This is a genomic window from uncultured Paenibacillus sp. (genome assembly GCF_963515335.1).
In the GTDB taxonomy this organism is placed as follows: Bacteria; Bacillota; Bacilli; order Paenibacillales; family Paenibacillaceae; genus Paenibacillus_I.
In genome coordinates, this window is record NZ_CAUPYC010000014.1 from 1 (window position 1) to 56,415 (window position 56,415).

56 protein-coding genes, 4 tRNA genes, 3 pseudogenes and 1 other annotated feature (1 of these 64 only partly in view) are annotated in these 56,415 nt (G+C 57.6%); of the genes and pseudogenes, 44 read left to right on the forward strand and 19 right to left on the reverse strand.

Annotation, left to right across the window (positions count from 1 at the left end; genetic code table 11):
• The first annotated feature begins 141 nt into the window (after positions 1-141).
• The 3 genes from RWM61_RS07045 to RWM61_RS07055 all read left to right on the forward strand — a co-directional run bounded on the left by RWM61_RS07045 (position 142) and on the right by RWM61_RS07055 (position 426).
• Positions 142-218 (forward strand) — tRNA-Met (locus RWM61_RS07045).
• A 25-nt stretch (positions 219-243) separates the two neighbouring features.
• A tRNA-Ile gene (locus tag RWM61_RS07050) sits at positions 244-320 on the forward strand.
• Positions 321-337: 17 nt separating this feature from the next.
• A tRNA-Leu gene (locus tag RWM61_RS07055) sits at positions 338-426 on the forward strand.
• 224 nt (positions 427-650) lie between these two features.
• Here the strand turns inward: RWM61_RS07055 and RWM61_RS07060 are convergent.
• A complete protein-coding gene (locus RWM61_RS07060; RefSeq protein WP_313998925.1) occupies positions 651-2,357 on the reverse strand; it encodes an N-6 DNA methylase in 1,707 nt (568 codons plus the stop codon).
• 242 nt (positions 2,358-2,599) lie between these two features.
• Here RWM61_RS07060 and RWM61_RS07065 point away from each other — a divergent pair, with 242 nt between their 5' ends.
• From RWM61_RS07065 to RWM61_RS07090, 6 genes are all read left to right on the forward strand, one after another.
• Positions 2,600-3,271, forward strand: coding sequence for a hypothetical protein (locus RWM61_RS07065; RefSeq protein ID WP_313998927.1), 672 nt, complete (start codon positions 2,600-2,602; stop codon positions 3,269-3,271).
• Positions 3,261-3,776 carry an accessory gene regulator B family protein gene (locus RWM61_RS07070; RefSeq protein ID WP_313998929.1) on the forward strand — a complete coding sequence of 172 codons (516 nt, stop codon included), beginning with the start codon at positions 3,261-3,263 and terminating at the stop codon, positions 3,774-3,776. Before RWM61_RS07065 ends, RWM61_RS07070 begins: the two co-directional genes overlap by 11 nt.
• Positions 3,777-3,781: 5 nt before the next feature.
• The gene (locus RWM61_RS07075) at positions 3,782-3,913 is read left to right on the forward strand and encodes a hypothetical protein (protein WP_313998931.1); all 132 of its coding nucleotides are present in this window, start codon (positions 3,782-3,784) and stop codon (positions 3,911-3,913) included.
• A gap of 1 nt (position 3,914) precedes the next feature.
• On the forward strand, positions 3,915-4,310 hold the full coding sequence (locus RWM61_RS07080; RefSeq protein WP_313998933.1) for a LytTR family transcriptional regulator DNA-binding domain-containing protein: 396 nt from the start codon (positions 3,915-3,917) through the stop codon (positions 4,308-4,310).
• A gap of 153 nt (positions 4,311-4,463) precedes the next feature.
• The gene (locus tag RWM61_RS07085; RefSeq protein ID WP_313998936.1) at positions 4,464-5,156 is read left to right on the forward strand and encodes a uracil-DNA glycosylase; all 693 of its coding nucleotides are present in this window, start codon (positions 4,464-4,466) and stop codon (positions 5,154-5,156) included.
• Position 5,157: 1 nt separating this feature from the next.
• Positions 5,158-5,559, forward strand: a complete 402-nt coding sequence (locus RWM61_RS07090; RefSeq protein WP_313998938.1) for a hypothetical protein — start codon at positions 5,158-5,160, stop codon at positions 5,557-5,559.
• Here RWM61_RS07090 and RWM61_RS07095 read toward each other — a convergent pair.
• The 3 genes from RWM61_RS07095 to RWM61_RS07105 form a co-directional block, all read right to left on the reverse strand.
• Positions 5,462-6,433 carry an S-layer homology domain-containing protein gene (locus tag RWM61_RS07095; protein WP_313998939.1) on the reverse strand — a complete coding sequence of 324 codons (972 nt, stop codon included), beginning with the start codon at positions 6,431-6,433 and terminating at the stop codon, positions 5,462-5,464. The two genes, RWM61_RS07090 and RWM61_RS07095, sit on opposite strands and share 98 nt — an antisense overlap.
• A gap of 441 nt (positions 6,434-6,874) precedes the next feature.
• The gene (locus RWM61_RS07100; protein ID WP_313998941.1) at positions 6,875-7,087 is read right to left on the reverse strand and encodes a hypothetical protein; all 213 of its coding nucleotides are present in this window, start codon (positions 7,085-7,087) and stop codon (positions 6,875-6,877) included.
• 135 nt (positions 7,088-7,222) lie between these two features.
• A tRNA-Val gene (locus RWM61_RS07105) sits at positions 7,223-7,298 on the reverse strand.
• 285 nt (positions 7,299-7,583) lie between these two features.
• Here RWM61_RS07105 and RWM61_RS07110 point away from each other — a divergent pair.
• Both RWM61_RS07110 and RWM61_RS07115 read left to right on the forward strand, forming a co-directional pair.
• Positions 7,584-7,727, forward strand: coding sequence for a hypothetical protein (locus RWM61_RS07110; RefSeq protein WP_313998943.1), 144 nt, complete (start codon positions 7,584-7,586; stop codon positions 7,725-7,727).
• Positions 7,728-7,801: 74 nt separating this feature from the next.
• On the forward strand, positions 7,802-8,071 hold the full coding sequence (locus RWM61_RS07115) for a hypothetical protein (protein ID WP_313998945.1): 270 nt from the start codon (positions 7,802-7,804) through the stop codon (positions 8,069-8,071).
• 59 nt (positions 8,072-8,130) lie between these two features.
• On the opposite strand, the gene RWM61_RS07120 is transcribed toward RWM61_RS07115, so the two are convergent.
• Complete coding sequence (locus tag RWM61_RS07120) at positions 8,131-8,856, reverse strand: MBL fold metallo-hydrolase (protein WP_313998947.1); 726 nt, start codon at positions 8,854-8,856, stop codon at positions 8,131-8,133.
• Between the two features lie 162 nt (positions 8,857-9,018).
• Here RWM61_RS07120 and RWM61_RS07125 point away from each other — a divergent pair, with 162 nt between their 5' ends.
• The 3 genes from RWM61_RS07125 to RWM61_RS07135 all read left to right on the forward strand — a co-directional run bounded on the left by RWM61_RS07125 (position 9,019) and on the right by RWM61_RS07135 (position 10,350).
• Positions 9,019-9,216 (forward strand): hypothetical protein, encoded by a 198-nt coding sequence (locus tag RWM61_RS07125; RefSeq protein WP_313998950.1) that lies wholly within the window; start codon positions 9,019-9,021, stop codon positions 9,214-9,216.
• Positions 9,217-9,357: 141 nt separating this feature from the next.
• Complete coding sequence (locus RWM61_RS07130) at positions 9,358-9,921, forward strand: stalk domain-containing protein (RefSeq protein ID WP_313998952.1); 564 nt, start codon at positions 9,358-9,360, stop codon at positions 9,919-9,921.
• 123 nt (positions 9,922-10,044) lie between these two features.
• Complete coding sequence (locus RWM61_RS07135) at positions 10,045-10,350, forward strand: DUF1292 domain-containing protein (protein WP_313998954.1); 306 nt, start codon at positions 10,045-10,047, stop codon at positions 10,348-10,350.
• Positions 10,351-10,450: 100 nt separating this feature from the next.
• On the opposite strand, the gene RWM61_RS07140 is transcribed toward RWM61_RS07135, so the two are convergent.
• The gene (locus tag RWM61_RS07140; RefSeq protein WP_313998957.1) at positions 10,451-10,870 is read right to left on the reverse strand and encodes a DUF1885 family protein; all 420 of its coding nucleotides are present in this window, start codon (positions 10,868-10,870) and stop codon (positions 10,451-10,453) included.
• Positions 10,871-11,126: 256 nt separating this feature from the next.
• Complete coding sequence (locus tag RWM61_RS07145; RefSeq protein ID WP_313998959.1) at positions 11,127-12,596, reverse strand: aminotransferase class I/II-fold pyridoxal phosphate-dependent enzyme; 1,470 nt, start codon at positions 12,594-12,596, stop codon at positions 11,127-11,129.
• Between the two features lie 174 nt (positions 12,597-12,770).
• Between RWM61_RS07145 and RWM61_RS07150 the strand changes: the two genes are divergently transcribed.
• Positions 12,771-13,955, forward strand: coding sequence for an MFS transporter (locus RWM61_RS07150; protein WP_313999058.1), 1,185 nt, complete (start codon positions 12,771-12,773; stop codon positions 13,953-13,955).
• A 42-nt stretch (positions 13,956-13,997) separates the two neighbouring features.
• On the opposite strand, the gene RWM61_RS07155 is transcribed toward RWM61_RS07150, so the two are convergent.
• Positions 13,998-14,195: a hypothetical protein gene (locus RWM61_RS07155; RefSeq protein WP_313998961.1), complete on the reverse strand. Its 198-nt coding sequence runs from the start codon at positions 14,193-14,195 to the stop codon at positions 13,998-14,000.
• 329 nt (positions 14,196-14,524) lie between these two features.
• On the opposite strand from RWM61_RS07155, the gene RWM61_RS07160 reads away from it, so the two are divergent.
• Both RWM61_RS07160 and RWM61_RS07165 read left to right on the forward strand, forming a co-directional pair.
• Positions 14,525-15,130 carry an efflux RND transporter permease subunit gene (locus RWM61_RS07160; RefSeq protein ID WP_313998964.1) on the forward strand — a complete coding sequence of 202 codons (606 nt, stop codon included), beginning with the start codon at positions 14,525-14,527 and terminating at the stop codon, positions 15,128-15,130.
• Positions 15,131-15,150: 20 nt separating this feature from the next.
• A complete protein-coding gene (locus tag RWM61_RS07165) occupies positions 15,151-16,626 on the forward strand; it encodes an efflux RND transporter permease subunit (protein ID WP_313998966.1) in 1,476 nt (491 codons plus the stop codon).
• A gap of 391 nt (positions 16,627-17,017) precedes the next feature.
• On the opposite strand, the gene RWM61_RS07170 is transcribed toward RWM61_RS07165, so the two are convergent.
• Positions 17,018-17,692 carry a DUF1054 domain-containing protein gene (locus tag RWM61_RS07170; RefSeq protein WP_313998968.1) on the reverse strand — a complete coding sequence of 225 codons (675 nt, stop codon included), beginning with the start codon at positions 17,690-17,692 and terminating at the stop codon, positions 17,018-17,020.
• Between the two features lie 35 nt (positions 17,693-17,727).
• Positions 17,728-18,158 (reverse strand): annotated as a pseudogene (locus RWM61_RS07175) (LuxR C-terminal-related transcriptional regulator); the annotation flags it as partial.
• A 556-nt stretch (positions 18,159-18,714) separates the two neighbouring features.
• Here RWM61_RS07175 and RWM61_RS07180 point away from each other — a divergent pair.
• From RWM61_RS07180 to gndA, 4 genes and pseudogenes are all read left to right on the forward strand, one after another.
• Positions 18,715-19,185, forward strand: a pseudogene (locus tag RWM61_RS07180) (ABC transporter ATP-binding protein); the annotation flags it as partial.
• 342 nt (positions 19,186-19,527) lie between these two features.
• Positions 19,528-20,124, forward strand: coding sequence for a hypothetical protein (locus RWM61_RS07185; protein ID WP_313998970.1), 597 nt, complete (start codon positions 19,528-19,530; stop codon positions 20,122-20,124).
• Between the two features lie 465 nt (positions 20,125-20,589).
• A complete protein-coding gene (locus RWM61_RS07190; protein ID WP_313998972.1) occupies positions 20,590-20,742 on the forward strand; it encodes a hypothetical protein in 153 nt (50 codons plus the stop codon).
• Positions 20,743-20,820: 78 nt separating this feature from the next.
• Positions 20,821-22,233, forward strand: coding sequence for an NADP-dependent phosphogluconate dehydrogenase (gene gndA, locus RWM61_RS07195; RefSeq protein WP_313998975.1), 1,413 nt, complete (start codon positions 20,821-20,823; stop codon positions 22,231-22,233).
• Here gndA and RWM61_RS07200 read toward each other — a convergent pair.
• Positions 22,230-22,523 (reverse strand): hypothetical protein, encoded by a 294-nt coding sequence (locus RWM61_RS07200; protein ID WP_313998977.1) that lies wholly within the window; start codon positions 22,521-22,523, stop codon positions 22,230-22,232. The two genes, gndA and RWM61_RS07200, sit on opposite strands and share 4 nt — an antisense overlap.
• Before the next feature lie 174 nt (positions 22,524-22,697).
• On the opposite strand from RWM61_RS07200, the gene crcB reads away from it, so the two are divergent.
• The 7 genes from crcB (at position 22,698) to ptsP (ending at position 30,177) form a co-directional block, all read left to right on the forward strand.
• The gene (gene crcB, locus RWM61_RS07205; protein WP_313998979.1) at positions 22,698-23,135 is read left to right on the forward strand and encodes a fluoride efflux transporter CrcB; all 438 of its coding nucleotides are present in this window, start codon (positions 22,698-22,700) and stop codon (positions 23,133-23,135) included.
• A complete protein-coding gene (locus tag RWM61_RS07210; protein ID WP_313998981.1) occupies positions 23,128-23,505 on the forward strand; it encodes a CrcB family protein in 378 nt (125 codons plus the stop codon). The genes crcB and RWM61_RS07210 overlap by 8 nt, the downstream gene beginning before the upstream one ends.
• A gap of 35 nt (positions 23,506-23,540) precedes the next feature.
• Positions 23,541-24,836, forward strand: coding sequence for a 3-phosphoshikimate 1-carboxyvinyltransferase (gene aroA, locus RWM61_RS07215; protein WP_313998983.1), 1,296 nt, complete (start codon positions 23,541-23,543; stop codon positions 24,834-24,836).
• Between the two features lie 51 nt (positions 24,837-24,887).
• Positions 24,888-25,313: a CoA-binding protein gene (locus RWM61_RS07220; protein WP_313998985.1), complete on the forward strand. Its 426-nt coding sequence runs from the start codon at positions 24,888-24,890 to the stop codon at positions 25,311-25,313.
• Between the two features lie 112 nt (positions 25,314-25,425).
• Positions 25,426-26,223: a hypothetical protein gene (locus RWM61_RS07225; protein WP_313998987.1), complete on the forward strand. Its 798-nt coding sequence runs from the start codon at positions 25,426-25,428 to the stop codon at positions 26,221-26,223.
• Between the two features lie 301 nt (positions 26,224-26,524).
• Positions 26,525-28,411, forward strand: coding sequence for a glucose PTS transporter subunit IIA (locus RWM61_RS07230; protein WP_313998989.1), 1,887 nt, complete (start codon positions 26,525-26,527; stop codon positions 28,409-28,411).
• Positions 28,408-30,177 (forward strand): phosphoenolpyruvate--protein phosphotransferase, encoded by a 1,770-nt coding sequence (gene ptsP, locus RWM61_RS07235; protein WP_313998991.1) that lies wholly within the window; start codon positions 28,408-28,410, stop codon positions 30,175-30,177. The genes RWM61_RS07230 and ptsP overlap by 4 nt, the downstream gene beginning before the upstream one ends.
• Positions 30,178-30,198: 21 nt before the next feature.
• Here ptsP and RWM61_RS07240 read toward each other — a convergent pair whose 3' ends face one another.
• A complete protein-coding gene (locus tag RWM61_RS07240) occupies positions 30,199-30,732 on the reverse strand; it encodes a type 1 glutamine amidotransferase domain-containing protein (protein ID WP_313998993.1) in 534 nt (177 codons plus the stop codon).
• A gap of 66 nt (positions 30,733-30,798) precedes the next feature.
• On the opposite strand from RWM61_RS07240, the gene RWM61_RS07245 reads away from it, so the two are divergent.
• The 4 genes from RWM61_RS07245 to RWM61_RS07260 all read left to right on the forward strand — a co-directional run bounded on the left by RWM61_RS07245 (position 30,799) and on the right by RWM61_RS07260 (position 33,781).
• Positions 30,799-31,233 carry a VanZ family protein gene (locus RWM61_RS07245; protein WP_313998995.1) on the forward strand — a complete coding sequence of 145 codons (435 nt, stop codon included), beginning with the start codon at positions 30,799-30,801 and terminating at the stop codon, positions 31,231-31,233.
• Between the two features lie 180 nt (positions 31,234-31,413).
• Positions 31,414-31,797: a hypothetical protein gene (locus RWM61_RS07250; RefSeq protein ID WP_313998997.1), complete on the forward strand. Its 384-nt coding sequence runs from the start codon at positions 31,414-31,416 to the stop codon at positions 31,795-31,797.
• A 139-nt stretch (positions 31,798-31,936) separates the two neighbouring features.
• Positions 31,937-32,941 (forward strand): catabolite control protein A, encoded by a 1,005-nt coding sequence (gene ccpA / locus RWM61_RS07255; protein WP_313998999.1) that lies wholly within the window; start codon positions 31,937-31,939, stop codon positions 32,939-32,941.
• A gap of 138 nt (positions 32,942-33,079) precedes the next feature.
• The gene (locus RWM61_RS07260; RefSeq protein WP_313999001.1) at positions 33,080-33,781 is read left to right on the forward strand and encodes a 5'-methylthioadenosine/adenosylhomocysteine nucleosidase; all 702 of its coding nucleotides are present in this window, start codon (positions 33,080-33,082) and stop codon (positions 33,779-33,781) included.
• 79 nt (positions 33,782-33,860) lie between these two features.
• Here RWM61_RS07260 and RWM61_RS07265 read toward each other — a convergent pair whose 3' ends face one another.
• Both RWM61_RS07265 and RWM61_RS07270 read right to left on the reverse strand, forming a co-directional pair.
• Positions 33,861-35,033 (reverse strand): acetoin utilization protein AcuC, encoded by a 1,173-nt coding sequence (locus RWM61_RS07265; protein WP_313999003.1) that lies wholly within the window; start codon positions 35,031-35,033, stop codon positions 33,861-33,863.
• A gap of 66 nt (positions 35,034-35,099) precedes the next feature.
• On the reverse strand, positions 35,100-35,732 hold the full coding sequence (locus RWM61_RS07270) for a GNAT family N-acetyltransferase (RefSeq protein WP_313999005.1): 633 nt from the start codon (positions 35,730-35,732) through the stop codon (positions 35,100-35,102).
• A 228-nt stretch (positions 35,733-35,960) separates the two neighbouring features.
• Between RWM61_RS07270 and acsA the strand changes: the two genes are divergently transcribed.
• Positions 35,961-37,685: an acetate--CoA ligase gene (gene acsA, locus RWM61_RS07275; RefSeq protein WP_313999007.1), complete on the forward strand. Its 1,725-nt coding sequence runs from the start codon at positions 35,961-35,963 to the stop codon at positions 37,683-37,685.
• A gap of 445 nt (positions 37,686-38,130) precedes the next feature.
• Here acsA and RWM61_RS07280 read toward each other — a convergent pair whose 3' ends face one another.
• A complete protein-coding gene (locus tag RWM61_RS07280; protein WP_313999009.1) occupies positions 38,131-41,223 on the reverse strand; it encodes a transglycosylase domain-containing protein in 3,093 nt (1,030 codons plus the stop codon).
• Positions 41,224-41,375: 152 nt separating this feature from the next.
• Positions 41,376-41,645: a binding site (T-box leader), on the forward strand.
• 46 nt (positions 41,646-41,691) lie between these two features.
• Between RWM61_RS07280 and tyrS the strand changes: the two genes are divergently transcribed.
• Positions 41,692-42,948 carry a tyrosine--tRNA ligase gene (gene tyrS, locus RWM61_RS07285; protein WP_313999011.1) on the forward strand — a complete coding sequence of 419 codons (1,257 nt, stop codon included), beginning with the start codon at positions 41,692-41,694 and terminating at the stop codon, positions 42,946-42,948.
• 93 nt (positions 42,949-43,041) lie between these two features.
• Here tyrS and rpsD read toward each other — a convergent pair whose 3' ends face one another.
• Entirely contained in the window at positions 43,042-43,641 is a 600-nt protein-coding gene (gene rpsD, locus RWM61_RS07290; RefSeq protein WP_313999013.1) for a 30S ribosomal protein S4, read from the reverse strand.
• Between the two features lie 434 nt (positions 43,642-44,075).
• Here rpsD and RWM61_RS07295 point away from each other — a divergent pair, with 434 nt between their 5' ends.
• The 5 genes from RWM61_RS07295 to RWM61_RS07315 all read left to right on the forward strand — a co-directional run bounded on the left by RWM61_RS07295 (position 44,076) and on the right by RWM61_RS07315 (position 48,961).
• Complete coding sequence (locus tag RWM61_RS07295) at positions 44,076-46,010, forward strand: sensor domain-containing diguanylate cyclase (protein WP_313999016.1); 1,935 nt, start codon at positions 44,076-44,078, stop codon at positions 46,008-46,010.
• A gap of 177 nt (positions 46,011-46,187) precedes the next feature.
• Complete coding sequence (locus RWM61_RS07300; RefSeq protein ID WP_313999019.1) at positions 46,188-47,000, forward strand: hypothetical protein; 813 nt, start codon at positions 46,188-46,190, stop codon at positions 46,998-47,000.
• A gap of 68 nt (positions 47,001-47,068) precedes the next feature.
• Positions 47,069-48,184, forward strand: a complete 1,116-nt coding sequence (locus RWM61_RS07305) for an aminopeptidase (RefSeq protein WP_313999021.1) — start codon at positions 47,069-47,071, stop codon at positions 48,182-48,184.
• A gap of 97 nt (positions 48,185-48,281) precedes the next feature.
• On the forward strand, positions 48,282-48,524 hold the full coding sequence (locus RWM61_RS07310; protein ID WP_313999023.1) for an HPr family phosphocarrier protein: 243 nt from the start codon (positions 48,282-48,284) through the stop codon (positions 48,522-48,524).
• A 149-nt stretch (positions 48,525-48,673) separates the two neighbouring features.
• Positions 48,674-48,961: a YlaN family protein gene (locus tag RWM61_RS07315; protein ID WP_313999025.1), complete on the forward strand. Its 288-nt coding sequence runs from the start codon at positions 48,674-48,676 to the stop codon at positions 48,959-48,961.
• Between the two features lie 56 nt (positions 48,962-49,017).
• Here the strand turns inward: RWM61_RS07315 and cax are convergent.
• Positions 49,018-50,085: pseudogene (cax, locus tag RWM61_RS07320) on the reverse strand (calcium/proton exchanger).
• Positions 50,086-50,253: 168 nt separating this feature from the next.
• On the opposite strand from cax, the gene RWM61_RS07325 reads away from it, so the two are divergent.
• Positions 50,254-50,640 (forward strand): Asp23/Gls24 family envelope stress response protein, encoded by a 387-nt coding sequence (locus RWM61_RS07325; protein ID WP_313999026.1) that lies wholly within the window; start codon positions 50,254-50,256, stop codon positions 50,638-50,640.
• A 64-nt stretch (positions 50,641-50,704) separates the two neighbouring features.
• Here RWM61_RS07325 and ftsW read toward each other — a convergent pair whose 3' ends face one another.
• A complete protein-coding gene (gene ftsW, locus RWM61_RS07330) occupies positions 50,705-51,910 on the reverse strand; it encodes a putative lipid II flippase FtsW (protein WP_313999028.1) in 1,206 nt (401 codons plus the stop codon).
• Between the two features lie 15 nt (positions 51,911-51,925).
• A complete protein-coding gene (locus RWM61_RS07335; RefSeq protein WP_313999030.1) occupies positions 51,926-52,270 on the reverse strand; it encodes a YugN family protein in 345 nt (114 codons plus the stop codon).
• A gap of 263 nt (positions 52,271-52,533) precedes the next feature.
• On the opposite strand from RWM61_RS07335, the gene RWM61_RS07340 reads away from it, so the two are divergent.
• From RWM61_RS07340 to RWM61_RS07355, 4 genes are all read left to right on the forward strand, one after another.
• Positions 52,534-53,763, forward strand: coding sequence for an amidohydrolase (locus RWM61_RS07340; protein WP_313999032.1), 1,230 nt, complete (start codon positions 52,534-52,536; stop codon positions 53,761-53,763).
• A 117-nt stretch (positions 53,764-53,880) separates the two neighbouring features.
• Positions 53,881-54,327: a CBS domain-containing protein gene (locus RWM61_RS07345; RefSeq protein ID WP_313999034.1), complete on the forward strand. Its 447-nt coding sequence runs from the start codon at positions 53,881-53,883 to the stop codon at positions 54,325-54,327.
• A 96-nt stretch (positions 54,328-54,423) separates the two neighbouring features.
• A complete protein-coding gene (locus RWM61_RS07350) occupies positions 54,424-55,161 on the forward strand; it encodes a thermonuclease family protein (RefSeq protein WP_313999036.1) in 738 nt (245 codons plus the stop codon).
• Positions 55,162-55,306: 145 nt separating this feature from the next.
• Positions 55,307-56,415, forward strand: the 5' portion of a protein-coding gene (locus RWM61_RS07355) for a DNA repair helicase XPB (protein ID WP_313999038.1). It continues 598 nt past the right edge of the window; only the first 1,109 of its 1,707 coding nucleotides appear in the window; the start codon lies at positions 55,307-55,309; its stop codon lies beyond the right edge, outside the window.

Sequence of the window (56,415 nt, forward strand, 5' to 3'; positions counted from 1 at the left end):
CGAGCGACACCACATACTTGGGTAAGTCTCCAAAAAAGTACATCGCAAAAAGCTCGGCCAAAAGAGACCTTGACTTGAGCTTGGGGGCTATAGTATAGTTAAGTTTGTCGCCATTCATTAATGCTTCATATATGGTACCATCGCGGGGTGGAGCAGCCCGGTAGCTCGTCGGGCTCATAACCCGAAGGCCGCAGGTTCAAATCCTGCCCCCGCAACCAAACTTCCAATCATGGAACCCTTAACGGGCCCTTAGCTCAGTTGGTTAGAGCGGTCGGCTCATAACCGATTGGTCGGGGGTTCGAGTCCCTCAGGGCCCACCATGTATGAACCATTCCTTGCCGGGGTGGCGGAACTGGCAGACGCACAGGACTTAAAATCCTGCGGGTGGTGACACCCGTACGGGTTCGATTCCCGTCCTCGGCACCATTAGTTTTTTACGACAAGCAGATGAACATCCCCTTATGTGTTTGTTAAACGCATGGGTAAAAAATGAAATATTTATCCTACGTGTCGGTGACGTCGGGATACATGAAAACAGCGCCTCTTAACCGCACTTTATTCGGTTGAATCCGAATATTATGCGGGGGAGGTGTTTTTCATGCGCACAAGTACGAAGCCAGTATGAAGGAAAATATGGCTGTCAAGCCCTGCTACAAAAGAAGGGCTTGGCTGTTTAACATTTCAATAAACACCTGGTAATGATCTTCGCTGATTTGCGCGGTAACGAGTACGGATCGGTGAGGCTCGAGTACATTTTGGATTTCGGAGAAGCTAGTGCGCTCGGCCGCCTTGTATAAATCGATACGCATTAGGATGTCTTTGGTGTACGGCCGTTTCTCGTCCAGAAACACGACCGATTGCAGGAAGTCTTGCGCAATTGAACTGTTGAGTACCGCAAAGGTAAATACCGCCGATTGGATGTCGGCAAAAGACAGGAAGTAGCAGGTGTCGTCCAGCATGACCGGTTTGTCGTTCATGGGCAGCACCAACGTGAAAGCCGAGTTTTTGTACATGCCGGAGATGGCGACCTTGTATTTGGAGAAAGAATATTCTCCGGCGCCAAAGATCGAAAAATCGGGTTTTCCTTTATAGATGCTCGACTTTCGGGCATCGAACAAACTTTTATGGTCCATTAAATATTGCCAGAGCTTCGGGGATTCTTTTGCGATGAATGATGTGTCCGCTCCGATGCTTTTTTGCGTAACGATGACTTTTTTGCGGGGCGGCTGCGTCACAACACCTGACTTTAGATCCGAGCTCTTTAACAAGTCAAATACCAGATTGTCTTCGACTTCAACCGTTTCTTTGAGTTTGTTGGTCAGCGTTGCGCCAAGCGAATCCAGTTCCATCACGCTCGAACAGTCGTGTTTGATGCCGGACCGCCAGGTGAACTGCGAGCAATCGTCAATGACGGATGAATTCGCATATTTATCGATGTTGGACACGAACTTATGATTAAACCATCCGAACGATGAAATTTCGGCATCCGGTTCATCCAGCTTATAAGTGCGGCAAACCGGTTTCTCCGTGCTTGTTCCGAATTTTACAACGAATAGGGAGGCATCCGCAGCCGCATTAAAGTCCTTTTTGGCATCGATATTCAAAAGCTTTAGATCCGAAATGTTGAAGTTTCGCTTCGGCAGGTCGTGCACGATTTTTTTCGCCACCGAGTTTTTGCAAAGCATCGCCAGCGTGCCTTTGCCGTTTTTAAACGTCTCCAGCATCAATAAAATGATGTACTCGCAAATATCGAAATTGCTTTTGCCCGTAAGGGCGTCCAAGCCTTTGTATTCTTTGAAATTTTGTTTCTTGGGAAGATTGCTTGATTCGAGGCTTCCCAGTTCCGCATTTGTAATCCACGGAGGGTTGCCGACGATTAAAAGTTCTTGCCCTGAATCGGGAAGGCTCTTGTCAAAATCATGGGTGAAAATATCATCGTGAAACAGCCGGGTTTCGGGTCTTTTTGAGGCCGGGTCCGTCAACGCTTGCCGGAGTATATTTTTTTTGGTCAGCCAATAGTAGCTTTTTTGAATCTCTACGCCGTAAACGGTTTGCACAGCCGGAAAATAGTGCGTGGCGCTGGCTATGAAATTGCCTTTTCCAAAGGTCGGTTCGATGACGATTGACGGATTCAGATTCAAAAAATCCCGCAAATAGCGGCATACCTGATTGCTCAGGTGAACGGGGGTCTGAAAATCTCCGAATTTTCTGTCGGAACGAAAAACTTCGTTCATGTCCGAAGCTCTGAACGCCTTCAGGTCGTCCCCCGACTCAAAAAAATCCAAAATCCCTGTCAGCGCAAACAGCTTTTCGTTCATCTCTTCAATGTCTGCCGACGAATGCATCAGCTCTTGCATCCTTGATTCCATCGGGAGATTGCTTTCTTCAATCATATGATTTCACGATTCACTCTCTCAAAGTTGAAGGATGTACCGATTACCATGATACCACAAGGAGCGGGGGAAGGTATCAAAATCCTGCGCTGTTAAGGCAAAAACGCGATTTGTCGATTTATTTCGTGAAATTTCGACATTGATTAGAATGAATATACGAAATATAATGAGAGTAAATAAAGCCCAAGTAGAGGGGACGCCAAGTCGTGGATTATGTTATATTTTTGGTAGGCTCTTTCTTAGAATATTTTGCCGCATTAGTACTTATGTTTGCTTTATTTCGCTTCCGCTTTGATCCGAGAGTGTTCTTAAACTTTGCGTTGATCTCTTTTATGATGAGCCATGTTTCCTACTTCACCCGGCTGAACCCGGAGATAGGCGATATGTCCTCCTACATTCAGCTCATTTTGTTTATCGTTATCCTATGCTTATTGTTCCGGGTGTCGATATTTTATTCTATCATTATGAATTTCGCCGCGTTTGTTGCCGGTTTTGTTCTTCAGGGGATTGTGTTTTTCGTAATCTTTAATCAGATGAGCGGAATCACTTTATCCGAGCTGCAAGGCAATCAACTGCTGCTGACAACGCTGATGATTGTAACCTCTATGTTCTCGCTGGCAATCAGCCGTACATTGTATGTCATGAACTGGAATTTTGATTTTGTACCTACCTCTAACCGCACCAACGTCACAATCAAAGGGTACAATGCGATCATACTGGTGATCATCATTTTATCCATCTCGATTACGGCCATCACCTCCTATTTCTTTCGTTTCAAGTATGACGTCTATGTTGTTTATTCCATTCTCGTTTTTGTTATTTCTCTTCCGATTTTCTTGTACTATGCGGTAAGAAAGGATTTTGACGATGCTTCGTAAAGTCGCGACTTCCTTACACAATCGTATGAACGGCAGCGGTGTCGCAGCGCCGTCGGTCGATGTTATCGTTTATGCGCTTGATATTGCAACAAATACGTTGGCCATCATTGTGCTTTCTCTGATCGCCGGGTTGATTACGGGTGAGGCGGGTGAAACTGCGCTCACCTTAATCGTGTTTGCATTCATTCGCTATTTAAGCGGCGGTTATCACCTGAAATCGGGCGTTTATTGCATCATCCTATCCACCGTGCTGGTTTCTCTAATGCCCCACATTCATCTCACGCCTGCCTGGACTTACGCATTAAATGGTTTGGCTTTGGGTTTATTTATGATCTTTGCGCCGGCCAATCTTGACAAGCACGCCAGAATTTCTCCTAAACATTACCCTTTGCTTAAGGTCGTTTCATCAATGATCGTCGCGTTGAATTTCTGGATCGCTTACGATCTGTTGGCCGTTATTTTCTTCGTACAAGCGATCTCTCTTCCTTTTCGGGAAAGGAGGTGAAAACTATGAAAAAACAGGCATATCAACTGCTTGCGACCGGCATCATCGCATTGGCTTCCGCTTTTGTTCTGATGGGCTCTTATTACTTTGCCAACAAACCGGAAATCCCAGCTGAACTGAGAAAAGAGGGCGTATAACATGAAAGTCCATGTTGTTCGACGCCTGGGTAGAAAAGAGTTCGATATCGTCGAAATCGACTTGGCCGATGTTCTCTTCACATTTGTTGAGGGAAGCGTCATCAAGTATCAGACGAGGACAGAGGTATTCAGCCAAATCAGCACGCTGGAGGAGCAGGAGAGACTGTTTTCGACGATGGGCTTTGCAAAGTTGGAACGGGGATATCTTGTCCATATGGACAAGGTGGAATGGTTCGACGAGGACACCTATCAGGTGTTTTTCGAGCGTCATCCGTCCAAAGCCGCTCCAAGCGCGCCTGTAGCGCGGGCGCACCGGAAAGACATTCCGGAAGGAAAGGTCGTCAAACCGGCGCCTCACAGCGTTGCCAAAGGGCTGTATTACCCGACTGGCCGCTAAGCGGACAAGCCCAGAGGCGTGTTGTAAACCAAAGGCAACAAAGAGCCGTCCAGCCCTGCTGGCGGCTCTTTGCGTATGCTTTTTGACAAGCTTCGTATCCCGTGATAACATCGGACGCACAAGATGGAAAATGATAGAGAGCGAGGGTAGCGTATGGGCTTGGGTACGGGATTTGCGAACGATTGGGCGGAGCTGCTGGCCTCGGAGATGAAACAGCCTTATTATGTTTCGCTGCAGGACAGGCTTGCCGCGGAATACGAATCGGGCGGCGTGTATCCCGAATCGTCCGACGTTTTTAATGCGCTGCAATATACGTCTTACGCCGACACGAAGGCGGTCATCCTGGGGCAGGATCCTTATCATGGGCCGGGCCAGGCGCATGGTCTCAGCTTCTCCGTCAATCCGGGCGTGCGGATTCCGCCGTCGCTCCAAAATATATATAAAGAGCTTCATGACGATCTCGGCTGCCCGATTCCGGACCACGGCTGCCTCGTATCATGGGCGAAGCGGGGCGTGCTGCTGTTGAACGCCGTATTGACGGTGCAAGCGGGAAAAGCGGGCTCCCACCAGGGAATCGGCTGGGAGCGGTTTACCGACCGGATCGTGGCGGCCTTGGGCGCGCGCGAGAAGCCGGTTGTTTTTATTTTATGGGGAAAGCATGCGCAGGATAAAGCGGCCATCATCGATCGCGATCGGCATGCGGTGATCGCGTCCCCTCACCCGAGTCCTTTTGCGGCTCGCCGCGGGTTTTTCGGGAGCAGGCCGTTCTCGCGCGCAAATGCGCATTTGCGGTCCTTCGGAAGCCGGGAGATCGACTGGTGCCTGCCGGCCGTTCCGGAGAAGTGAGATGACGGTCACGCGGCTGACCAAGCCCGCCAAGTGGCTAAATCAGGCCGGCGGGTATTTGACGGTCTATTCCCACACGCTGAATCCTTACTCGGGCTGTTCCTTCGGCTGCACGTATTGTTACGTCAGGCGGTTGCCGGTCGGCTTGTTCCGGAGGGCCGAGTGGGGCGATTGGGTCGACGTCAAATCGTTCGATCCCGGCGCTTTCGACAGGGAGTGGTCCCGGGCGCTGAACGCGGGTGAAGTGACCGTGTTTATGGCGTCCGCGACCGATCCGTACCAACCGGCGGAATACCGGCATGGAATTACGCGCGGCCTGCTGGAGCGGATGGCGGAGAGGCCGCCGGCTTTCTTATTGCTCCCTGCAGCGATTCGGCCAGCACCGGTGTGTAGGCCGCGCTGATATAAGTTGCGGCTTTCACTTCCGTAATAACCTGCGCATACATTCGGTCCGGATCCGGCAAGACGGCCTCGGTATGGAGAATAGCCCGGTCTCCGTCAAACACGATCGAGGCAATACGGATGCCGTAGCCGGAATGCGGCGCATTGGCTTTAACCGTCACCTCATTCACATCCGGATTGACCGCTTTCGTTTCGAGCTTCGTATCCGTCAACGGACTTGGAGCGGGTGTGTCGGCCGATTGCATGTCCTCCACGAACTTGATTGCATCATGAAGCCAACCGGCCGCAACGCCGCGGGTGACCGCAGCCTTCGGATAGAACATGCGCTTCGCGTCAAGGCTGACGATCTGCGCGTTGAGAAGCTTCTGGATGCTGTTCATGTATGCGGGATTAACATCCGCTTCGTCTGCCAATTCCGTATAGATTTCCGTGAAAAAGTATTCGCCGGTACGCATCATGCCCTGGAACAGAAGATAGGCAAATTGCTCGCGGGTCATGCTCTGATCGGCCTTGACGTCCCTGGGAATCTCCAGCCCGTTATGGTATGCGGTAATAAAAGCGTCGGCATACCACGCATCGTCCTTTAAATTCGGGAAATAATCGGTTGCTTTCGGTGCCTTGGCGAACCGGACATGATCGACATTAAGCCCCAAGCCTTTCACGATGATCGACACGCCTGCCGCGTAGGTGAGATTGCGGCCGGGATTGTATTTTCCGTTCGCGTCCCCTTCCAGGACGCCTCTCTCCCGTAAGGCGTTGATTTTGTCCGCGTCCGGATGGCCGCCGACGTCCGAGAACGCCCACGCGGATTGGCTCAGCGCCCAAAGCAACGAGAAAACGGCCAGCAAGATGAATAACGGCTGCTTTTTCTTCATGATCGTTCACCCCTGTACATCAGTTTGGTTGAATTGCTTTTCTGTCCTCCTAGACGCAGCTTCTTCATCAAAGGTTGCATGGATGGCCGGCAATCGTATTCGGCGTCCGGCATTCGACATGGCAGACAAATCCACCGCCCTTAAGGTACAATGGAATTAAATTCGAAGGGTAACGGGGGCGCGGCATGCTGAAAAAATGGAACTGGACGTGGATCGCCATACTTGCCGGCCTGATCCTGTTCTGGAGCTTGGTTATTTATTGGCTTTTCGATTTACAAATTAACTAAAATTCCGTCTCAAGAATTGAAGAACGCAGTCTATAGATTGTCGGCTCTGATTGCAGCTTACAGGTAGAAAAAGATCGCCTACCGCCCGGATCCGTTGGGGCACGGTATACCCGGGGCAGCCAATCGGGCGCGATGCCGTGAACGGGACGTTCTTCTATTCGTTTGCCCAGCAAACCTTCAGGGTAACCGCCAAACCATAAGCATACGGTCTTGAGCATACGGCAGCATACGGCAGCATATGGGGGGAGACGGTCAACAAATATTTTATGTAATCGAGCTTTGTGATTCCGGCCTCCGGCCAAAGCGGCTTGTCCGGGGTTGTAATGATGATTTCTTTACCCTCGATGGTGGTGACGAGCTCAGTCATGGACCCTCCTGCGATATGAAACTAACGAATATTCTGCGCCCCGCCGCCCAAACTATGTAATACTCGAACCGGTTTTCCGAACCCCCAAAGCACAAAAGATCCCTTGCTGCACAAGGGATCCCGGTTTATTATGTATGGTGATCTGTAGTGGGCTCGAACCACTGACCCCCACCCTGTCAAGATGGTGCTCTCCCAGCTGAGCTAACAGATCACGTCGTAGCGACAAGTAATAATATATCAACTTTCAACGATGGAGTCAACCCTTTGCCGCAAAAATTTGCCGGACCGGCAGATCGGCCGACGCGTTCGAGCAATCATAATCGCTTTCCAAATGATCGATCATCGGAAGCCTCCTTGGGATAGACGTGGCGGTAACGGTGACGGCAATCCGCTAATAGTATGGCTGTCCGCGGACGGTTATGCGGCTGAGGCGACTTTTTTCGCCTGCGGCGGCATACGTATCAGTGAGCGGATTTCATCGGGAGGCGGTCGACTCATGTTGAAGGAAGCGATTATGCTCGCCGTGTGGCTGATCGGATTGTTTCTCATCATCGGGATTGCTGTCGCAGGCATCTGGCGGATGGTCTCGAGGGACTCATTCAAATACGATGAGAGGTTTGTTTGGCGCAAACGCCTTTGAGTCCGGGTTAAAAAGGCTGCCGGACGGTCATACTGCTCCCATAACCCGCAATCGGGAATCGGGAGTGATAGGCGATGAAACGCATGGCGTATACCATGCTCGGCTTGCTGCTGCTGGCTGCCGGAACGAGCGGCTGCGAGCGGCCTGCCTGGTGGCTCATGGGGGCTAAGCGGCCAACCGTGACGGACAGCGTATTCGGGTCCGTCTATGCGGAATCCGTTTTCGTCGATCTTTACGGTCAACCGGAGAAGAAAGGTGCGAAGGAGGAGATGTTGAGGCCTTCCGAAACATTCGAGCCCGGCATCCGGAAAGACAACGGTACGCCCTTGATAAAGGAACGTTAGCATGGGATTGACATCAAAAAGGACCGCCCTTCACCGATGAAGGGACGGTCCTTGCTCTGTCAAAAGCGGTATCTGCGATGCTGCTCGACGAATTGCATTTTGCCGGTCCGGCCGACGAACTCGTCCTTGTTATCCGGATAGTGCATGAGGTAAATCCTCTCCTGCACGTCCTCCGGCAGCGTAAGCAGCTCGTCAAGCGCGGCGTGCACGATACCCGGCGGCTTGAGCTGGCAATCGTGGAAGACGGTGCAGCCTTTCTCGCGAACCATACGGGTGACGAGCTCGGGAGCGAATTGCATATCGGACGAATAAAAGAAGGAATCGTTCACCAGCAGCGAATAGCTGATTTTGCCCGGAATGTGTTCCGTCCGGATCAATTCGACCCGCAGGCCCGGATGAAGCTCGAGCGCCTTGCCCTCTTCGAGCGGTTTGACCTGGAAAAAGTCTTCAAGCGTCTCATGCTCCCACTGCTGCAAACCTCCCTTTAGCGTATGCTCCCACAACGGTTCCAGAAGCTTGGCCGGAACGAATAGAATCGGCTTCTTGCGGAATTCGAATCGCATCCGGAACGCGATTTCCTCCAGCCCGCCGACATGGTCGCCGTGGATGTGCGTCACCAGCAGCGCGTCGATCTCATCGATCGGCTTGCCGAGCGCGTGAAGCGCGGCCGGAGCCGTAATGCCGCAATCGATCATAAGCGTAAATTCGTTTGCGAACAGAAGCGCGTTGTTATTGTAATAATTTTTGGCCCAGGCGCTGCCTGTTCCGAGCATTAGGATGTCCAAACCGTTGTTCCCCCTGCGTCCATTTTAATAGAATGTAACATTTTTACTTTCAAAATAAAAGAGCAATAGGCTAAAACCCCGATAGTCCCGTGACATTAGCCGCTTCCGCACCCATAGGCGAAACATACAATGGATCAGATATGCCGAAAGGGGCCAGCAGCGATGAGCAAAGCGAAAGCGGCTAAGAAGAAAAAGGTCCACTCCGACCGCAAGACGGTCCGGATGAAAATCGTGTTATCCGCAACCTGCGAAGCATGTCCGACGCCTTGCGCCAGAGGGATCCGATACCGGGAGCGGATGCGGATGCCCGGCGCGGTCGGCAGAGGCGTGCCGTGCATCCTTACCCGGACGGTCGGGTGATCGATAAGATTTCCCGGGCAAGCGCACCGTTCTACAGAAACCGACGAAATCGGCAGGAAAATTTTTTTTGCAGTGGCGCAACTTCGGAGAGTCCGGCGAGTATAACCATACATCCAGATAAAATCGGATGGAGGTTAGTTCATGAAGCTGAAGAAGCTGCTTGTCCTGGTCGTGCTTCTGTCCTTGTGGGGCGGCACGATGATGTTAGCGGACGCGGCCAGCCAGAGAGTGAAAGTGATCGTTAACGGTTCGGAGCTGAGCGAGTCGGGGCTTTTGGAGGAGAACAAAACTTATTTGCCTCTCCGCCAAATCGCCGGTACGTTGCAGTCACTGATCAGCTGGGACGATTCAACCGGGAAAGTCACCTTAAACAAACCGAACGTGCATATGTTTTTGTTTAAGGATACCACCGTGTTCGGCAAAGTAAACAAGGGCAGCAAGGTAACCTTCTCGGCCTGGGCCCAAGTGGACAGCCTGTTTACCGACATCTCGGCTTTCAAAATCGTCATCGCCGGTTCTGACGGCAAAGAAGAGCTGATCCAGTCGCAGGAGGTCACCTCCCAAAAGGATAATTTCTGGTTCCGCACGAAAGAGGTTCGCTACCAGTTCGATTCCGAAGGCAATTATCCGGTAAGAATGTATATGAAGCCGAGCGGAAGCGACGAGTGGAATCTCGTTTCCGAGAAGCTCATTATCGCCGAATAACGCGTAAGCGGGCGCCGTTCCGGCGGGTCAGTCGGGACGGCGCCCGCCGTTTGACCCGGGAAGTTCCGCATGGTACGATACGGAAGGAAAAACAAACTTTGCGAAACGAAATGAGGATGTGGCATGAGCGAGCATAAACACGGCGACGATTGCGGCTGCGGACACGACCACGACCATGAGCACGAAGAGCATGTATTTCTGGTTGAGGACGAGGAAGGCAACGAACGCGAAATGGTCATGGTTTATACGTTCGAATCGGAGGAAAAGGTGTATGCCGTATTGCTCGATCGCAACGATCCGGAAGCGGACGGCGTTATTTTCCGTATAGAAGAGGAAAACGACGAAGCTTTCCTGGTAGGGATCGAGGACGATGCCGAGTGGGACCGCGTGACCCGCATTTACGAAGAGATCGCCCAGCAGGAAAGCTGAGCGCCCGGGAAATAGAAAGACGGCTTGCAATCGCGGGATTGCAAGCCGTCTTTTAGTAAACGCGGCCGCCCGTCTTCGAAAGGCGCCGATGGAGGTTTTCTCATTTGCGCGGATTGTAATAGATAGTTCGGCCATTGAACATGGTCAGCTCCGCCTGCAAATGCTTGGCCAGATATTTACACAACTCATTGCCTTTGGCTTTGTCGCCGTGCGTGGCGTCGTCGGGCAGAACCACTTGAACGTAGTGGACGTCTTTGCCGTTCTCCGCCGTCCGGCCGACACCGAAAACGATGTAACGATAGAGCGGATCGGCTCCCTTCAGATAAAACCATCGATCTTCCTCGCCGGGCTTCGTTTCGATCGTATAAGGAAAGGCGGCATCCGCATATTCCCAATCGAGCTGCTTGCCGGTAAGCGATGTTTGTTCACGATATCGGTCGAGCCATTCTTTCACGCCGTCGAGCGACAGCTGTTCGACGGCCGAGCCGTCCACGAAACGTATGTAAGCGCTTTGACCCAAAACTGTCCACCCCCTTTCCTAGAATAGCACCGATACGAACCGGTGACAATACAAGGTTGGGTGAAGGCGATTGCAAACGAAAAGATGCGTTGACAGCCTCTGCTGGAAGTGAAGGGATCCATATTGAGCGTCGGAGCCGATTGCGGCAACGAACGAAAGGGCAGCCGCTCCCGAAAACGACGCTTTCGAGAGCGGCTGCCCTTTCATATGACTTCGATACAGGTTTTTTCATGCCCTTGTCGGCGGTAGCCGCTTGCTACGAAATCGCTTCTTCCTCGAAAATGACTTTGACGAACTCGATGCTGCGGTCCTCGGGTCCTTTTACCGGAAGGCCGACATCCACATGATCGACGATATAATCGATGTTTTCCTGCGAGATGACCTCGCCCGGCAGCAAGATCGGAATGCCCGGCGGGTAAACATAGATGAATTCCGCAATGATCCGCCCGGCGGATTCCTTGAAGGGCACGATTTCCGTTTCCCCGTAGAACGCTTCGCGCGGCGTCAGAGACAAGTGCGGGATTTCCGGGATTTTGACGACGAGCTCCTGCACTTCGCTCTTCTCGTGGTAGTCCTCGGACATGCGGCGCAGCGCGGCAAGCAAGGTGTCGATCGTTTCCCGGGTGTCGCCCGGCGTCACGAGGCACAAAATATTGTACATATCGCTGAGCTCGACTTCCAGATTGTAATGCTCGCGCAGCCAATTCTCGGTCTCGTATCCGGTAATGCCGAGGTGACGGACGTGAATCGTCAGCTTGGTCGGATCGTAATCGTACGTCGCCTCGCCGCCCAGTATTTCGTCGCCGACGCAGTACAGCCCGGGAATCTTGTTGATTTCCTCTCTGGCGTACCGGGCAAACCCGAGTGCATGCTCCGCGAGCTCGCGGCCGTGAAGCGCCAGGTTGCGGCGGGACGTGTCAAGCGAACCCAGCAAAATATAGGAGGTCGATGTCGTGGTCAGCATGCTGATGATCGTCTGCACGCGGTGCGGATTGATGCGGCCCGCGCGCACGTTCAGCACCGAGCTTTGCGTCATGGAGCCGCCGAGCTTGTGCACGCTGGTGGCCGCCATATCGGCGCCGGCCTGCATCGCGGAAATCGGCAGCTTCTCATGGAAATGGATGAGCACGCCATGCGCTTCGTCGACAAGCACCGGAATATCGTATTCGTGTACGAGATCGACGATTTCCTTTAGGTTTGCGCAGATGCCGAAATAGGTCGGATTGATGACGACGACCGCTTTGGCGTCCGGGTGCCTGTCCAAGGCGCGGCGCACAGAGCGGGTCGTAATGCCGTGATCGATGCCGAGATTCTCGTCGCGTGCGGGCGAAATGAAGACAGGCCGCGCGCCGGCGAAAATGATGGCGGACATAATCGATTTGTGCACGTTGCGCGGCACGATGATTTTGTCGCCCGGCGCGCAGACGGTAAGGATCATCGTCATGATGGCGCCGCTCGTTCCCTGCACCGAGAAGTACGTATAATCGGCGCCGAAGGCGTCGGCCGCCAGCTTCTGGGCCTCCTCGATGACGCCGGTAGGCTGGTGCAAGTCGTCGAGCGGAGCTATATTGATCAAGTCGATCGACAGCGCATTGTCTCCGATGAAGGAGCGGAATTCCGGGTCGCTGCCCATTCCTTTTTTGTGTCCGGGAATGTGGAACTGAACGGGATTGTTCTCCGCGTGCTTGCGAAGGGCGCTGAACAGCGGTGTGGATCGGTGATCCATCGCGGCATCCCAGCCTTTCCTGTGAAGTAAGCCAAACAAAGTAGAGTATAGCAAAAACAGGGGCGAATGCAAGCCGATAAGATGAAAAACGGCACGAGCCTTGTTCTTCATTTGTTCATTTCTCAACGCCCGGCAGTTATGGTACGATATTCGGGTGGAGGGAAGTCATACATGTTGAACAAACAACTCGCCGTGGTCATGGTCATGCTGATGACCGTGTTCATCGGCTTCGGCATCATCATACCGGTCATGCCGGAGTTGGTGAAAAGCGTCGATCCCGGAAAAGCGGAAATCCATAACGCGTTCATGCTTTCGATTTACTCGGCCGTTTCCTTTTTATTATCCCCGATCTGGGGCGGCTTGTCGGACCGGATCGGACGGCGGCCGATCATTCTGACCGGCGTGCTCGGCTTCGCGGCCAGCTTCCTGCTGTTCGGCCTTGCGTCCGACAATCTGGGGCTGATGTACGCTTCCCGGGTGCTCGGCGGATTGTTCTCCGGTGCGGTGACCTCGGTCATCGTCGCCTATGTGGCGGACGTCACGCCGCCGGAGCAGCGGACGAAAGGGATGGGCCTTGTCGGCATGTCGATCGGTCTCGGATTCACGTTCGGTCCGGCATTCGGCGGCTTCCTGAGCCGGATTTCACTTGAGACGCCGTTCTTCGCGGCCGCCGCGCTGGCCGCCGCCATCTTCGTTCTCGCGCTCGTCTTGCTGAAGGAATCGCTGCCCGAGGAGAAGCGGCGCGCACGCAAAGAGAAGTCGCCCTCGCGCTGGACGGCCTTCACCGGCCCGCTCAAGTATTTGTACGTGCTGGCGTTTTTCGTCTCGTTCTCGCTCGCCGGATTGGAGTCTACCCTGCAGTTTTTCGGCATGGTCCGTTTCGCCGTAACCCCGTACGAATTCGGCATCATGTTCTTTGTGAGCGGACTGGTCGGCGCCCTGGTGCAGGGCGGCGTCGTTCGCCGGCGCGTCAAGAAAGGGCAGGAGCCGGCATACATAGCGGCGGGCCTCGTTATATCGGCGGTCGGCTTTTTCCTGCTCGTCACCGCGAACGCGTTGTGGACGGCGACGTTATTCCTGGCGATTTTCGGCGTCGGCAACGCGCTGATCCGTCCGTGCGTCACATCGCTCATCACGCAGAAGACGAAGGTGGGACAAGGAGTGGCCTCGGGGCTGAGCTCTTCCATGGACAGCCTCGGGCGGATTATCGGTCCGCTGGCCGCCGCTTACCTGTTCCGGATTGAGCTGACGCTGCCGCTCATCGTCGGCGGCGCACTGTCGCTCCTGGCGCTGGTGCTGCTCTCGGGCTTCCGGATGGCGGACAGAGGGGCGGCGGATGCGGAACCGCGCCAGGCTTAAGCGGGTACTCTTTTATATTTGAAAAAGCTGCTCGCGCCGCCGTCATGCAAGACGGAAGCGGGGCAGCTTTTTTGCGTTCGTAATTCGGTGGGGGAGACCCCGCATGATTGCGCGCTCGACCGGCATCTCCATAATTTCCCCGTTCAACTGAAATTTCGCGATGATCGGCTTCAGCCGGCTTAGCACTTGCGTGATGAGCGCGTGCAAAAACGGATCGAAGCCGTCGTAGTCCGCATCCATTGGGCAGGCGACCCGGCTCGCGCCTCCGACTGAAGACCGATCTTTTTCCCGGTCCGCGGTCGAACGCAAAACCGGACCTTGGACGTTTCCGGCCGTTCGGCAAAAAAAGGTAAGCTAAATGCATGAGCGGCGGAAAGCTGCATCGCCAATAACGCTTGCGCTTGACGCAGCGCAAAGAATTAGACTCATGGGGCGGCAATCCGGCGGAAAGGGGTGACTTCGGTCACCGGCGAACCGGTGACTCCGGTTACCTCCTCCAGTCCGGCATTTGCGCTAAGATTGGTGTCAGACCAAACCAACCAAGGATGGGAAAGAAGGAGATCGGAAGGATGAGCGGGTTAACGAAATGGGCATTCAAAAACAAGGCGGCGATGTCGCTTGTCGTCGTCATGGCGCTGGTGGCCGGTGTATTCAGCTATCTGATGCTGCCGATGGAATTTCTGCCGGAGGCGGACAATCCGCAGGTGACGGTGACGGCCATCGGGCCGGGCTATGACGCCAAATCGATGGAGTCTCAAGTAACGGCTCCGATCGAGCAGGCGGTCGATCTGGTGAAAGGCAAGACCGCCATGTTCTCCGAATCGGGCAACGGATTCACGCGAATCAATCTGTCTTTCGATTCAAGCACCGATATGAAGCTGGCGGCGCAGGAGGTCGAGAAGGCGGTGGCGGGTGTGCAGTTGCCGGCGCGCGTATCCAAGCCGTTCGTGCTTCAGCTCAACACCTCGATGATTCCGGTGTCGTGGCTGACGATCGCGCTGGACGAAAGCCTGTCGGACCAGCAGAAAAGCGAGCTCGAAAACCAGATCGTGCGCGAGCTGCAAAAGGTGGAAGGCGTCGGCGCGGTTCAACTGTCAGGCAAATCGCAGCCGACGGTGAGCATCACGGCGGACCCGGCGAAGCTTGCGCAGCATAAAGTCTCCATTGGAACCTGAAGCATAAATGGCTGCCTTTGATGATTTCGGCTTTGCTCTTCTTCGGCTCGATCGGCGGATATTTCATGCTGCCGAAGGGCGCGATCGACTCCTCAAGCGCCGAAGCGATTATGGTCACGCTGGAATATCCGTCGGATACACCGACCGACAAGGTGCTCGCGGAGGGGGAGAAGCTCGAAGCGTTCCTTGTCGATCAGCCGGAGAAAAAGTGGGTTTACATGTCGGCCGGCAACAGCGAGGACGGCGCCAAATGGGGACAGGTAAGCGCGCCTACTCTGGTTACCTATCAGATCGGCATGAACAAGGGCGAAGACGCGGAAGCGATGATCGAGCGCATCAAGGAGAAACGCTCCGAGTATCCGGGAGCCGAATTGAACGCGTCAGCGATGAATTTCTTCTCCGCTTCCAGCGGCAGCGACATCTATATCGACGTCGCGGGAGAAGATCCCGCTCAACTTGCGGCGGCGGCCGAGCAAATCACCGGGAAAATCACCGGAATCGAAGGCGTGCTGAAGGTCAAGACGAATCAGGAGCAGAAAAGGCCGGTGTACATGTTCGAGGTTGACGCCCAGAAAGCGAAAGCCGAGGATGTGGCCATGCAGCTCCAGGGGATGCTGAATCCTATGCCGATCGGCAGTCTGAACAACGGCACGGCCGCAACGGCGGTTATGCTGCAGCCGATTGTTACGCCGCAGACGGAGGCCGACCTGGAGAAGCTGACGATTATGACGGAAGCGGGTGCCGTACCCGTATCGTCCGTAGCGAAGCTGGTCAGAACCGAAGAGCCGAGCATGTATTTCCATAAAGACGGCCAGACGTATATCCGCATTACGGCGACGGCGGAGTCCAGCAAGCTGTCGGTGGTCGGCGCGGAAATCGACAAGGTGATGAAGGACATCAAGCTGCCGGAGGGCGTCGACCAGCTTACGGGCGGGGCGTCGGCCCAGCAGGCGGATGATTTTGCGGAGCTTGGCGTCACGATGCTTGTCTCGATTATGATCGTATATCTGATCATGGTGATCACGTTCCGCACGCTGCGCGCGCCGCTTGCCATTCTGGTCTCGCTGCCGCTCGCCGCGATCGGCGCGGTGCTCGGTCTGATGATTACCGGCATATCGCCGGACTTCACCGCCGCGTTCGGCGCTCTGATGCTGATTGGCATCGTCGTCACCAACGCGATCGTGCTTGTCGACCGCATCAAGCAGAACGAGCAGCGCATGACGATCCGGGAAGCGATCCTGGATGCGTCCGGCACGCGGATGCGTCCGATTCTGATGACCGCCATCGCGACGATCTGCGCCATGCTGCCGCTCCTGTTCGGCACCACGGAAAGCGGCAGCATCGTATCCCAAAGCCTGGCGATCGTCGTAATCGGCGGCCTGGCTGTCGCAACGCTGCTGACGCTCGTGATCGTGCCTTGCGTGTACGAGGCGTTCTATTTCCTCAAATCGCGGAAGGAGCGCCGTCAGGCCGAAGCGGCAAGCATCGCGGCTTAAAAGCACGAAGCTCCACCGAAAAAGCCCCGCTCGAAGCGGGACCGTCCGGTATGGACCGTCTCCCCATCGGCGGAGCTTTTTTTTTGTCGTCAGGCGGCAACCCGCAGGTCGCAGCGCGCACCCGCCAACGCAAGGTGCAAAACCTGCACCTTGTTTTCGCCGTTTCACCCGTTTTGTCCAAACAAAGTGCAAAACCTGCACCTTGTTGACCCCTCATTCCGGATTTTGGCCGAAAACCGCGAAACAAGCTGCAAGCAATGCACCTTGATGTCCCATTGCCCCCGACCGCATGAAACAAGGTGTACAGAATGCACCTTACTTAGGTAGGTAGTCAGCGATCGTCGGCCCCAACTTCCAGCTGAAAAGCAACTTTTTCAACCACGCCGATTGACTAGAACGCCATGCGATAGAGCGGAATGAGCGTGTCGAACGTTTCCTCCACTTTGGCGATAAACGCTTCGCCGTCGGCGGCGATCGGGTCGTTGCGGTCGATATGGATGCCGCACAGCAGCTCCGACGCCTTCACCGTCCGGAGCCGTTTGAACAACGCTTCCAGATCGGCCTTTGTCATCGCGTCGTGGCGGGTGGCTGCCGAATCCATGTGGTCGCCGGACCAGACAAAATGATCCGGAATCGTTCTGCGGATCTCGTTCAGCTTCTTCAGACCGCTCTGCGCCAGCACGTCCTTGTTCGCCGATTCGTAAATGACCGCGAACAGCACGAACAAATGCGTGCCGAACAGCCCGACCTGAAAGTGCGGGTGCGCTTTGTAGCCGCGCTTGTTGTTCGCAAACGCGACCCAGGTGTCGTTCGGCGGATTGATCGTCCGGCGCGCATGCTTGGCGACGTGCGGAAACATTTCCTCGCCGCAGCGGACGGACAAGTACGGCGTCAGCCGTTCGCCGAGCATGTGCAGCTTCGGGCGGACCCGCTCGATCAGCGCGGACATCCGGCCTTCCAGGCCGGGGACGGCGAATACGTCGAAATCCTCCGGACCGAAGCCGGGGAAAGGGGCTGCCGCGGGCTCCCGCCCGGCGCGCGCGCCCGATTGCAGATCAATGGTCATCAGGTTTATCTCCTCCGTATGTAGTTGAAACCGGGTTACAGCTTCAAATAAAAAATAGCGATTTGCGTCCGGTCGCGCAGCTCGAGCTTGCCGAGTATTTCCGAGATGTAATTTTTCACGGTCCCTCGCTGAGAAAAAGCGCGCCGGCAATTTCCTTGTTCGACTTGCCGGCCGCAATATGTCTTACGATTTCCCGTTCGGCGGGCGTCAAGCCGAAGGCGCTTAAATCCTTGGCGGCCGGAGCCGCGGCTCCTTGGACGGCGGATTCCGAAGGGCGGGCGCCCAGCATGCCCGCCAGCTTGCGGGCGATGTCGGGATGGACGAGCACCGCGCCTTCATGCACCGTTTTGATGCCGGAGACGATGCGGGCGGGCGGCACGTTTTTCAGCAAATAGCCGTTCGCGCCGTTGCGGATCGCCTCCGCGATATAATCGTCGTCGTCGAAGGTCGTAAGGATCGGCACGGCCAGCGTAAGCAGCCCCAGGTTCGCCGTCCACACCAGCGCAGTGTCCGCTTGGGCGAACGTGAAGTTCATCACAAGCAGGCTGCCGGCGGCGAACAAGGCGCTCACGCTTGTCGATCCGATCGTCATGTAGACGGCGATCAGGCAGGCATAGAGCGTAAAGAACAGCAGGCCGCCATAGACCGAGGCGTACCAGCCGAACCATACGATCTCCGCCGGCAGCAGCCACGGAGCGAGAGCCAGTTTGACGACCCCGAGCCGGATGAGCAGCAGGCCGGCCAGCAGCCAAGCGACATATTCCGCATAGGAAGGGATGTCGTACAGCAGCGCGGTCGCCACGCTGGGCAGCAGCACCAGCAAATGCCGTGTTCAGGCGAGCAGGACGTTCATCGTTTCGTTCCCCCACTATCGCAAATGAACCCAAGTCCCCATCATTATAACATGACTTTCGTCATCCCGCTTCCGCCGAAACGGTGACCGGCGATAGCTGCGGACCGCGGGCGCCGACGTTACAATATAATCATCCGGCAAGGCTATCAGCGGGGAAGGGGAATGACCGATGACGTTCGTCACATTCGATAATGTCGTTAAAACCTACGATTCGAAAATCAGCGTGGACCACCTGTCGCTTACGATCGACGAAGGGGAGATATTCGGCCTGCTGGGCCCGAACGGAGCGGGCAAAAGCACGACGATTCACATGCTAGTCGGCCTGCTCCCCCCGAGCCGCGGCGATAAACGGTCGGCGGGCATTCCGTCACCGCCCGGCCGCTTGAAGTAAAACGGTTAACCGGTCTCGTACCGCAGGAGCTCGCGATCTATGAGCACCTGACGGCTGCCGAGAACGTGACCTTTTTTGCGAAGCTGTACGGCCGCCGCGGCCGCCGCCTTCAAGACAGCGTGGAAGAAGCGCTCGATTTCACCGGACTGCTCCGGCAAGGAGCGGCCGTCGACGTTCTCGGGAGGCATGAAGCGGCGGCTGAACATCGCTTGCGCGATCATGCACCGCCCGAAGCTGATCATTATGGAGGCGCTCAGCTCGGCGGCATCTCGCTTTATTTGGCCATTCTGCTGATGACGGCGGCTCTTTTGCTCGCTTTCGGCGCCTGGGTGCTGCAGCCGGCGCAGCGCGCATTCGGCGGCTGACCTCCCGGCCGGAATCATAGCGACCCGTTCTGGTCCCATGGCGATGGGATGAAGGAAGGGTTTTACTTTTCGCCTTCCTCACAGGCCGTTTATTTCCGATTAATCCGGGCGGTGCTGAAAAATAGTCAATAAACCAAGTTGCCAGAACATAAAATGGAGTATAAACTGTTTGTAAGCACAAATTGTCAGAACATTTCGTCAACAACGCAATGGGGGAGGAATTGCCGTGAACAAGAGCTACGAAGTAGAATATTGCAACCTTGAAATCCGTTTTGATCGCCGGCAAATCCATAATTTGATCCGCGATTTGATCCAGGCGGGCTACTCCCTTTATTGGAGCGAGACCGAGGCGCAGTTTCTCATCTCGATCCGCACGGGCCGCAAGCTTGTCAAGCTGCGGTTCCAGCGCATCCGGAGCCGCTACAAAATCGTCGGGGACTACGTCATTAAAGACGAAAAGCTGTCTGTGCTGCTCGAAAGGCTGATCAACGATTCACGCGGCCATGCGGTAGTAAAAAGGATCAAGGACAGGCAAATCGTGATCGAGAGCATTATGTTCGGTGAAATCATCCGTCTGGTGGAGGTGTCGGGAATGGAACATCGGATTATTTACCAGAAAAAAACAAGTATCTCGACCGAGGAGATGATGCAAGCCTTCCAATCGAAAAGGGCCGAGGAGCGGGTTCCGGTCCTGCGGCTTGAGATCGATTACGAATTGGCTTCGCTGTCGGAAGCGCTGCGCGAAGGACGGGGCGAGGATGCGGCCGCGGCCAAGGAACGGCTGGCGGCGCTGCGCACGGAGATGCTGCAGCTTGAATTGTGAGGGTGATGAAGAGGCGATGACGGTACGCGGGCTATATAAAAAGCTTTATTAGCTTCTCTCTGCGGCATGCGGAGAGAAGCTTTTTTGCCGGAAGGCGGTTGCATCCTCGGCCGCCGTGCAATAGAATGGGTTTCAGTGAAACCTTGCAGACGATGGACAAAGGGAGATGGACATGAACGGAGGCGGACCGCAACAATCGTCCGTCATACTCGCGGTCGATTTGGGTACGACGAGCGCTAAAGTATTGGCGATTGAGACAGACACTTTATTGCGGCTAGATGCGGGAGGAATGGGGCGCTTATTATAGCGAGAACGGAACGCGGCTATCCGCTGCTCACCCCCGAGCCCGGCTATGCGGAGCAGGATCCCGACCGGACAGCGGCAGCCCTCGCGAAGCGGTCAGGTAGGCCGTCGATACGGCCGCCCGTTCGCAAAGGCGCGCCTGGCGGTCGCGTTCAGCTCGGCATGCATGCGCTCATTGCCGTCGGCGCCGACGGCAAGCCGATCACGCTATGCATCACGTGGGCGGATCTGCGCGCCGCCGCTTTGTTCGCGGCGCAACTGATGGAGGGGATCCGGCGCGGAAGCCGGCTGGATTTCGGAAACTTGCCGGCCTAAGGTTTTCTTTCGCGGGCAAAAAGAGTAAAATGGGGTTATTGTGAAAAATACGAGATGAAAAAGGATGGACGAACCAAAATGGCGAAACAGCAAATCGGTGTCATCGGCATGGCCGTCATGGGCCGCAATCTTGCGCTCAATATTGAAAGCAGAGGATTCACCGTTTCGATCTTCAACCGTTCCCGGGAGAAGACGGACGATGTGATGAAGGAAGCCGCGGGCAAAAATCTGCATCCTACATATACGATCGAGGAGTTCGTGGAGTCGCTTGAGACTCCACGTAAGATTCTGATCATGGTCCAGGCGGGCGCCGGTACGGACGCGACGATCGACGCGCTTGTTCCGCTGCTTGCGGAAGGCGACATCATTATCGACGGCGGCAACGCCTACTTCGTTGACACGCAGCGCCGCAGCAAGGAGCTGGGGGCCAAAGGCTTCCGCTTCATCGGAACGGGCGTATCGGGCGGCGAAGAGGGTGCGCTGAAAGGTCCTTCCATTATGCCGGGCGGCCAGGAATCGGCCTATAAGCTGGTCGAGCCGATTCTGACGGCGATTTCCGCCAAGGTCAACGGTGAGCCTTGCTCCACTTACATCGGACCGGACGGCGCGGGCCACTACGTGAAAATGGTGCACAACGGCATCGAATACGGCGACATGCAATTGATCTGCGAAGCTTACCACCTGCTGACGGCCGTGCTCGGCGTAAATACGGAAGAGCTTCATCAAATTTTTACCGAATGGAACAAAGGCGAGCTCGACAGCTACCTGATCGAGATCACGAAGGACATTTTCGCGAAATATGATCCGGAAACGGGCAAGCCGATGGTGGATGTGATCCTCGACTCCGCCGGCCAGAAAGGCACGGGCAAGTGGACGAGCCAAAGCTCGCTCGATCTCGGCGTGCCGCTGTCGATCATTACCGAATCCGTGTTCTCGCGCTTCCTGTCGGCGATGAAGGAAGAGCGCGTCGCGGCCGGCAAGCTGCTTAAGGGCCCGCAAACGCAGCCGTTCCAAGGCGACAAGCAGGCGTTCATCGAAGCGGTGCGCAAAGCGTTGTTCGCCAGCAAAATTTGCTCCTACGCCCAAGGCTTCGCCCAGATGCGCGCGGCGTCCGAGGAGTATGGCTGGAACCTGCGCTATGGCGACATCGCGATGATTTTCCGCGGCGGCTGCATCATCCGCGCCCGCTTCCTGCAGAACATCAAGGACGCGTACGACAAAGACCCCGAGCTTCGCAACCTGTTGCTCGACGAGTACTTCAAGAATGTCGTCGAGTCGTATCAGGACGCTTGGCGCGAGGTCGTGGCGACGGCCGTCAAGCACGGCATTCCCGTGCCGGCTTTCGCGAGCGCGATCGCTTACTACGACAGCTACCGCAGCGAGCGGCTGCCGGCCAACCTGCTGCAGGCGCAGCGCGATTATTTCGGAGCGCATACGTTCAAGCGGATCGACAAGGAAGGCTCGTTCCACTTCGAGTGGCTGGAAAACTAAGCTTTGCTTCCCGTTTCGCGGACCGACTCGGTCAGCCATGAACGCAGCCGGTCGATCTCCTTTTCGCCCCCGGGCCTGCGATGGATCAGCACCATGGCGGCCTCCGCGAAGCAGCTGAACGTTTGCAACAGCTGTGGCCGCGGCAGATCCGAGACAATGGGATCGCCGTCGGCCACTTTCTTTTTCATGAACTCGAGCACCCATACCGCATCTTCTTTGCAGAACGGCCTGTCGGGATCGAGAATTTGGTTCAGCCTTTTATCGGGGGCATGCTGGTACTGGACGGTCATGCTACACCATCACTCCGGTTTCTCGTATAGAATTTGGATATTATCATCCTTACGGCAGCGCGCGGCTTTTTATACGCGGCAAGGCAACCTTTTTTTCGTCGCAGCCGCGGCTCTCGCATTCTTCCCTAAATGTAAACGGCTGTGGTATCATTAGCGAAAACAAGGATATACACGGTGACGAACCCAATGAACAATGACGAGAAGGCCGTAAGCGGCCTGACGCTGTTTGCCGGAGTAGCGGCCGGCGGCGCGGTCGGAGCGGCAGCCCGCTATGGACTGGGCTTGTGGCTTAACCCGGAACCGTTCTCCGGATTTCCCTGGGGAACGCTTGCGGCTAATGCGGCGGGATGTCTCCTGTTGGGAGCGCTGACCGGTTATGCTTCGGTGCGCGGCATGCACGCGTTCTGGAAAGAGACGATCGGGACAGGCGTGATCGGATCGTTCACCACGTTCTCGGCGTTCGGTGCGGAAACCTTCGGTCTGCTGCGGAACGGCTATGTGGGACTCGCTCTTCTGTATGCGGTTTTATCGATCGCTTTGGGCTATTCGGCGGCGCGCGCCGGCCTGACGATTGGCGGGAGCGTCCGAAAAAGGGGCGGGAACTTTGGGTGAGCTGGGGCTGGTGCTGCTCGTCGCGGCCGGCGGCGCGGCAGGTTCCGTGCTGCGGTATGCGATCGGGCGGATTATCGTCTCCCGGGGAAAGGCGCCCTATTGCGGCACGCTGACGGTAAACTTGTCGGGCGCTGCGCTGCTCGGTCTGTTGTACGGGTTGGCATGGCACGAGAAGTATACGGAGGGACTGCTGCTGCTCGGCACCGGCTTGCTGGGCGGGTATACGACGTTCTCGACGCTGATGGTGCAGCTTGCCTCGATGCGCGAGGCGCGGTCGAACCGCTTGTCGGCAGCTTATTTTATGTATACGTTCGGAGGCGGCTTGCTGCTGACGGCCTGCGGCTTCTTGGCGGGCCGATGGTTGAACTAATTCGGCTACATACAACAAAGGAGAATGGAACTGACATGGACGTTATGGTTAACCCGACGCCCGAGTTGAAAGGCGACATTCAAGCTTTATCCTCCAAAAACTACACGACGAGATATTTGCTCGTCGCGGCGCTTGCCGAAGGGACGAGCACCGTTTATTACCCGGCACGCAGCGAGGACAGCGATGCGATGCGGCGCTGCATCCGGGACCTTGGCGCAACCGTCGAGGAAGACGGCGAGAAAATCGTCATAACCGGCTTCGGCCGCAGCCCGAAGGACGTGAAGGAGCTGAACGTCGGCAATGCCGGAGCGGTTCTCCGCTTTCTGATGTCGGTGGCGGCGCTCTGCCCCGAGGTGACGTTCGTCAACGTGTATCCGGACTCGCTCGGCAAGCGTCCGCATGACGACCTGATCGACGCGCTGCGGCAGATCGGCGTCGAGGTCGATCATAACGGCGGCAAGCTGCCGATCACGATCCGCGGCGGCCAACCGAGGGGCGGTAAAATCCGGGTGTCCGGCAATGTGAGCTCGCAGTTTCTGAGCTCCCTGCTTTTTCTTACCCCGCTGCTGCCGGAGGACAGTGAAATCGAAGTGCTTCATGATCTGAAGTCGAAGGTCGTCGTCGGGCAGACGCTCGAAGTGCTGGAGCAGGCCGGCATCGTCATTCATGCGAGCGATGATCTCATGCATTATCGCATCCCGGGCAATCAGTCCTACCGGGCGAAAACCTATGTCGTGCAAGGCGATTACCCCGGCTCGGCGGCGGTGCTGGCCGCCGCGGCGGTCACGCATTCGGACGTCACGATTCGGCGCCTTGAAGAGAAGAGCAAGCAGGGCGAACGCGCGGTCGTCGACGTTCTGCGCATGATGGAGGTGCCGCTGACGCACGCTGACGGTATCGTCAATGTAAAAGGGAACGGCAAGCTTAAGGCTGGAGACTTCGACGGCGACGCGTTTACCGACGGCGTGCTGGCGATGGTTGCGGCGGCGGTGTTCGCCGAGGGCACCTCCCGTTTCTACAATGTCGAGAATTTGCGCTACAAGGAGTGCGACCGCATCACCGATTATTTGGCGGAGCTCCGCAAGGCGGGTGCCCATGTGGAGGAGCGGCAGAGCGAGATTATCGTTCATGGGCGGCCCGAAGGCGTCGAGGGCGGCGTGGAGATCGACGCCCATTACGATCACCGCGTCATTATGGCGCTGACGGTCGTCGGCTTGCGGGCGAAGGCGCCGATCCGGATACGCGATGCGCATCATGTCGCCAAATCGTATCCGATTTATTTCGACCACCTGAAGGCGCTGGGCGCGAAAGTAGAGTGGATCGAAGATTAAGGGCGAGAATCAAGCGGTTGTATGATCCATTCATTAAAGGAGGCGTTTGCTATGGCGTATCAAAATCCGTCCCGTGAGGAAATCAAGGAGATTTTGCAGTCGTCCGATACGATCGCGGTCGTCGGGCTGTCCGATAACCCCGAGCGGACCTCCTACATGGTGTCGCAGGCGATGCAGGCGAAGGGCTACCGGATTGTCCCGGTCAATCCGAATGCCGAGACGATTCTTGGCGAGAAAAGCTACGCTTCACTGCGTGACATTCCGTTTCCGGTCGACATCGTTAACGTTTTCCGACGCAGCGAGCATTGCGCCCCCGTAGCGGAGGAAGCGGCGGCAATCAGGGCGAAGACGCTGTGGCTGCAGCTGGGCATTGTGAACGAGCACGCCGCGGAAATCGCTTCGGGCGGAGGACTGAACGTCATTATGGATCGGTGCATCAAGGTTGAGGACTCGATTTTGCTGCCGCAAGGGAAATAATCCTGATCGTAAACCGGATAAAATGCACGGCGAACTCCCACAATAAGAGAGGCTTCAATCTCCTGACGGGATGTTGGAGACTATTCCCCTCTGTTTAAGGAGGATACGCCGAATGTATCAACCAGGCATGTATCAGAACAACCAGTCGTTCGGGCAAACGAATACGGGCCGCTTCCAGCAATCCGGCTTCGGGCCGACGCCGGTTCAGCGCTCGGCGGCTACAGGCTTTCAAGCGGGTACCCAAGGCTTCGGCACGACGAGCGGCTTTACGGGCGGCTTTCAAAGCCAGCAAGGCCAGGAGGTTCATCCGGTGTACCGCGCGCAGAACCAGCGGGCGCAGGAAGGCCCTGTGATTCAACAGCTTGGTTACCAAGCTGGAGTTCAACAAGGTTATGCTCCGGCTTCCGGCAGCTTCGGGGGCGGCTCGATGATGGGCGGTTCTTCGATGATGGGCGGTTCTTCGATGATGGGCGGCTCGTCCGGGGGTGGTTTCCAAGCTCAACAACGCCAACAAGGCCAAGAGGTACACCCGGTATATCGCACGCAGAACCAACGTGCCCAGGAGGGCCCTGTGATTCAACAGCTGGGCTACCAGGCCGGCGTGCAAGGCGGCTACAACCAAGGTATTGCGAACCAAGGTTTTGCCAACCAAGCCTCCGGCATCTCGTTTACTGCGCCCGCCGCACAGTTCGGCGCATCCGGCGCATCGTACTCGTCCCCGTCCTTCGGACAAAACCAATTTCAACAATCGTCTTTCCAAGGAGGTGCCGTTACGCCGGAAAATCCGGTCTACCGTTTGACGAACCAGGCGCAGCAGGAAGGCCCTGTCCTTTCGAGGGTCGGCTACACGACCGACGGTGTAGGCATCAGCTCCCAGTTCGGCGGAACGAGCGGCTACCAACGTTTCTAATTCGCGCGCTGCCAACGCCAAGGCGGACCTTCCCCGGTCCGTCTTTTTTCTGTATTGTGTTCTAGGGTGTTTTTGCTGCGGAGGTTGTTCGGGGGAAGAGCGACTTGTTTGTGCCCGTTTCCACCTTAGTGGGGCTAAGTGGATCAGGAAACGGGCGCGAAACGGAGCGAAGACGCCGAACAACCGGAGCCCTAACGGAGCGAAGACGCCGAACAACCGGAGCTTAACCGGAGCCTTTGACAAAAATACAGCCAGCGCTTACCATCGTAATAGACTATGCTCGTAGAGAAAGGAGACTCGTGTGAAGCTTATCGGGAATTTGCAGCAATTCGGGCGCGCTCTGATGCTGCCGATGATCATCCTTCCTGCGGCCGCGGTGTTTCTTTCTCTTGCCACGCTGCCGTGGGGCGCGTGGGGGATGGCGCCGATGGCGGGCCATTTGCAGAAGGCGGGCGACATTCTGTTTTATGTGCTGCCCTTCCTGTTCGCGGTAGGCGTAGCGCTCGGCATCACCGGCAACGCCGGCGCCGCCGGGATGGCCGCATTGGCCGGTATGTTCATCTATACCGCCATCACCGGCTCGTTCAGCGCGCTCGAAATCCAGCCGACGGTGCTGATCGGCGTCTTGATCGGCATAACGGCCGGATACAGCTATGAGCAGTTTAAGGAATTCAAGCTGCCCGAATACATACAATTTTTCGGCGGGCCGCGGTTCGTGCCGCTGTTCGTCAGCTTTCTGACGGTCGCTTTCTCGATCATCATGGTCGAAATTGCGCCTTCCATCCAGGACGGCATGGCCAAGCTCGGCGATGCCGTGTCGATGGCGGGCGGCTTCGGCGTGTTCCTGTACGGGTTCATTTATCGAATCCTGGTCGTGTTCGGGCTGCATCATCTCGTCAGCCATGCGTTCTGGTTCCAGGTCGGCGCTTATGAGACGGCGGGGGGAACGATCGTGTACGGCGATCTTCCCCGGTTTTTTGCCGGCGATCCGACGGCGGGAGCGTTTATGGGCGGCATGTATCCGACGACGATGTTCGCCCTGCCGGCCATCGCGCTCGCCATCATTCAGGAGGCGAGGGAGGATTTGAAGCCCAAAATCCGCAAAACCTTTTTGTCGGCGGCGATGGCCTCGTTCCTGACGGGCGTAACGGAGCCGGTCGAATTCGCGTTCATGTTCGTGGCGCCTTATTTGTTCGTGATCCATGCCGCGTTGTCCGGCATCGTCATGTGGGTGACGTATGCAATGGGCATCCGTCACGGCTTCTCCTTTTCGGGCGGCGCGTTCGATTTTCTCATTAATCTCCATCTGTCGACCAAAGGCTGGCTGCTCATCCCGATCGGCATCGTGACGGGCATCGTCTATTATGTGCTGTTCCGGTGGGCGATACGCCGGTTCCGGATTCCGACTCCGGGCCGTGAGGAAGGCTCGCAGCTTGACGATTGGGCCGGCGACATTCCGTACCGCGCCCCGCTTATTTTGCAGGCGATCGGCGGCAAGGACAACATCATCCAGATGGAAGCCTGCATTACGAGGCTGCGCCTGAAGCTGGCGAACGACAAGCTGCTGGACATCAATGCGCTGCGCGGACTCGGCGCCGCCGGCGTCATCCGGCTCGGCGGGGGCAATGTGCAGGTCGTATTCGGCACGTTCTCCGAGCTGATCCGCGAAGAGATGGTGAAGGCGCTGAAACGCGACCTGACCCGCGTGCAGTTCAGCTCGCCCGTGCAAGGGCGGATGATTCCGCTGGATGAAGTGCCGGACCAGATTTTCGCGGCCCGGATCGTCGGACAGGGCGTCGCTTTTATGCCCGAACGGGGAGAGGTGGTGTCGCCGGTCAAAGGCGAAGTGATCCACCTGCATGCTTCCAGGCATGCGATAGGCATCCGTACGCCGGAAGGGCTTGAGGTGCTGCTTCATATCGGAATCGATACGTCGCTGCTGAAGGGTGAAGGGTTTACGGCTTATGTGCGGGAGGGAGACCAGGTCGCGCCGGGGCAGCTGCTCGTCCGTTTCGATATGATGTACGTCAAAAGCGCGAGCGCGTCGCTGGCCACGCCGATGGTCATCACGAATCCCGAAAAGGTCCGTTCATGGAGCTACGCGCCCTTCAAAGGCGTGAAAAAAGGGCAGGCGTCCGTCATGTCGGTCGTGCTGGAAGAGAGAAACGGTGGAGGAGAGAAACCATGATACAAGGGATTGGCGCATCCGCAGGCATCGCAATCGGCAAAACGTTCGTTTTGCCGAATTGGGAGTGGGATTTGCCCGAGCAGAAAATCGATGTGCCGGATTTGGCCAAGGAGTTCGAGCGGCTGTATGAAGGCATCCGCACCTCGAAGCATGAAATCGAGCAAATCAAGGATGAGTTGGCCGAGGTGGTAGGCACCGAGGAACGGAACATTTTTGACGCGCACCTCGCCATTCTGAACGATCCGGTATTCATGAATGAAATACAGGGCATCATCAAGCGGCAGTACAAGGCGGCGGAGGTAGCCGTCAAAGAGGCGATCGATCATTTTGTGACGATGTTCGATCTTCTTGACGACGAGTACATGAAGGAACGGGCCATCGATATCAAGGACGTCGGCAACCGGCTGTTGAAGCATTTGCTGGGCGCGCCGGAAATAACGCTTCCGTCCGACACGCAGCCGTTTATTCTGGTGGCGAAAGAGATTTCCCCTTCCCAGCTTGCCCATCTGAATCCGCAGCATGTGCTCGGCATCGCGACGGTTACCGGAAGCACCACGTCGCACTCGGCAATCATGGCCAGAGCGCTCGGCATTCCGCTGGTGGTCGGCCTTGATGTGGATCTGGAGGAGCTTGTCGTGACAGGCGACCGGATGGTGCTCGACGGCGGAACCGGCGTTGTCATTTTGAATCCGACAACCGAGCAGATCGATGCGTATTCGGAGCTGCAGAACCGCCATGCCGAGCGTCAGGACAGCCTGAAGGCGATCGCCGGCTTGCGCGCGGTGACGCCGGACGGCAAGGAAATAGAGCTGGCCGCGAACATCAGCTCGCTCAAGGAGCTTGAGGTTGCACTGCAAGCCGGCGCGATGGGCGTCGGCCTGTTCCGCACCGAATTTCTGTACATGGACCGGAACAGGTTCCCGGAGGAAGAGGAGCAATTTGAAGTGTACAAGGCGGTGGCGGAACGTCTGGACGGCAATCCGCTGATCATCCGCACGCTTGACATCGGCGGCGACAAGCAGCTCGATTATTTCGAGGTGGGCCATGAGGAGAACCCGTTTCTCGGCTACCGCGCGATCCGGATCAGCCTGGACCGGAAGGACCTTTTCAAGACGCAGCTTCGGGCCGTTCTGCGTGCCAGCGCGTTCGGCAGCGTGAAGGTGATGTACCCGCTGATCTCCTCGGTCGAGGAGGTGCGCGGCGCGAAGGCGGTTCTGGAGGAAGTGAAAGCGGAGCTGAACCGCGAAGGGAAGGCGTTCGACGACGGGATCCAGAACGGCATTATGATCGAGCTGCCGGCCGCGGTCTCGATTGCCGAGTTTTTGGCCGAAGAGGTCGATTTCTTCAGCATCGGCACGAACGATCTGGTTCAGTTCGCGTTGGCGGTCGACCGGATGAACGAGAAAATATGCCACCTGTATCAGCCGTTTCATCCCGCCGTGCTGCGGATGCTGCGGACAACCGTCGAAGCGGCGAAGCGGAAAGGAATCCATGTCGGCGTTTGCGGCGAGCTTGCGGGCGATCCGAGGGCGCTTCCGCTGTGGCTCGCTTTGGATGTCGACGAGCTCAGCATGTCCTCGCATGCGATTCTGCCCATAAAAGAACGGCTGCTCTGCACGACGCGCAGAGACAGCCGCGAGCTGCTGAATCGTTTGGAAGCTTGCCGGACGGCGGGAGAGCTGATCGGCGAGCTGGAGGCGTTCAAGCAAGCCGTGGACACCGGTTTGCCGTCGGCCGCTCCCGAGGCCAGCGACTCCGGACGGTGATCGGTCGAACGGACCGACAGGTTATTGCCGCTGCCCGGACTTAAGCGCGTCGACGAACGCTTTGCCGTAAGGCGGCAAATCCGGCGGCCTGCGCGCCGAGATGAGATTGCCGTCTACGACGACGGGCTCGTCCAGCCATTCTGCGCCAGCGTTCTCCATGTCGTCCCGGATGCCCGGGGTGGAGGTCACTTTGCGGCCTTCCAGGATTTTGGCCGAGATCAGCACCCAACCCGCATGGCAGATTTGTCCGATCGGCTTGCCGGCTTCGTCCATTTCGCGCACGAGCTGCAGCACCTTCGGATACCGCCTTATTTTGTCCGGCGCCCACCCGCCGGGCACGAGCAGGCCGTCGAAATCGGCGCTGCGCGCTTCATCGTACGACAGGTCGGCCACGGCCGGCACGCCGTACTTGCCGATATGCTTTTTCCCCTTCTCGGGACCGGCAAAAACGACGTTCACGCCTTCCTCGCGCAGCCGGTATACGGGATACCAAAGCTCCAAATCTTCAAATTCGTCATCGACGAGCGATAATACGTTCATATGATCGAGCGGCATCATTTTCCCTCCCTGATTCGTATGATCGAATGCTTTTTCAAGTCCTATTGTAACGAAGGAGGTTCCATGAAGCAAACGGGTAGCTCTGTCGGGCCCTTTTCGACGCGGGCCTTGCGCTGGCTGGCTCCGCTGGTGTGGATGGCGGTCATTTTCTGGTTTTCCTCGCGCGAGGGCGACGACCTGAACGGCTGGCTGCCCTGGTTTCAGCAGTGGATTCCCGGCATGTCGGGCTTTGATTGGGGACATTTCGTTTCCTATTTTATTCTTGCCGTCGCGTTCGCTTACGCTTTCGGCGGGGCGTCGCTGCGCTTGCGGACGAAAGCGGTCATCGTGCTTCTCTGCATGCTTTACGGCGTCACGGACGAGTACCATCAGTCGTTTGTGCCCGGACGGGCTCCGGACGTGCAAGATCTCGTCAACGATACGATCGGCGCGTTTTTGGCGATGCTGGCCTTATCCGTTCCGCCGGTCCGCAACGTTTGGCGGCGAATCGCGTCCTAGTCCGATCGCCGGCCGATCGCCGGCGTTAAGCCAAAAATTACAACCTCCCGGCTTGAAGGAGTTTCCGAGGGTCTGGTCGAATACCTTTATCGTTACGAATGCGCCTTTACCGAGGCGACATTCGCGCTTTAGTATGAAGGAGTGACCGATTTGCAGAAAAGGTGCCCTTGCGGAAACGATATGTACATCAGAATGCGCACAGTGATTTATTCGGGCAGGGTGGAAATCGACAACGTGCCGGTTTATTCCTGTCCGGTGTGCAGCAGAAGCGAGGTGTTCCCCGAGGTGAAGCCGGATTTGACCGGGCTGATCGGAAGGCTGGGCGCCAAGCCGGAGAAGCAAACCTTTTCGTTCAACGAATGGAATGAATGGGCGGACGTGTTGCTGAAGGCTTGTTCGGACAAAAAGCAGCCCGATCGGTCGGATGTCAACCGTCTCATTGAGGAACGCGTAAACGCTTTGCTGGATATGTATCTGCTGGCCGATTCGCTGAACGACGCCGCTTGGCGGGAAGAACTGCAGAAGCGGCTGTCCCAGTTCAGCCGACAGGTGCCGAATACATAAACCGTCCGTAGGCCGCCGACTCTTCCCCGTTGCCCGTGCGCATTGCGAAAAGTAAAAAATTGTCGTATCATTACGGTAATGATTTGTTTTCACAGTGAACGGCCCCAGAACAAAATATGAATTAATGGAGAGAAGGCACGTGACGGTAACCATTTACGATGTAGCAAGAGAAGCAGGCGTTTCCATGGCCACGGTATCCCGGGTCGTGAACAACAATCCGAACGTCAAGCCGCAAACGCGCAAGAAGGTATTCGAGGCGATCGAGCGGCTCGGCTATCGGCCGAACGCGGTTGCCCGCGGCTTGGCCAGCAAAAAAACGACTACGGTAGGGGTCGTCATTCCCGACATCTCCAATGCGATTTTCGCGGAAGTAGCCCGCGGAATCGAAGATATCGCCAATATGTATCACTACAATATCATTCTATGCAATGCCGACAAGCGCAAGGAAAAGGAAATCCGCGTCGTGAACACGCTGCTTGAGAAGCAGGTGGACGGGCTGCTCTTCATGGGCGGGACGGTGACGGACGAGCATCTGCAGGCGTTCAAGACGGCGAACGTGCCGATCGTGCTGTGCGCGACGACGGACGAGCACGGCACGATGCCGGCGGTCGATATCGACCATGAGGCGGCCGCTTACGATGCCGTGAAGGCATTGATCGAGCGAGGCCACAAATCGATTGCGATGATCAGCGGAACATTGCAGGATCCGGCAAACGGCTATGCGCGTTTCCAAGGCTATAAGCGGGCGCTTGTGGATGCGGGCATCGCCTACGACGAAGACTATGTGCGCGTCGGCAATTACCGCTACGAATCGGGCGTCGATGCGATGAAATATTTCCTGGAGCTTCCTGACCGTCCGACGGCCGTATTTTCCGCAACGGACGAAATGGCGATCGGCGCGGTGCACTGCATCCAGGATTTCGGTCTCAAGGTGCCGGAGGACATTTCGGTCATCAGCGTCGACAACACCCGGATGGCTTCCATGGTGCGTCCGAAGCTTTCCTCGGTCGCCCAGCCGATGTACGATATCGGCGCCGTGTCGATGCGTCTGTTGACGAAGCTGATGAAAAAGGAGAACGTCGAGCAGGCGCGCGTCATTTTGCCGCACGAGCTCATTTCCCGGCAATCCGTCGCGGCGCTTTGACCGGTCTGTCCGCGTGCGTTTAAAGTCATGCCATGCAACGGCTTCGTCCTCTTAACAGACGGCGGAGCCGTTTTACGTTTACAGGCTGCGGGGGCGCGCGGAACTTATTCGGCAAATGATGAAAGGAGACGATTCATTTTGAGATACGGCAAAATCGGCATAATGGGCGCGATGACGGAGGAAATCGAGCTGCTGCACCGCCACGTCGACGCAAAACATAAACGTTCCAAGGCGGGAATCGACTATGTGGAGGGAACGCTGCACGGCAAGCAGGTGGTATTCTGCAAATCGGGTGTGGGCAAAGTCAATGCCGCGGTGTGCACCCAGGTGTTGATCGATCAGGGCGTGGACTGCGTATTGTTCACGGGAGTGGCCGGCGCGCTGGATCCGGAGCTTGAGGTCGGAGACATCGTCATTTCAACAAGCTGCATGCAGCACGATATGGACGTAACGCCGCTCGGTTTTCCCCGCGGGGTCATCCCGTTCCAGGATCGGCCTTCCGATTTCGCGGCCGACCGGGCCCTCGTCGAGATGGCTGTCCAAGCGGCGGAAACGCTGTATCCGGGCAACTACCGCACCGGCAAAATATTGTCCGGCGACCAGTTCATCGCGAGCCGCGACACGGTCCGCTTTCTTCGCGAAGAAATGCACGGCACCTGCGCCGAGATGGAAGGGGCCGCTCTCGCCCAGGTATGCGCCATGAACGGCGTTCCCTATGTCGTCATCCGGTCGATGTCGGACAAGGCGGACGGCGGCGCGCCCGACAGCTTCGAGGCGTTTACCGTCCGGGCGGCCAATCGTTCCTATGCGATGATCGAGGAAATGCTGAAGCGTATGTGAGCGATGGTGCAATGAACATGCAAGGCGCGGATCAATGGATCCGCGCCTTGCTTTGCTGCCGGGTAATGATAAATACCCGCTATAAGTCCTGAACGGCGATCGCCTTTGTCTTGCGGTTGACGGCCTCGATTTCGGTGCGTCGGGGAATGGGCGTCCATGCGCTGACGTCGTCCAGCCATGTATCGGGCAATTGCACCGGGCTTTCCGGCGCCCAACGCCCGCGCCACTCGGCCGGCAGCGGCAGATCCGATGCGTTAAGCGCTTGCGCGATCGGATGGCCGGTCATCTCCAGCCACACGAGCGACCAGGCGCGCGGCACCACGCGCCAAATATCGTAGCCGCCGCCGCCGACCGCGACCCAGCGGCCGCCCGCATAGCGGTGCGCCAGGTCATGGATGACGGCGGGCATTTCGCGATAAATGGCCATGCTGCAATGGATGTGCGACAGCGGGTCGAAGGCGTGCGCGTCGCAGCCGTGCTGGCTGATGACGATGTCGGGCTTGAAGGCCGCCGCCGCTTTTTCCACCGTCTCCCGGAAGGTTTCGAGCCAGGAGTCATCCTCGGTATACGGCTCGACCGGCACGTTCACGCTCCGCCCGAAGCCCTCCCCGACGCCTTTCTCATGCACGAATCCGGTGCCGGGGAATAAATATTTGCCGGTCTCGTGGATCGAATAGGTGAACACGTCCGGATCGGCGTAGAACGCCCATTGCACGCCGTCGCCATGGTGCACGTCGGTGTCGATATACAGCACCCTGGCTCCATACCGGCGGCGAATATCCGCGATGGCGACCGCCGCGTCGTTGTATACGCAGAAGCCGGAGCCGCGATCCGGAAAAGCGTGATGGAGCCCGCCGGCCATATGGTAGGCATGCTCGGCCCGGCCTGACATGACGAGCTCGGCCGCCAGTACGGATCCGCCCGCGATCAGTGAAGCGGCTGTATGCATGCCGGGAAAAAAAGGCGTGTCTTCGGTGGTGAGGCCATACCGCTCCGCGGCGGCTATGTACGACGGGGCGGGCCGGTCAGCGCTTAAAGACTTGACGTGCTCGATATAATCGGAACGGTGTATGAGCGACAGCAGCGCGTCGTCCGCCGCTTTCGGCCGGAGGCGGCAAGCGTCGTCCAGCGCTCCGCACTTGCGGAGCAGATCGGTGGCGAGCTCCAGGCGCTTCGGATTGAACGGGTGGCTGTCGTTGAATTTATAGCCGGCTTCTCCGGCATGGTGGATAAATGCGGCTCTCGCCGTCATGTTCGGTCAACGTCCTTTCCGCAAGGTTAGGGTCAAGGGCCGGTCGGCGGATGCCTGCATGCGCAATCAATACATGAACCTGCCCCGGAACCGCACCCGGTCGAACTGCTCGACGGAAGCGAGCGGGACGTCTTTCCCGATGCGCACCATCAGGCAGTTTGCCGGATGGGAGCATATTTCGGGATCGTCCGTCGCGTACCAGATCATGTCGACGGATTTCATCAGCTTTTCCATCATCGCCCGGTACTCCCAGACGTTAAGGCCGCTGGACTCCAGATCCCAATGCCAATAATATTCGGTCGTGAAGACGATGACGTTCTCCAACTGACCGTCCGCGAAGGCGGTGCGGATCATCCTTTTGCCGAGGCCGACCCCCCGGTATGCATTCGCCACCTCGATGGCGCCGAGCTCGATGAGATCCGCCATCCGGCCTTCCGACCAGCGTTCCAGCTCATCCGGATAATGGAACGTCACATAACCGACGATTACGCCGCCGTGCCTCGCCACGATGATCCGCCCCTCCGGCAGCTCCGCAATCTCAATCAGCGCTTCATGCTGCTCCTTCGGCCGGCGAAAAGCGTCGAGGTCGGCGTGCATCTCCAGATCGCTCAGCGTGTGGGGCGGCACGGGCCCTTCCACGGCAATCTCGCCGAGCGGAGAACGAAACGAATCGGCCTGAAACGATTTCCGGTGTTCCACGGTATCGCCTCTATTCATTCGAAGATAACCGTATCGTATCAAATAAGAGAACCGAATGAAAGCGGTTGTAGGCGAACGGCGCGGCAGTATGCTATAATCGGTGTGGCGCCATAGCGGCGGGAGGCGCGAGATTCGTTTGTTCCATTTCTGTGCGAAGCCAAACTGTAAGCGCATACTTTAGGACCGGCACAGCCCTGTCGTCCGTACTTGTGGGAGGTTGATGCGAACATGGAAAATATGCATAACGAACGCATTCAAGCGACGGCACCGAACCCGAATTTGAGGCGATACGAGCAGGCCTGCGAGACCTTTCGGTTTGATGAAGCGGAGAAAGCTTTCTCCTGGCATGAAACCGGGAAGGTGAATATGGCCTATGAAGCAATCGACCGGCACGCACATACCGGTAAAGGCGACAAGATCGCCTTGTATTACAGCGATGCCGCGAGAGACGAGAAGTATACGTTCGCCGATTTAAGCCGGCAATCGAACCGGTTTGCGAACGTGCTGCGGAAGCTTGGCGTAGGCAAGGGCGAGCGCGTGTTCATTTTTATGCCGCGCACACCCGAGCTTTATTTCAGCCTGCTCGGCACGCTCAAGGTGGGCGCGGTCGTCGGGCCGCTATTCGAAGCGTTCATGGAAACGGCGGTGAAGGACAGGCTGCGGGATTCGGGCGCGTCGGCGATCGTCACGACACCTGCGCTGCTGTCGCGCGTGCCGAAGGCGGAACTGCCGGATTTGAAGCATATCATCGTGTTCGGCGACGATGTGCCGGCGGGCGAGGGCATCGTCGATTTCAAGGCCGAGATGGCCGCCGCGTCCGAAGAGGCCGAGATCGAGTGGCTCGAGCGCGAGGACGGCCTGATCATTCACTATACCTCGGGTTCGACAGGCAAGCCGAAAGGCGTCTATCATGTGCAGAACGCGATGATTCAGCACTATTACACCGGCAAGGTCGTCCTGGATTTGAAAGAGGACGATATCTACTGGTGTACGGCCGATCCCGGCTGGGTAACCGGAACATCGTACGGTATTTTCGCGCCCTGGCTGAACGGGGCGACGAATGTAGTCCGGGGCGGGCGCTTCAGTCCGCAGGATTGGTACGGGACGATCCGGAAATACGGCATCACCGTATGGTACAGCGCTCCGACCGCTTTCCGGATGCTGATGGGGGCCGGCGACGAGATTGCCGCGGGCTTCGATCTCTCGAGCTTGCGCCACGTGCTCAGCGTGGGCGAGCCCCTCAATCCCGAGGTCGTTCGCTGGGGCATGAAGGTGTACGGACAGCGCATTCACGATACGTGGTGGATGACCGAGACCGGCGCGCAGCTTATTTGCAATTATCCGTCCATGGACATCAAGCCGGGATCGATGGGACGCCCTCTGCCGGGCATTCAGGCGGCCATCATCGACGATGCGGGCAATGAAGTGCCTCCTTACCGGATGGGCAATCTCGCGATTCGCACGCCGTGGCCTTCGATGATGCGCAAAATTTGGAACAATCCCGCCAAATACGAAGAGTATTTCCGGATACCCGGCTGGTACATATCCGGGGATTCCGCTTATCGGGACGAGGAGGGCTACTTCTGGTTCCAGGGCCGCATCGACGACGTCATCAATACGTCCGGCGAGCGGGTGGGACCGTTCGAGGTCGAGAGCAAGCTCGTCGAGCATCCGGCTGTGGCCGAAGCGGGCGTCATCGGCAAACCGGATCCGATGCGGGGCGAAATCATCAAAGCGTTCATCTCGCTTCGCGAAGGCTACACGCCGTCGGACGAATTGAAGCAGGATATCGCCAAATTCGTCAAGGAAGGGCTGTCCGCGCACGCGGCGCCGAGGGAGATCGAGTTCAAGGATAAGCTGCCCAAGACGCGCAGCGGCAAAATTATGCGGCGCGTGCTGAAGGCCTGGGAGTTGAATCTCCCGACCGGCGACCTGTCCACGATCGAGGATTGAGCGTGACGGATATCCTTTGCGGCCTATCGTAATTTCCTTGACTGAGTGGAAACGTTATAGCTGAAAGGAGGAGAGAGGTTGGGCTGTTGGAATTCATCCAACAACTATCAAACCATTCTCTTCATTTTTTGGCTATGCTGGATTCTCTCCAACCGAATGTACGCACGGATAGCTCATGGCGGTGAAATTCGGCTTTTTCATTGGATGCTTTCCAATGTAAGCCGGCTTTTTGGCCAAGAGCGTTGTTTTGGATGGATGATTTCCAATCAACTAGCCATGAGTAAAAATCCGCAGGCAACCCGCCGACGGGTATGTACAACAAGTGATTGACTTGGCGCAGCCTGCCTGTCAGGGTTCCCGATACAACGTGAAGCCCCCGCATCCAATGCGGGGGCTTCGCGTTGCGTTCGTGCCGTGCCGGAACCGGTTAAAGCGGTCCGCTCTTTTAGTTCGGCGAGGCCGCCGGAGACGGATCCGATTCACCGTTTGCATTGACGGCGGTGACGCGGAACGTCCCTGCGGTGAACGGCGCTATATACTCGAACCGCGGTTCCTGCACCGTTCCGATCTGCCTAAATTGGCTCGTGCCGTTCTCGCTGTAATACACGATATATTCCCGGATTTGTTCCGATACCGGATTCGGCGACCACGACAGCTCGACGCCGATCTCGATGGATTTTACGGTCAAGCCTCCGGGAGCGGAGGGAGCCGGAACATCAAGCTCGCCGCCTGCGCCGTCCGGAGCCGGAACGCCCGCATCGGAGTCGGATAGCGGCGCCGTATCGCCGTCCCCCGAAGCCGCCGGAGGCGCCGAGGAGACGCCGGTTGCCGCTATCGCGCTCGGCACCGATTCCCGGCCGGCCACGTCCACCGCCGTCACATAGAAGCTGTATGCATTGCCGGACGAAATGTAGCTGATGAACCGGGATTGCTCGCCGACGACGATCGAATCGCCCGATTTCTGGAACGGACCGCCGTTAACGGAACGGTAAAGGCGGTAGCCGACGATATCATTCTGGCCGGCAGGCTGAAAGCCGATTCGCAGCGCGGCCGTCCCGTCAACGGGTTGAAGCGCAATGCCCGACGGAGGCGACGGGTTGCCGCCGTCATCTGTGCGCGGATCCACCTTGGACGGAGCGTCGAGATCGGCATCCGCCGGCAAATAAAAAGACATCGGCTGCCGACTGTCCGCAGGCAGCTTCTCCTGCGCGGCGGCAATTTCCTCGAACAGCACATCGAGCGGTTTCTCCCGTCGCACGACGGTCCGTTCGCGAACGAAGTCGGACGGCGTCGTCGGCTGTGCGATATAATTGATGCCGTTGTATGGAATGAATGCCATTTTTACGATCGCGTCATCGTCTTCTTTCGGCAAGAACGACTCATTGAACCAGTCGGTGACGAGTCGGCCCATCTGCTTCGTCAGGTCGGTCGGACGCTTGCCGCTGACGCCGGATACCGTCGCCTTGACGACGCCGTCCGGCTTGGAGAACTCCCGGGTGGCGAACAGCTCGGGCTTGGCCGCAACGACCTCATTCATGATTTTGGCCCAGATTTGTTGCGCGCGCCGCTTGCCGTCGCCGGTCAACGCGAAGATTTGCTGTTCGTAGCCCGCCCACACGCCGAGCGTAATATCCGGCGTAAAACCCATAAACCAGACGTCGCCGTAGCTTTGGGTCGAACCGGTTTTGCCGGCGACCGGAATGCTGCCGCCTTTAAATTCGCGTTTGACGGTGGAGCCGGTTCCGTTCGTAATCACCGTCCGGAGCATATCCGAAACCAGGAAAGCCGTTTGCTCCGAAAATACGCGTGCAGGCTTCGTCTTATGCTCATACACCACTTTGCCTTTTCCGTCCGTAATTCTGCTGATCATGTAGGCGTCGTTGAAAACGCCGCCGTTCGGGATCGCGCTGTAGGCGTTCGTCAGCTCTTCCACCGTCACGCCTTTGCTCAGTCCGCCGATGACGCCGGTTTGCGCGTAATCGTCTTCCGCTTGGATCGTCGTAATGCCGAGCTTGCGGGCGAACTCCCAAGCTTTCGGGATCGTCACCTTATCCAGGAAGAGCTTCAACGCAGGCAGGTTGAGCGAGCGGTTGAGCGCTTCGCGCGCAGTGACCAGCCCTCTGTAATTGTTGGTCGCGTTCCGCGGAATGTGAAAGCCTTTTTGACCGTCCTTCAACACGATCGGCGCGTCATCCAGTATGCTGGCAGGCTGGATGAGACCGGCATCGATTGCCGGCAAATAGGCGGCGATCGGCTTCATGGTCGAACCCGGCTGCCTCGTCATCTGGGTCGCATAGTTCATCTGCTCGAGATAGAAATCGCGTCCCTCAAGCATGCCGAGAATCGCGCCGGTGTTGTTGTCCAGCATGACGGCCGCCGCCTGCTCGACGCCTTTTTCCTTGCTGTCCGGCGTAAAATTGTCCGGATCCGAGCCGATTGCGCGCATCAGGTTGTAGATCTTCTTGTCGATCGTCGTAAAAATATGATAGCCGCCGCGAAGCAGCGATTCGCGCGCCTCCTCGAGCTTGGCCGCGTTCTCGGGCTTGCGGATCTCCCCGAGCGTAAGCGACGGATCCTGCTGCATCATCATGATTTCCGCCGCCTGGCGCTCCGCTTCGAGCATCAGGTAGGGAAACGTGTTGTATGCTTTCTTTTGCGGCTTCGCCAGTGACGAACGAATATCGAACGCCAAAGCTTCTTCATAGGCTGCCGCTGTAATTCTGCCGGTTTCGAGCATGCGGCGCAGCACCAGTCTCTGCCGGTCGATCGCAAAGCCGATCCCTTCCTCGTTGTATTCGCCCTTACTGTTAAAGGCGGTATAAGCAGAGGGACGCTGCGGCAAGCCGGCCAGATAGGCCGATTGGGCAATGTTCAGGTCGTTCAGGTCGTTGATATTGAAAATGCCTTTGGCGGCTGCTTTGATGCCGTACAGATTATAGCCCGAATAACCGTTGCCGAACGGCACCTTGTTCAGATAGGCGGCTAAGATTTCTTTTTTGGTCAGAAACCGCTCGAGCCGCAGCGCGAGAAAAATTTCCTTCACCTTCCGGCTGTCCGAAACGTCGAGGTTGAGGAAAACCCTGCGCGCAAGCTGCTGCGTCAGCGTGCTGCCTCCGGTCTGGATTTCTTCGTTCAGCAGCTTCTGCTTCAACGCGCGGCCGAGGCCTTTGACGTCGACGCCGATGTGGTCCTCGAAATTATTGTCCTCGATCGCCAGTACGGCGTCGATGACCGATTTCGGCACATCGTCCAACGCGACCAAGCGCCGGTCCTCCTCGGTCCGAAGCTGGCCGACGGGCGTGTTGTCGTTAAAATAGACGAAGCCTGTGGTGGCGTTTTCACCGATCTTCGCTTCGATCGTGGACCGCGGGCGGACCGGGTCGTCCTTCACGAGCGACGCTACGTAGCCGGTAAGCGCACCGCCTGCGAACAGGGCGATCAGGACGCCGAAAATGAACAGCCATTTGAATGTGATCCACGCGACCAGACCGAATGTGCGCCATCCGCTTCTTTTTGACGGCTTATGTATTTCTTCCATGATGATTTCCTCCTCCAAAGCCACGCATCCCATTATAGCACATTATGCCGGAAACGGTCATACCATTTACCATAATTATGTAAATATCCATCTGCATGCGGCAAGTGTTGACTCGGGCCGATCGGCTGTGGTATAAAGCTAATAATATGAATTGAAAAGCGATGACGGGCATAAGTAGCCTGCGCCATCCGCATTCAGAGAGCCGGTGTTCGGTGGGAACCGGTTGCGGAGCGCATGTCGAATTACAGCCTCGAGCCGAACGGTTGAACCCGGCGCAATGCCGTCAGTATGCCCTTCCGGATGCGCCCGTTACGCGCAATGAAGTGAAAGCGATCATCCGTCCGGCTCCCATGCGGCACCGATCCGGCGGCGGACGCTTTAACGAGGGTGGTACCGCGGGCAAAATCCTTCTCGTCCCTTGAGGCAGAAGGATTTTTTTGTATTTTGGGCGAATGCGGAGGGTTGGTTATGGCAAAAGAAGAACAGTTATCCGCGGCGCAACGGGCGGAAATCGAGCGTCAGCTCGAGGCCATCCGGCGCGGCGTGGTGGAAGTCGTACCCGAGGAGGCGCTTAAGGAGAAGCTGGCGGATCATGTCCGGACAGGAAAGCCGCTCAAGGTGAAGCTGGGGCTCGATCCGTCCGCGCCCGACATTCATGTGGGCCACACGGTCGTGCTGCATAAGCTGCGGCAGTTCCAGCTGCTCGGACATGAGGTGCAGTTGATCATCGGCGATTTTACCGGACGGATCGGCGATCCCACGGGCAAATCGGAGACGCGCAAGCAGCTGACGGAAGAAGATGTGAAGCGCAACGCAGAGACCTACCAGAAGCAGATTTTCAAAATTCTCGATCCGGCGAAAACGACCGTATATTACAATTCCGAGTGGCTCGGGCCGATGACGTTCGCGGACGTCGTCGGGCTGGCCGCCAAGCTGACCGTCGCCCGCATGCTGGAGCGCGACGACTTCACGAAACGGTACCAGTCGGGACAGCCGATCAGCATCCATGAGTTCTTTTACCCGCTCATGCAGGGCTACGATTCGGTTGCGCTGGAGAACGATGTCGAGCTCGGCGGCACCGATCAGAAATTCAATCTGCTGATGGGGCGGACGCTGCAGAAGGAATACGGCAAGTCGACCCAAATCGCGGTCATGCTGCCGCTGCTGGAAGGGCTCGACGGCGTAAACAAGATGAGCAAAAGCCTCGGCAATTACATCGGCATCGACGAGGAGCCGAATGAAATGTACGGCAAGGCGATGTCCGTGCCGGACGAGCTGATGGCCAAGTACTATGAGCTGGCGACGGATATCGGCAATGAGGAGCTTGCGAGGTTGAAGCAGGGACTCCAGGACGGAACGGTTCACCCGCGCGATGCGAAAATGAAGCTTGCGGCGACATTCGTCCGCATGTACCACGGGGAGGAGGCAGCGGCCGCCGCGGAGCAGCATTTCGTCACCGTGTTCCAGCAGCGCGCCCTGCCGGATGAAATCGAAGAGATCGAACTGCCGGACAGCGAGCTCGAGGGCGGCCGCATCCGGATCGTGAAGCTGCTGACCGCGCTCGGCCTGCAGGCGTCGGGAAGCGAGGCGAAGCGCAGCGTGCAGCAAGGCGCGGTGAAGATCAACGAAGTCAAAATCGGCGATCCGGGCGCGGAAATCGAGCCGCAGGACGGCGATGTCATTCAGGTCGGCAAGCGGAAGTTCGCCCGGATACGTCGGGCGTAGGGCGGCGGAGCCGATGTAAGCGACCGGGCTGCACGCGACGCGGTAAACGAAAGCAAAAAAATCCCCGGACCGATCGGTCCGGGGATTTTACGATTAACGGCTGTAGAACTCGACGATTTGCTTTTCGTCGATGTCTTGGGAGAGCTCGGCGCGCTCCGGCAGACGGACGAACTTGCCTTCCATCGCGTTGCCGTTGAATTCCACATACTGCGGCAGGTGATGACGGCCTTCAACCGCTTCCTTGATCGCTTTCATCGAACGGCTGCGCTCGCGCAGGCCGATGATGTCGCCGACCGAAACGGTGTAGGAAGCGATGTCGACCTTCTTGCCGTTTACCGTCACGTGGCCGTGTGAGACGAGCTGACGCGCGCCCGCACGCGAGTTGGCCAGGCCAAGGCGGTATACCAGGTTGTCCAAACGGCTTTCGAGCAGGATCATGAAGTTTTCACCGGCGATCCCTTTCATCTTAAGCGCTTTGGAGAACAGATTGCGGAATTGCTTCTCGTTCAAGCCGTACATATGGCGAAGCTTTTGTTTCTCTTGCAGTTGAACGCCGTAGCCGCTCATTTTCTTGCGTTGGCCGGGGCCGTGCTGTCCGGGCGGGAACGGGCGTTTCAATTCTTTGCCGGAACCGCTCAGGGAAATGCCGAGGCGGCGGCTCAATTTAAACTTAGGTCCTGTATAACGTGCCATTGTGGTGGTAACTCCTTCTTCAAATGGAATGTTTGAAAATGGGGTTATTGTTTCGCCGAGCGTTGTCAATGATTCCGATCCGGAATCCTGACGGGAATGCCAGCCGCTGTCCCGACAGTGACAACCTCCGTGAGGGTGACACAAAACCTTATCCCGTTATTTCAACAATCAATATTATAGGTAAATCATATGAAAAGTCAAGGGGGCGGGACGGTAGCTTTGAGGAAAAAACGTTGGGCGGCCGCAAACGCTAAGCGGCAAAGACTTGAATTCCAATTATTCACTAGGCCCTAAGACCCTTTTATATTCTTGTAAACTAGTGCAATTTTCATACAAATAAAGTATGATAGAGTTAACGATTACGTTTTTTATGTGGTGCAAAATCGACGTCCGCGCGGCGCAATATCTGCGGAACGAAGGAGCGAGGAACAGCTATGAACGAACCGTTGCGAACCGACCGAGATGTTCACGTTCACCAGCCTTCGAACCGTTTCTTGGGCGGAACCGGGAGCGATCCCGGCTCGGCGGAGACGGACGCGTATGCGCTGGAAGCTCCTTTTCTCGCCCCGCTTTTAATCGAAAGCTTCAGGCAATGGGCGGCCGATTACGACGCCCTGCCCGTTTTCGGCGAAGGAGCCGCGCTCCTGTTCGATCTCTCCCGCACGCTGCTGTCGGGCCACGGAAGCACCTCGCCTTCCTCCGAGGAGCAAATCTCGCTTTGCGTCCAGGAAGCGCTTCGTACGGGCGGCCCGGCGGAAGCGCCGGTCGAAAGCGGAATGCTGCTGCGCGCCGTACCCGTGCCGCATCGTTCCGAAGGAAAGCCGATTGCGGCGCTTGTTTTCCTCCTGCCTCTGGGCCCCGACCCGGAAGGGAGAAGGGCGATGCTTTATGCATGCGCGCTGGACTTCCGGAGCCGTTTTCATATTCTGTTCGAAAAGCGGCTGGTGGAGCAAGCAATGGAGCGGCAGCGTGCGCAAGATAAAGAAGCGGCGCGCAAGGACGCCTTGTTTATTGCCGCGAAGCGGCTGCATGACCAGATCGACGTGCCTTCCGTGTTGAAGGAAACGATTCTGAACCTTGAATCGCTGTATCCCGACTCGGAGGTCGATCTTCTGCTGTCGCAGGATTACGCCTCGGTGGACGTCCGCGTGAAGCCGCTCGTTTTCAAGAACGCCGCTGCCGACATCAGCGCGCGCGCCTTCCTTGAGGGCAAGCCGGTTAAGGAGAAGGGAGAGGGCGCGATCCGGCTCGCCGTCCCGTTGTCCGGCAAGCAAGCGGTTTACGGCGTTCTGCTGATGACGGTTCCGGCCGGGCAATGGGAGGAGAACGACCTGCCCGATTTTGTCATGCTCGCCGATACGGCCGGATCCGCTTTCGAGAACGCCAAGCTCTATGAGCAGTCCAATGTGCTGATCGGCGAGCTTCAGCTCATCAACGAGCTGACGAAGCGGCTGAATCAGTCGCTGCGTTTGAAAGAAATATTCCAATTCGCTACAAACGAGCTGCTTCAGGTATTTCATGCGGATTTCTGCTGCGTGCTGCAGCTGAACAAGGAAACCAATCAATTCGTTGTGATGTCCTCCAACATCCCGGCGCTGATGGGAGAACAATTCTCGAAGGAGTACGGCTTCTGCGGCATGGTGTACCGCAGCAAGGAATCGCTTATCATTTCCGACTATCACGGAACGGGGCAGGTCGCTTCGAAGCTGATGGACCTGACCGCGTCGCGCTCGCTGATCGCCTCGCCGATCATGGTCGGCGACGATGTCGGAGGCGTCATCCTGGTGGCGCACCGCAACGCGAACTATTTCTCCTACGACAATTATAAGCTGCTGCAGGTATTATCCACCCATATCGGGCTTGCGATCACCAACGCATCGCTTCACGCCGAGGTGCGGCGGATGGTGATCACCGACAACCTGACCGGCCTGCATGCGCGGCATTACCTGAATGAGCAGATCCAGCTGCGGCAGCGCAAGGATCCTTGCGGGTCGCTTATTCTCGTCGATATCGATTACTTCAAGAAGGTCAACGATACGTACGGCCACCAGATCGGCGACCGCATTCTCGTGCAGGTCAGCGATGTGATCAAGTCGTGCATCCGCGACAGCGATATAGCCGCCCGCTGGGGCGGCGAGGAGTTGGCCGTCTATTTGCCGAAGGTGCGCACCGAACAGGCTTACCGGATTGCCGACCGCATCCGCAGCCGGGTTGAAGGCGAGACCGATCCGAAGGTCACCGCTTCCTGCGGCGTCTCGGAATGGACGTTCGAGGACGAGAAGATCAGCCCGGAATCGTTGTTTTACCGCGCCGATATGGCGCTGTATGAAGCGAAGCATCACGGCCGGAACCAGGTGTTCGTCGGCTGACGCGCAAGCGGGACCGTCCCATCGGGGACGGTCGTTTTTTTGCACGCAAAGATTTATTTCCTCATTTTTTGGGCATTATTTGCCGCAAAGCGGCCGTGTGGAATAAGAAGCGCCGGGAACGGGAGAAGCTAACAGCCGTCAGCCTAATCTGGAATTACGATACGGAGGGATTTGCGCGTGGTTCCGAACCTTACGGGCAACGGCCGGAAGGCCGGGCCATTATTCCATGCGTTCATCTGGAGCTTGCTCCCGGCTCTGTTATGCGGCGGGTGCGCCGACCCGCATCGCGCGAGGTCGCCCGAGGAAACGCTTGCGATTGCGGCCGCGGGCCTGTCGGGAGTCGACAGGTACGATTTCCGGGTGCGAACCGGCTTGGGCTACGGACAAGCGCAACCTCGCATGACGGAGGAGTACGAAGGCAAGGTTATCGGGCATTCGAAGCGGACGGTTCGCCGGACCGCCAGGGGGAACGAGGGCGCGGGCAACGCGAAGGGGTCCGGGCTGCGCGATCCCGCCGATCGGCTCTCCACCGTTCGGAAGCTCGCGGAAACGGTCGAATACGCCGACCCCGCCGAAGACGGACCGAACCTCACGCTGCGCATCCGCCTCCGGCCCGACTCGGCCGCGGAGGCTGAGGCCGCTTCTCTTCGCGCGGAATTTGAGCGGTCGGCCGAAGCCGCCGGATCTGAGACGATCCGAAATGCCGCAGGCGGGGCAAAGGCCGATCAAACGCTGCGAAGGGCGGTCAGGGAGGAAATCGCCGCTTCCCGCCGCAGGCTTGAGGCCATGCTTCGCTCGCTGGAAGTGGACGATGTGGTGGAGCTGTCGGTTGACGGGAGCCGCATGCTTCCCGTCCGGATGAAGGAAACCGTCGTCATGCGTTATGAAGCGGACGGAAGGCAGAGGACGGAGAAACGGGTGACGTCCGTCACATTCGCCGGCTTCGACGGCAAGCCGGTTGCCGGCCGTGCAACCGAAGGTAAATCGTGATAGGATGTTGATATAAACGACAACGCGCCGAAAGCCGTAAACGGCGCGCGAACAAGGAGGAGATTCCGGTGAGGGATCCGCGTTTGCAGAAGCTGGCCGCCAATCTGGCCGGATACTCGATCGACGTTCAGCCGGGCGAGAATGTCCTGATCGACATGATCGGCTCCGAAAGGGAGCTGGCGAAATGTCTCGTCGAAGAGGTGGCGAAGGGGGGCGGCCGCCCGTTCGTCGAGACGAGCGACCGCTCCGTGCTTCGTTCCCTTCTCATGAATGCCACGAAGGAGCAGATGGAGGTATGGGCCGATTACGATATGCGCCGCATGCAGGCGATGCAGGGCTATATCGCTATCCGCTCGGGCGAGAACGTCAATGGGCTGTCGGACGTGCCCGCAGAGAAAATGCGGCTGTATGAGCAAATCTACCGTCATCCGATACATAGCGAGCAGCGGGTGAAAAAAACGAAATGGGTCGTGCTGCGCTATCCGAATTCGTCCATGGCGCAATTGGCGAATATGAGCACGGAGGCGTTCGAGGATTTCTATTTCGATGTGTGCAATCTCGACTACGCGAAAATGGACCGCGCCATGGAACCGCTCGAGGCCTTGATGAACCGCACCGACAAGGTCAGGATCGTCGCGCCGGGAACGGATTTGACGTTCTCGATCAAAGGCATCGGCGCGAAGAAATGCTCCGGCCACCGCAACATTCCGGACGGCGAGGTGTTTACCGCGCCGGTGCGCGATTCGGTCAACGGGACGATCGCCTACAACACGCCGAGCATCTACTCGGGCATCACGTTCGAGAACATCGTGTTCACGTTCGAGAACGGCAGAATCGTAAAGGCGGAGAGCAACGATACGCAGCGCCTTAACGAAATTCTCGACATGGATGAAGGCGCGAGGTATATCGGCGAGTTCAGCATCGGATTCAACCCGCACATTCTGCACCCGATGAAGGATATCCTGTTCGATGAGAAAATAGCGGGCAGCCTTCATTTCACGCCCGGGCAAGCTTATGAAGAAACCGACAACGGCAACCGCTCGTCGGTGCATTGGGATCTGGTGCTGATTCAGCGGCCGGAATACGGCGGCGGCGAGATCCGGTTCGACGACGCGCTGATCCGCAAGGACGGGCTTTTCGTCATTCCCGAGCTGGAACGGTTGAATCCGGAGCATTTGAAATGAAAATGTTAGCAAACGTAACCGTTGCCCCCTTGTGGCAAGCGGGAAATCAAGGTATGATTGAAAAAAGCCGTACATTACTCGATGTGGAGGGATTCTCATGTCCAACAACGCTGCAATTGTAGATATCTCCCAGACAGCCAATCAATTTCGTTCCTCGATCGTTCTGCAGGCGGAAAACAAGTACATTGACGTGAAAAGCATTCTTGGCCTGTTCACGACGCTTGTCAGCGGCCATTCGTACGAGCTGCACGTCCATGGTCCGGACGCCGAGGAAGCGAAAGCGGCGATGTCCGAGGTTTTTGCGAAGCATAACCTCAACGTGTCGGTCGTGGCGGACTAGCCCGCGCGATTACAACCGGATAAGATGACCGATGAGCGCCCTTTTCCGCGAGGAGGGGCGCTTTCCCGTTTTGTCCTTGTGTATTGGGGCGATTTCGTCTAATATAAAAAGTATAAAAGACGGCTAGGATTGCGCAGGGGGGTAGTACCGTGTCTTCATCTGATGTGATGGTGCATTTGCACCAAAAGGCGCTTCATCTTCTTCAGGAAGATGCCGACAAAATCGAGAAGCTCATCGAAGTCCAGATGGAGAATTTGACGACCCGTCAATGCCCGCTGTACGAGGAAGTGCTGGATACCCAGATGTACGGCTTTTCGCGGGAGGTCGATTTTGCGGTGCGTGCCGGATTAATCCCCGAAACGGCAGGCAGGGCGATCTTAAGTGAGCTCGAACGCAATTTGGCGCTGCTGTACGAAGCGCTTAACCAAAAAAAGTAGTCTCCCATGGAGACTGCTTTTTTTTGCTGCCGCGGTCCGGACCGGGCCGGATGGCGTCAGACAAGGTAAAAAGCGAAGCCGAGAATGACGTAAACCATGAGCAGCAGGACGCCTTCGTACCAGTTCGTCCGGCCGTCCCGCGAGATCGAGGTGGCGATAAACACGGATACGCCGATGGCGGCAAGCTCGATCGTGGTGAAGACGATGTCCATCGAGCGGCCGGGGTTGAACAGGAGGCTGACGAAAACGAGCACCGGCGCGACGAACAGCGCGATCTGCAGGCTGCTGCCGATCGCGATTTCGACGGCGGCGCCGATTTTATTTTTCATCGCGAGCAGGACGGCGGCGCTGTGCTCGGCGGCGTTGCCGACGATCGCGATCACGAATGCGCCGACGAACAGCTCGGACAGGCCGAATCGCTCCGTGAACGTTTCAAGCGTACCGACGAGCCATTCGCTGACCAGCGCCACCATGACCGTCGACAGGACGAGGAACAGGATGGACGTCTTTTTCGACCATGCGGGCTGCTCGCCGTGATCGGCGGAGGTTACTTCGTTCTCGGCCAGCGTGTCCTTATGGGTGATCATCGAGAAGATAAGCCACAATAGGTAAGCGATAATGAGAATGCCGGCAACGGTCAGGCTCAGGAATTGATCTTTCTCGAACGAGAATTGCTACACCTTGACGAATATCGCCGGCACGAACAGGCCGATCACCGCCAGCATCATGAGCGTCGCGTTGTAGCCTGCCAATTGGATATTGTAATGCTGCTCCTTGTATTTCAGGCCGCCGAGCAGGATGCTGAGGCCGAGCACGAGCAGAAGGTTGCCGATAATGGCGCCGGTCAAGCTCGCTTTTACCATATCGAACAAGCCTTCCTTGACGAGAAAAATCGCAATGATCAGCTCGGCCGCATTGCCGAACGTCGCATTGAGAAAGCCGCCGAGCCGCTGGCCCGCGTAATGGGCTACGCTTTCGGTCGCCTTGCCCAGGAAGCCGGCGACGAAAAGGATCGCGATAGCGGATAACGCGAATTCAATGACCGGGCCCCACCTCATGTAATTTGCCGCGCCGCTCAGAACAAAAGTGACGACCAGTGCAATGTAGAACCCATTTTTTCTCATAGCGGCCAACCCCCTCATCGGAATAAACGATTTTCAGGACATATCGTACTTAATATATGCCAATTTATCCTGCTTCTAAACTTTACCTTGCAGCGGTATCGGTGAATCTTGCTTCATACCGGTCCATCCTATAAAATGGTTACAGATGGACAATGAGGAGTGAGTCAGATGACCGAAGACCTTCAAACCGGCAACATCCGCATCTCCGACGATGTGGTCGCAACGATTGCGGGCCTAGCCGCTCTTGAAACGCCGGGTATCGCCGCCATGTCGGGCGGGATTTCGGAAGGCTTGGCCAAACGGCTCAGCGGCAAAAACGCGCAGAAGGGCGTCTCGGTCGAGGTCGGTCAAGTGGAAGCGGCCATCGACCTGCGCGTGATCGTGCAGTACGGCATTCCGATTCACGAGGTGTGCCGGCAGCTGCAGGACAACGTGAGGGAAGCCGTGCAGAACATGACCGGTCTGCTTGTCGTCGAAGTGAACGTGAAGGTTGAAGGCGTCGCGTTCCGCGAGGATGAGAAGGAAGACGCGGCTCAGAATCATCGTGTGAACTGATCGGAATGAAAACCGACAAAACGGTCCGCCTAGGCGGACCGTTTTGTCATGTGCCCCGAAGAGGTTACCTCACGGTGCGGAAGCGCGCCGCTTCTTGCCGGCTTGTCCGATCCTTGCGTTCCTGGCCGACAGGGCGGTTGTACTCCCGTGAAATGCTCAGCAGGACGCCCATGGCGGCCAAGGTGACCAGCATGGAGGAGCCGCCGTAGCTGATGAGCGGAAGCGTAACACCGGTGATCGGGATGGCGCCCGTGACGCCGCCGATGTTGACGAACGCCTGCACCGCGATCATGCTCATGATGCCGACGCCTACCACAGTGCCGTAAATGTCGGGGCAGCGAAGAGCGACAAGCAGACCGCGCCAGATAAAGAACAAATAGGTGAGCAGGAAAAGCAGGCTGCCGATAAAGCCGAATTCTTCCGCAATGACGGCGAAAATGAAATCATTGTAGGGAAAGGGAAGATACTTCAGCTTCTGCACGCTGTTTCCGAAGCCGGCGCCGGTAAGACCGCCGTGTCCAAGCGCCTGCAGCGACTTGGACAGATTGTAGCCGCTGTCCATTTCATCCTGCAGCGGATCCATATAGGAGGTGAACCGGTCCATCCGGTATGCCCAAGGGTCAGGATTCGCGATCATGGACACGCTGACGATGACCGTCACGACGATCGACAGGGTAACGCCTGCCAAGAACAGCTGCTTCAGATTCGCCCCTCCGGCCAGTATGATGATTCCGGCGCTGCTGGCAAGAATGAGAGTGGAGCCGATGTCGGGCTGCAGCAGAATCAGACCGCATATAACCCCGACCGTCCCCATGACGGGAAGAAGCCCCCGCTTGAATTCCCTGAACTTCTCGCCCTTCTTGACGATAATGGCGCCGAGATACAAGATGATCGCCAGCTTGGCGAACTCCGTCGGCTGAACGCCGAAGGAGCCGATGCCGAACCAACTTCGGGCGCCGTTTCTCGTTTCCCCGATGATCGGCACCAGAATCAGCATCAAGACGACGGGAATAAACAAGAGGACGTGGCCTTTTTTATACCAGTTATACCGGATGTTCATCGCCGCCAGCAGCATGAGGGAGCCTAGCGCCACCCACATCAGCTGGCGTTTGGTGAAATAAAGCGCGTCGCGGTTGAACTCGTCGGAGGTGACGGCGATGTTCGAGCTTGCGCTGAACACCATAACCAGTCCGAAGCCGACGAGCAGAAGCGTTAAAATCAAGAGCAGAAAATCCGGCCTGCCCCGCGGATCGGTCCGGGCTTGTTTCATAAGCGCTTCACCGCGTTACGCAAGCAACGCTTTCAAATCTTGCAGGCGTTGATTGGCCGTATTCAAGATCGGCTGCGGGATCGGGGATTCGTATTCCATGCCGTGCGGGAACGTGGCGCGGCCGATATACACCGATTCGACGGCCAACACGGCGTGCGGGGATTCCAGCTTGCCTTCGACTGCGCGGGTGTTGATGCGGAGGAAGTAATCCTCCTGGTTCGTACGGTCTTCAAGCTTAAGGTCGTATGTAGCGCGGTAGTACTCCCATTGCCAGCGAACGAAGCCCAGCTTCCCGGCGGATTCGTCCAAATGAGCGAGGTCGCTGGTCATGCCGTTCAGGCCTGTATTTTCGATGATCATTCGTAAGTCCTCCTTCAATAAGTAGCGCGAAAAAGCTGCTTGCCAGCATCACTATTCATATTAGTATGTTTCCCCAGCCTGCGCAACCCTCAACTCAGGGGGAGCCGGTCGCGAAACCTGTCATTTGTGCGAATTGTCCGCGTTTGCAAACGGGGGCGGTTTCTTTGCGGCGGAGGATTCTGGTACACTGGTCATATGGATCGCCGCGCGTGGCCTATCGGATTCGGGCCGCCGCGGCGCAGAAACCGACAGGAGGCATGACGATGCGGACAACGGCCAACCCGGAGGAGGAGCTGCGCCGGCTATTTCCCGAGATGGTGGAGTGGCGGCGCCATTTGCACCGGAACCCGGAGCTGTCGTTTCAGGAAAAGAAGACGTCCGCGTGGATCGCGGACCGGCTTCGGGGATTCGGCTGCGAAGTGAGGGAAGGAATCGGCGGTTACGGCGTCATGGCGGTCGTTCGCGGCGCGCTGCCGGGTCCCGCGGTGGCGCTGCGCGCCGATATCGACGCCCTGCCGATCGAGGATGAGAAGACGGTGGCGTACCGGTCTTCCGTTCCGGGCGTTATGCATGCTTGCGGCCACGACGCCCATACGGCCGCGCTTTTGGGAGTGGCGCGTTATTACACGGACAACCGCGCCGCACTAACGGGCGACCGCGTGCTGCTGTTCCAGCCCGCGGAGGAGGTGGCGCCGGGCGGCGCGGTCGCCATGATCGCGGACGGAGCGCTCGGCGGCGTCGACGCCGTTTACGGGGTGCATCTATGGTCGCCCTTGGCATTCGGCAAAGTGGCGACGAAAGCCGGCCCCCTGATGGCGGCCGTGGACGATTTCTATATCGATATTACCGGCAAAGGCGGGCATGGCGCGCTGCCGCACCAGACGGTCGACGCCATCGTCGCCGGCGCCGCGGTCGTGCAGGCGCTTCAGACGATCGTAAGCCGCAGCGTCGATCCGCTCCAGCCGGCGGTCGTTACGGTCGGGTCGATCCAGGCGGGCAACGCGGTGAACGTCATCGCCGACACCTGCCGGCTTGGCGGAACCGTGCGCACGTTCGACGAAGGCGTAAGAAAGCTTGTCAAAGAGCGGCTTCGGCTGATCGTGGAGCAGACCTGCGCGCTGCACGGGGCGGGCATGAAGCTCGACTACCGCGAGGGTTACCCCGCCCTCGTCAATGACGCGCGCGAGGCCGCCCGATTTTTCGAGGTCGCTCCTCGTTTGTTCGATCGGGAGCAGGTCGAGGAGGCCGAACCGGTCATGGCCGGCGAGGACTTTGCCTATTACTTGCGGGAAGTGCCGGGGTGCTTCCTGTTTGTCGGGGCGGGGAACGAGGCATGCGGAGCGGTCCACCCGCACCATCATCCGCGGTTCGACGTGGACGAGCGCGGCATGCTGGTATCCGCCGCCTTGCTGATTGCACTGGCCGACGATTACGCGGGCTCGGACAAGACCGGCCGCGGGAACGGCGCGGCCGAGCCGCAACCAGCCGGATGATAAGGATTGCCAAAGCGGCCCCCGCATGCCGGCGGCCCGGACGGGTGAAGCTATGCCTGGGACGGTGAAATGCCATTTGCGGCATCCCGCCGCCGGACATCGGCTAGGAGGGGTAATATGGCTAAGACTGTAAGGGAAATCATGTCCACCGATTGCGTGACGGCGTCGACGAAGGATAACATTTACGAGCTTGCCGTATTGATGAAAAAGCACGATATCGGGTTCGTGCCGGTCGTGGAAGGCAAGAAGCTGGTCGGCGTCGCGACCGACCGCGACCTTGTTCTCCGCGGATACGCGGAGAAGCATTCCGGCTCGACCGCCGTATCCGAAGTGTTGACAACGACGGTCAAGACGATTCCGTCCGACACGACGGTCGACGAAGCGGCGAAGATTATGGCGCGGAATCAGATCCGCCGGCTTCCCGTCGTCGACAACGGCGATCTGGTCGGCATCGTAGCGATCGGCGATCTCGCGGTCCGGGAAATTTTCGTCAATGAAGCAGGCGAAGCGCTCAGCGACATTTCTGAGCATGAGCATCGGGAACCGCTCGGCCACGTTCATTAACAGGCGGTTGGATCTTCCTCCGGAGACGGGCGCGTTCCCGCCGCCGGAGTTTTTTGTGCGGCAAGGCATGGATGGGAAGGACGGGAGAGGGGACAGATGAGACAGGCGGCAGGGGCGCGAAGGGCGCTGTTATTGCTGTTGGCGGTGCTGCAAACGGCTCTTGCGGCATGCGGCGCCGGGCAGATGGCCGTCGACCCGGCGGGGTGGCAACGGCTGCTTGACGATTACCCCGAATTGGCGGGGCGGCGACCGGAGCAAGCGGCGGTCGGCCGGATTGTGGACGGCGACACATTCGAGACGGCCGACGGGCGTAAAGTGAGGCTCATTGGCGTGAATACGCCCGAAACGTATGGGGAGACCGAGCCTTATGGCGAGGAAGCGAAGGCTTTTGCCTTAAGGGAGCTGGGGGGCCGGCGCGTATGGATGTTCAGGGACGTATCGGAGACGGATCGCTACGGCCGCCTGCTGCGTCTCGTGTTCGTACAGGGCGAGGAGGAAATGTTCAACGAGCGGTTGATTCGCGAAGGTTACGCGCGGGTCATGACGTACTCGCCGGACGTTACCTATGCGGAACGGTTCGTGCGCGGCGAGCGGGAAGCCAGGGAGAGCGGACGCGGCCTGTGGGGCCGAGAATCCGGGCAGGACGGTCCGGCGCCGGGGGGCGAAGGGACGGCCGCAGGCTGCAAGGAGCCGTTGATCAAGGGAAACATCACTTCGCGCGGCGGGAAAATCTATCACGTGCCCGGTAGTCCGAATTATGAGCAGACCAAGGCGGAACGGATGTTTTGCACGGTGGAGGAAGCCGAGGCGGAAGGCTTCCGCGCGCCGAAGTGACGGTTGACCGGACCGTAAGGCGGTGCGGGCGATTGTACAGGCTGCCGGCCCGGTATCGGCGGCCTGTTCGCGTCCATAGGCATAAAAATGCGGGAATTCCTTCATAATGACTAGTACAACCACTGGTCCGGAAGGAGAATGACCTATGCTGCGATACGACGGCCCGCTGATTGTGCAGGCGGATCGGCAGGTGCTGCTCGACGAACGGCACCCGCGCGCGAATGAGGCGAGAGAGTCGCTCAGCCGGTTCGCCGATCTGGTGAAAAGGCCGGGCGACCTGCATACATACCGGATCACGCCGCTGTCCGTATGGAATGCGGCGGCCGCCGGCGTGACGCCGGAAGACATAGCGGATTGCCTTGTCGGGTACAGCCGGTACGATGTGCCTGCAAGCCTGCTCGACGATATCGGGCGGCTGACCGGCCGATACGGCAAGCTTCGACTGGAGCGGCGGGAGGACGAAATCGTGCTTGTGACGTTCGATTCCGCCATGGCCGCCGAGCTCGGCGAGCTTGCCGGCTGGGCAGAGAAGCGCCCCGCGGCAAGCGGCGTGTTCGAGTGGACGGTTCCGGTCGAGCGTCGGGGCGTCTTGAAGCAGGAACTGATCCGCCGCGGCTATCCGGTGCTCGACCTGGCCGGCTATCATCAAGGCGAGTCGCTGCCCGTCGAGCTGAGAGAACGGACGGCGGGCGGCCGCCTTTTCTCGCTGAGAGACTACCAGGAGCGGGCGGTCGATTTGTTTTACCGCGAAGGGGACGCGCACGGGGGCAGCGGCGTGCTCGTGCTGCCGTGCGGCGCGGGCAAAACGGTCGTCGGCATGGCGGCGTTAAGCCGTCTTCGCTGCGCCGCGCTGATCCTGACGTCCAACGTGACGTCGGTCAGGCAATGGAAGTCCGAGCTGCTGGACAAGACGACGTTGACGGAGGAGGAGGTCGGCGAATATGCGGGCGATTCGCGCGAGGTCAAGCCGGTGACGATCGCCACATACCAAATCATGACGCACAGGCGCTCCAAGGAAGACGGCTTCGTACATATGCATCTGTTCGGCGACCGCGATTGGGGACTTATTATTTACGACGAGGTTCATCTGCTGCCGGCGCCCGTTTTCCGGATGACGGCGGACATCCAGGCGACGCGAAGGCTGGGGTTGACCGCTACGCTCGTGCGCGAGGACGGGCGGGAGGAGGACGTGTTCTCGCTGATCGGACCGAAGCGTTTCGATCTGTCCTGGAGGACGCTTGAAGCCCGCGGCTG

Coding starts and splice junctions, on each gene's coding strand:
- RWM61_RS07190 (WP_313998972.1), top strand. CDS start 20,590: ATGCATGCGCTCATTGCCGTCGGCGCCGACGGCAAGCCGATCACGCTA.
- ftsW (WP_313999028.1), bottom strand. CDS start 51,910: ATGAAACAAGCCCGGACCGATCCGCGGGGCAGGCCGGATTTTCTGCTC.
- RWM61_RS07115 (WP_313998945.1), top strand. CDS start 7,802: ATGAAACGCATGGCGTATACCATGCTCGGCTTGCTGCTGCTGGCTGCC.
- RWM61_RS07100 (WP_313998941.1), bottom strand. CDS start 7,087: ATGACTGAGCTCGTCACCACCATCGAGGGTAAAGAAATCATCATTACA.
- RWM61_RS07280 (WP_313999009.1), bottom strand. CDS start 41,223: ATGGAAGAAATACATAAGCCGTCAAAAAGAAGCGGATGGCGCACATTC.
- RWM61_RS07295 (WP_313999016.1), top strand. CDS start 44,076: ATGAACGAACCGTTGCGAACCGACCGAGATGTTCACGTTCACCAGCCT.
- RWM61_RS07310 (WP_313999023.1), top strand. CDS start 48,282: ATGTCCAACAACGCTGCAATTGTAGATATCTCCCAGACAGCCAATCAA.
- rpsD (WP_313999013.1), bottom strand. CDS start 43,641: ATGGCACGTTATACAGGACCTAAGTTTAAATTGAGCCGCCGCCTCGGC.
- RWM61_RS07265 (WP_313999003.1), bottom strand. CDS start 35,033: ATGACGGCGAGAGCCGCATTTATCCACCATGCCGGAGAAGCCGGCTAT.
- RWM61_RS07170 (WP_313998968.1), bottom strand. CDS start 17,692: ATGACCATTGATCTGCAATCGGGCGCGCGCGCCGGGCGGGAGCCCGCG.
- RWM61_RS07245 (WP_313998995.1), top strand. CDS start 30,799: ATGAAGCAAACGGGTAGCTCTGTCGGGCCCTTTTCGACGCGGGCCTTG.
- RWM61_RS07075 (WP_313998931.1), top strand. CDS start 3,782: ATGAAAAAACAGGCATATCAACTGCTTGCGACCGGCATCATCGCATTG.
- RWM61_RS07130 (WP_313998952.1), top strand. CDS start 9,358: ATGAAGCTGAAGAAGCTGCTTGTCCTGGTCGTGCTTCTGTCCTTGTGG.
- RWM61_RS07110 (WP_313998943.1), top strand. CDS start 7,584: ATGTTGAAGGAAGCGATTATGCTCGCCGTGTGGCTGATCGGATTGTTT.
- RWM61_RS07070 (WP_313998929.1), top strand. CDS start 3,261: ATGCTTCGTAAAGTCGCGACTTCCTTACACAATCGTATGAACGGCAGC.
- RWM61_RS07250 (WP_313998997.1), top strand. CDS start 31,414: ATGTACATCAGAATGCGCACAGTGATTTATTCGGGCAGGGTGGAAATC.
- RWM61_RS07345 (WP_313999034.1), top strand. CDS start 53,881: ATGGCTAAGACTGTAAGGGAAATCATGTCCACCGATTGCGTGACGGCG.
- RWM61_RS07145 (WP_313998959.1), bottom strand. CDS start 12,596: ATGGATCACCGATCCACACCGCTGTTCAGCGCCCTTCGCAAGCACGCG.
- RWM61_RS07340 (WP_313999032.1), top strand. CDS start 52,534: ATGCGGACAACGGCCAACCCGGAGGAGGAGCTGCGCCGGCTATTTCCC.
- RWM61_RS07325 (WP_313999026.1), top strand. CDS start 50,254: ATGACCGAAGACCTTCAAACCGGCAACATCCGCATCTCCGACGATGTG.
- RWM61_RS07125 (WP_313998950.1), top strand. CDS start 9,019: ATGAGCAAAGCGAAAGCGGCTAAGAAGAAAAAGGTCCACTCCGACCGC.
- gndA (WP_313998975.1), top strand. CDS start 20,821: ATGGCGAAACAGCAAATCGGTGTCATCGGCATGGCCGTCATGGGCCGC.
- tyrS (WP_313999011.1), top strand. CDS start 41,692: ATGGCAAAAGAAGAACAGTTATCCGCGGCGCAACGGGCGGAAATCGAG.
- acsA (WP_313999007.1), top strand. CDS start 35,961: ATGGAAAATATGCATAACGAACGCATTCAAGCGACGGCACCGAACCCG.
- RWM61_RS07335 (WP_313999030.1), bottom strand. CDS start 52,270: ATGATCATCGAAAATACAGGCCTGAACGGCATGACCAGCGACCTCGCT.
- RWM61_RS07350 (WP_313999036.1), top strand. CDS start 54,424: ATGAGACAGGCGGCAGGGGCGCGAAGGGCGCTGTTATTGCTGTTGGCG.
- RWM61_RS07060 (WP_313998925.1), bottom strand. CDS start 2,357: ATGCAAGAGCTGATGCATTCGTCGGCAGACATTGAAGAGATGAACGAA.
- RWM61_RS07240 (WP_313998993.1), bottom strand. CDS start 30,732: ATGCCGCTCGATCATATGAACGTATTATCGCTCGTCGATGACGAATTT.
- RWM61_RS07095 (WP_313998939.1), bottom strand. CDS start 6,433: ATGAAGAAAAAGCAGCCGTTATTCATCTTGCTGGCCGTTTTCTCGTTG.
- RWM61_RS07080 (WP_313998933.1), top strand. CDS start 3,915: ATGAAAGTCCATGTTGTTCGACGCCTGGGTAGAAAAGAGTTCGATATC.
- RWM61_RS07090 (WP_313998938.1), top strand. CDS start 5,158: ATGACGGTCACGCGGCTGACCAAGCCCGCCAAGTGGCTAAATCAGGCC.
- RWM61_RS07220 (WP_313998985.1), top strand. CDS start 24,888: ATGGCGTATCAAAATCCGTCCCGTGAGGAAATCAAGGAGATTTTGCAG.
- RWM61_RS07200 (WP_313998977.1), bottom strand. CDS start 22,523: ATGACCGTCCAGTACCAGCATGCCCCCGATAAAAGGCTGAACCAAATT.
- ptsP (WP_313998991.1), top strand. CDS start 28,408: ATGATACAAGGGATTGGCGCATCCGCAGGCATCGCAATCGGCAAAACG.
- RWM61_RS07160 (WP_313998964.1), top strand. CDS start 14,525: ATGAGCGGGTTAACGAAATGGGCATTCAAAAACAAGGCGGCGATGTCG.
- RWM61_RS07225 (WP_313998987.1), top strand. CDS start 25,426: ATGTATCAACCAGGCATGTATCAGAACAACCAGTCGTTCGGGCAAACG.
- RWM61_RS07135 (WP_313998954.1), top strand. CDS start 10,045: ATGAGCGAGCATAAACACGGCGACGATTGCGGCTGCGGACACGACCAC.
- RWM61_RS07155 (WP_313998961.1), bottom strand. CDS start 14,195: ATGGATGCGGACTACGACGGCTTCGATCCGTTTTTGCACGCGCTCATC.
- aroA (WP_313998983.1), top strand. CDS start 23,541: ATGGACGTTATGGTTAACCCGACGCCCGAGTTGAAAGGCGACATTCAA.
- RWM61_RS07165 (WP_313998966.1), top strand. CDS start 15,151: ATGATTTCGGCTTTGCTCTTCTTCGGCTCGATCGGCGGATATTTCATG.
- RWM61_RS07085 (WP_313998936.1), top strand. CDS start 4,464: ATGGGCTTGGGTACGGGATTTGCGAACGATTGGGCGGAGCTGCTGGCC.